The 57671-nt window shown below is 38.4% G+C and carries 53 protein-coding genes (2 of these 53 running past the window's edge); 22 read left to right on the top strand and 31 right to left on the bottom strand.

Annotated features, from left to right (window positions below; genetic code table 11):
* A protein-coding gene (locus E4635_RS04215; protein ID WP_135525374.1) for a T9SS type B sorting domain-containing protein crosses the window boundary here: on the top strand, positions 1-3396 show its 3' portion. It extends 897 nt beyond the left edge of the window; the window shows 3396 of its 4293 coding nt (coding positions 898-4293); the start codon falls outside the window, past its left edge; its stop codon occupies positions 3394-3396.
* Between the two features lie 56 nt (positions 3397-3452).
* On the opposite strand, the gene E4635_RS04210 is transcribed toward E4635_RS04215, so the two are convergent.
* The 9 genes from E4635_RS04210 to E4635_RS04170 all read right to left on the bottom strand — a co-directional run bounded on the left by E4635_RS04210 (position 3453) and on the right by E4635_RS04170 (position 13734).
* Entirely contained in the window at positions 3453-4277 is an 825-nt protein-coding gene (locus E4635_RS04210) for a DUF4249 domain-containing protein (protein WP_135525373.1), read from the bottom strand.
* Positions 4278-4282: 5 nt separating this feature from the next.
* Positions 4283-6658 (bottom strand): TonB-dependent receptor, encoded by a 2376-nt coding sequence (locus tag E4635_RS04205; RefSeq protein WP_135525372.1) that lies wholly within the window; start codon positions 6656-6658, stop codon positions 4283-4285.
* A 132-nt stretch (positions 6659-6790) separates the two neighbouring features.
* The gene (locus tag E4635_RS04200) at positions 6791-8017 is read right to left on the bottom strand and encodes an NADP-dependent isocitrate dehydrogenase (RefSeq protein WP_135525371.1); all 1227 of its coding nucleotides are present in this window, start codon (positions 8015-8017) and stop codon (positions 6791-6793) included.
* 193 nt (positions 8018-8210) lie between these two features.
* On the bottom strand, positions 8211-8561 hold the full coding sequence (gene rplS, locus E4635_RS04195) for a 50S ribosomal protein L19 (RefSeq protein ID WP_135525370.1): 351 nt from the start codon (positions 8559-8561) through the stop codon (positions 8211-8213).
* A 151-nt stretch (positions 8562-8712) separates the two neighbouring features.
* On the bottom strand, positions 8713-10986 hold the full coding sequence (locus E4635_RS04190) for a DUF7619 domain-containing protein (protein WP_135525369.1): 2274 nt from the start codon (positions 10984-10986) through the stop codon (positions 8713-8715).
* 60 nt (positions 10987-11046) lie between these two features.
* Complete coding sequence (gene trmD / locus E4635_RS04185) at positions 11047-11724, bottom strand: tRNA (guanosine(37)-N1)-methyltransferase TrmD (RefSeq protein WP_135525368.1); 678 nt, start codon at positions 11722-11724, stop codon at positions 11047-11049.
* Between the two features lie 288 nt (positions 11725-12012).
* Positions 12013-12459 carry a DUF1569 domain-containing protein gene (locus E4635_RS04180; RefSeq protein WP_135525367.1) on the bottom strand — a complete coding sequence of 149 codons (447 nt, stop codon included), beginning with the start codon at positions 12457-12459 and terminating at the stop codon, positions 12013-12015.
* A 3-nt stretch (positions 12460-12462) separates the two neighbouring features.
* The gene (locus tag E4635_RS04175) at positions 12463-13266 is read right to left on the bottom strand and encodes a class I SAM-dependent methyltransferase (RefSeq protein ID WP_135525366.1); all 804 of its coding nucleotides are present in this window, start codon (positions 13264-13266) and stop codon (positions 12463-12465) included.
* Between the two features lie 9 nt (positions 13267-13275).
* Positions 13276-13734 (bottom strand): GNAT family N-acetyltransferase, encoded by a 459-nt coding sequence (locus E4635_RS04170; RefSeq protein ID WP_135525365.1) that lies wholly within the window; start codon positions 13732-13734, stop codon positions 13276-13278.
* Between the two features lie 64 nt (positions 13735-13798).
* On the opposite strand from E4635_RS04170, the gene E4635_RS04165 reads away from it, so the two are divergent.
* The 5 genes from E4635_RS04165 (at position 13799) to E4635_RS04145 (ending at position 17705) form a co-directional block, all read left to right on the top strand.
* Positions 13799-14731 (top strand): peptidylprolyl isomerase, encoded by a 933-nt coding sequence (locus E4635_RS04165; RefSeq protein WP_135525364.1) that lies wholly within the window; start codon positions 13799-13801, stop codon positions 14729-14731.
* Positions 14732-14984: 253 nt separating this feature from the next.
* Positions 14985-15209, top strand: a complete 225-nt coding sequence (locus E4635_RS04160; RefSeq protein WP_135525363.1) for a microviridin/marinostatin family tricyclic proteinase inhibitor — start codon at positions 14985-14987, stop codon at positions 15207-15209.
* A gap of 50 nt (positions 15210-15259) precedes the next feature.
* Complete coding sequence (locus E4635_RS04155) at positions 15260-16234, top strand: MvdC/MvdD family ATP grasp protein (protein WP_135525362.1); 975 nt, start codon at positions 15260-15262, stop codon at positions 16232-16234.
* A gap of 74 nt (positions 16235-16308) precedes the next feature.
* A complete protein-coding gene (locus tag E4635_RS04150; protein WP_135525361.1) occupies positions 16309-17334 on the top strand; it encodes an MvdC/MvdD family ATP grasp protein in 1026 nt (341 codons plus the stop codon).
* Between the two features lie 74 nt (positions 17335-17408).
* Positions 17409-17705, top strand: a complete 297-nt coding sequence (locus E4635_RS04145) for a c-type cytochrome (protein WP_135525360.1) — start codon at positions 17409-17411, stop codon at positions 17703-17705.
* 51 nt (positions 17706-17756) lie between these two features.
* Here E4635_RS04145 and E4635_RS04140 read toward each other — a convergent pair whose 3' ends face one another.
* Positions 17757-18209, bottom strand: coding sequence for a 2-dehydro-3-deoxyphosphooctonate aldolase (locus E4635_RS04140; RefSeq protein ID WP_135525359.1), 453 nt, complete (start codon positions 18207-18209; stop codon positions 17757-17759).
* A gap of 68 nt (positions 18210-18277) precedes the next feature.
* Here E4635_RS04140 and E4635_RS04135 point away from each other — a divergent pair, with 68 nt between their 5' ends.
* Positions 18278-18835 carry a YeeE/YedE family protein gene (locus E4635_RS04135; protein ID WP_135525358.1) on the top strand — a complete coding sequence of 186 codons (558 nt, stop codon included), beginning with the start codon at positions 18278-18280 and terminating at the stop codon, positions 18833-18835.
* Between the two features lie 10 nt (positions 18836-18845).
* Positions 18846-19259 (top strand): DUF6691 family protein, encoded by a 414-nt coding sequence (locus E4635_RS04130; protein WP_135525357.1) that lies wholly within the window; start codon positions 18846-18848, stop codon positions 19257-19259.
* Positions 19260-19301: 42 nt separating this feature from the next.
* Here the strand turns inward: E4635_RS04130 and E4635_RS04125 are convergent, their stop codons facing one another.
* Genes E4635_RS04125 through prmA form a run of 4 tightly spaced genes read right to left on the bottom strand, consistent with a single transcriptional unit; the run spans position 19302 to position 22447 of the window.
* Positions 19302-19967 carry a lysoplasmalogenase gene (locus E4635_RS04125; RefSeq protein WP_135525356.1) on the bottom strand — a complete coding sequence of 222 codons (666 nt, stop codon included), beginning with the start codon at positions 19965-19967 and terminating at the stop codon, positions 19302-19304.
* Entirely contained in the window at positions 19960-21240 is a 1281-nt protein-coding gene (locus E4635_RS04120; RefSeq protein WP_135525355.1) for a sterol desaturase family protein, read from the bottom strand. Before E4635_RS04120 ends, E4635_RS04125 begins: the two co-directional genes overlap by 8 nt.
* Positions 21241-21287: 47 nt before the next feature.
* Positions 21288-21563 carry an ATP-dependent Clp protease adaptor ClpS gene (locus E4635_RS04115; protein ID WP_135525354.1) on the bottom strand — a complete coding sequence of 92 codons (276 nt, stop codon included), beginning with the start codon at positions 21561-21563 and terminating at the stop codon, positions 21288-21290.
* Positions 21564-21613: 50 nt separating this feature from the next.
* Positions 21614-22447, bottom strand: a complete 834-nt coding sequence (prmA, locus tag E4635_RS04110) for a 50S ribosomal protein L11 methyltransferase (protein ID WP_135525353.1) — start codon at positions 22445-22447, stop codon at positions 21614-21616.
* Between the two features lie 99 nt (positions 22448-22546).
* Here prmA and E4635_RS04105 point away from each other — a divergent pair, with 99 nt between their 5' ends.
* Positions 22547-23770: a porin gene (locus E4635_RS04105; RefSeq protein WP_135525352.1), complete on the top strand. Its 1224-nt coding sequence runs from the start codon at positions 22547-22549 to the stop codon at positions 23768-23770.
* A 77-nt stretch (positions 23771-23847) separates the two neighbouring features.
* On the opposite strand, the gene E4635_RS04100 is transcribed toward E4635_RS04105, so the two are convergent.
* Both E4635_RS04100 and E4635_RS04095 read right to left on the bottom strand, forming a co-directional pair.
* On the bottom strand, positions 23848-26004 hold the full coding sequence (locus E4635_RS04100; protein WP_135525351.1) for a choice-of-anchor I family protein: 2157 nt from the start codon (positions 26002-26004) through the stop codon (positions 23848-23850).
* Between the two features lie 119 nt (positions 26005-26123).
* Entirely contained in the window at positions 26124-26621 is a 498-nt protein-coding gene (locus E4635_RS04095) for a GNAT family N-acetyltransferase (RefSeq protein ID WP_135525350.1), read from the bottom strand.
* 146 nt (positions 26622-26767) lie between these two features.
* Here E4635_RS04095 and E4635_RS04090 point away from each other — a divergent pair, with 146 nt between their 5' ends.
* The 4 genes from E4635_RS04090 (at position 26768) to E4635_RS04075 (ending at position 30590) form a co-directional block, all read left to right on the top strand.
* Positions 26768-27457 carry a hypothetical protein gene (locus E4635_RS04090; RefSeq protein ID WP_135525349.1) on the top strand — a complete coding sequence of 230 codons (690 nt, stop codon included), beginning with the start codon at positions 26768-26770 and terminating at the stop codon, positions 27455-27457.
* An 87-nt stretch (positions 27458-27544) separates the two neighbouring features.
* On the top strand, positions 27545-29197 hold the full coding sequence (menD, locus tag E4635_RS04085; protein WP_135525348.1) for a 2-succinyl-5-enolpyruvyl-6-hydroxy-3-cyclohexene-1-carboxylic-acid synthase: 1653 nt from the start codon (positions 27545-27547) through the stop codon (positions 29195-29197).
* Positions 29198-29286: 89 nt separating this feature from the next.
* Positions 29287-29628 carry a DUF2853 family protein gene (locus E4635_RS04080; protein WP_135525347.1) on the top strand — a complete coding sequence of 114 codons (342 nt, stop codon included), beginning with the start codon at positions 29287-29289 and terminating at the stop codon, positions 29626-29628.
* 113 nt (positions 29629-29741) lie between these two features.
* A complete protein-coding gene (locus tag E4635_RS04075) occupies positions 29742-30590 on the top strand; it encodes a CvfB family protein (protein ID WP_135525346.1) in 849 nt (282 codons plus the stop codon).
* A gap of 335 nt (positions 30591-30925) precedes the next feature.
* On the opposite strand, the gene E4635_RS04070 is transcribed toward E4635_RS04075, so the two are convergent.
* Entirely contained in the window at positions 30926-31120 is a 195-nt protein-coding gene (locus E4635_RS04070) for a hypothetical protein (protein ID WP_135525345.1), read from the bottom strand.
* A gap of 203 nt (positions 31121-31323) precedes the next feature.
* Positions 31324-32442 carry a C1 family peptidase gene (locus E4635_RS04065; protein ID WP_135525344.1) on the bottom strand — a complete coding sequence of 373 codons (1119 nt, stop codon included), beginning with the start codon at positions 32440-32442 and terminating at the stop codon, positions 31324-31326.
* A 71-nt stretch (positions 32443-32513) separates the two neighbouring features.
* Here E4635_RS04065 and E4635_RS04060 point away from each other — a divergent pair, with 71 nt between their 5' ends.
* The 7 genes from E4635_RS04060 to E4635_RS04030 all read left to right on the top strand — a co-directional run bounded on the left by E4635_RS04060 (position 32514) and on the right by E4635_RS04030 (position 39603).
* Positions 32514-33353, top strand: coding sequence for a 1,4-dihydroxy-2-naphthoyl-CoA synthase (locus E4635_RS04060; RefSeq protein WP_135525343.1), 840 nt, complete (start codon positions 32514-32516; stop codon positions 33351-33353).
* A gap of 27 nt (positions 33354-33380) precedes the next feature.
* Positions 33381-33929: a PH domain-containing protein gene (locus tag E4635_RS04055; protein WP_246020677.1), complete on the top strand. Its 549-nt coding sequence runs from the start codon at positions 33381-33383 to the stop codon at positions 33927-33929.
* Complete coding sequence (locus tag E4635_RS04050) at positions 33929-35431, top strand: PH domain-containing protein (protein WP_135525342.1); 1503 nt, start codon at positions 33929-33931, stop codon at positions 35429-35431. The genes E4635_RS04055 and E4635_RS04050 overlap by 1 nt, the downstream gene beginning before the upstream one ends.
* A gap of 44 nt (positions 35432-35475) precedes the next feature.
* Positions 35476-36438 carry a 1,4-dihydroxy-2-naphthoate octaprenyltransferase gene (gene menA, locus E4635_RS04045; RefSeq protein WP_135525341.1) on the top strand — a complete coding sequence of 321 codons (963 nt, stop codon included), beginning with the start codon at positions 35476-35478 and terminating at the stop codon, positions 36436-36438.
* A gap of 29 nt (positions 36439-36467) precedes the next feature.
* Entirely contained in the window at positions 36468-37145 is a 678-nt protein-coding gene (locus E4635_RS04040) for a metal-dependent hydrolase (protein WP_135525340.1), read from the top strand.
* 166 nt (positions 37146-37311) lie between these two features.
* A complete protein-coding gene (locus E4635_RS04035; RefSeq protein ID WP_135525339.1) occupies positions 37312-38517 on the top strand; it encodes a tetratricopeptide repeat protein in 1206 nt (401 codons plus the stop codon).
* Between the two features lie 36 nt (positions 38518-38553).
* Positions 38554-39603, top strand: a complete 1050-nt coding sequence (locus E4635_RS04030; protein ID WP_135525338.1) for an o-succinylbenzoate synthase — start codon at positions 38554-38556, stop codon at positions 39601-39603.
* A gap of 10 nt (positions 39604-39613) precedes the next feature.
* Here E4635_RS04030 and E4635_RS04025 read toward each other — a convergent pair whose 3' ends face one another.
* From E4635_RS04025 to E4635_RS04015, 3 genes are all read right to left on the bottom strand, one after another.
* Positions 39614-40084, bottom strand: coding sequence for a nuclear transport factor 2 family protein (locus E4635_RS04025; protein WP_135525337.1), 471 nt, complete (start codon positions 40082-40084; stop codon positions 39614-39616).
* A gap of 7 nt (positions 40085-40091) precedes the next feature.
* Positions 40092-40328: a CBU_0592 family membrane protein gene (locus E4635_RS04020; protein ID WP_135525336.1), complete on the bottom strand. Its 237-nt coding sequence runs from the start codon at positions 40326-40328 to the stop codon at positions 40092-40094.
* Positions 40329-40393: 65 nt separating this feature from the next.
* Positions 40394-41041: a hypothetical protein gene (locus E4635_RS04015; protein WP_135525335.1), complete on the bottom strand. Its 648-nt coding sequence runs from the start codon at positions 41039-41041 to the stop codon at positions 40394-40396.
* Positions 41042-41369: 328 nt separating this feature from the next.
* Between E4635_RS04015 and E4635_RS04010 the strand changes: the two genes are divergently transcribed.
* Entirely contained in the window at positions 41370-41816 is a 447-nt protein-coding gene (locus E4635_RS04010) for a YybH family protein (RefSeq protein ID WP_246020675.1), read from the top strand.
* Between the two features lie 2 nt (positions 41817-41818).
* Here E4635_RS04010 and E4635_RS04005 read toward each other — a convergent pair whose 3' ends face one another.
* From E4635_RS04005 to E4635_RS03980, 6 genes are all read right to left on the bottom strand, one after another.
* Positions 41819-42637, bottom strand: coding sequence for a helix-turn-helix transcriptional regulator (locus E4635_RS04005; RefSeq protein ID WP_135525334.1), 819 nt, complete (start codon positions 42635-42637; stop codon positions 41819-41821).
* A 314-nt stretch (positions 42638-42951) separates the two neighbouring features.
* Positions 42952-44466: a Fic family protein gene (locus E4635_RS04000; RefSeq protein WP_135525333.1), complete on the bottom strand. Its 1515-nt coding sequence runs from the start codon at positions 44464-44466 to the stop codon at positions 42952-42954.
* Between the two features lie 182 nt (positions 44467-44648).
* Positions 44649-46979 carry an nSTAND3 domain-containing NTPase gene (locus E4635_RS03995; RefSeq protein ID WP_135525332.1) on the bottom strand — a complete coding sequence of 777 codons (2331 nt, stop codon included), beginning with the start codon at positions 46977-46979 and terminating at the stop codon, positions 44649-44651.
* Complete coding sequence (locus E4635_RS03990; protein WP_135525331.1) at positions 46972-49296, bottom strand: AAA family ATPase; 2325 nt, start codon at positions 49294-49296, stop codon at positions 46972-46974. Before E4635_RS03990 ends, E4635_RS03995 begins: the two co-directional genes overlap by 8 nt.
* Complete coding sequence (locus E4635_RS03985; RefSeq protein WP_135525330.1) at positions 49286-49981, bottom strand: ABC-three component system middle component 1; 696 nt, start codon at positions 49979-49981, stop codon at positions 49286-49288. Before E4635_RS03985 ends, E4635_RS03990 begins: the two co-directional genes overlap by 11 nt.
* Positions 49965-51278 carry an ABC-three component system protein gene (locus E4635_RS03980; RefSeq protein WP_135525329.1) on the bottom strand — a complete coding sequence of 438 codons (1314 nt, stop codon included), beginning with the start codon at positions 51276-51278 and terminating at the stop codon, positions 49965-49967. Before E4635_RS03980 ends, E4635_RS03985 begins: the two co-directional genes overlap by 17 nt.
* A 538-nt stretch (positions 51279-51816) precedes the next feature.
* Between E4635_RS03980 and E4635_RS15700 the strand changes: the two genes are divergently transcribed.
* A complete protein-coding gene (locus E4635_RS15700; protein ID WP_169630196.1) occupies positions 51817-51975 on the top strand; it encodes a hypothetical protein in 159 nt (52 codons plus the stop codon).
* Positions 51976-52396: 421 nt separating this feature from the next.
* On the opposite strand, the gene E4635_RS03975 is transcribed toward E4635_RS15700, so the two are convergent.
* The 4 genes in view from E4635_RS03975 to E4635_RS03960 are tightly spaced (at most 32 nt apart) and all read right to left on the bottom strand, a layout consistent with a single transcriptional unit that may run on beyond the window.
* Positions 52397-53953, bottom strand: coding sequence for a hypothetical protein (locus E4635_RS03975; RefSeq protein ID WP_135525328.1), 1557 nt, complete (start codon positions 53951-53953; stop codon positions 52397-52399).
* 6 nt (positions 53954-53959) lie between these two features.
* Complete coding sequence (locus tag E4635_RS03970; protein WP_135525327.1) at positions 53960-54628, bottom strand: hypothetical protein; 669 nt, start codon at positions 54626-54628, stop codon at positions 53960-53962.
* Positions 54629-54660: 32 nt separating this feature from the next.
* A complete protein-coding gene (locus E4635_RS03965; protein WP_135525326.1) occupies positions 54661-57135 on the bottom strand; it encodes a hypothetical protein in 2475 nt (824 codons plus the stop codon).
* A gap of 2 nt (positions 57136-57137) precedes the next feature.
* Positions 57138-57671: the 3' end of a hypothetical protein gene (locus E4635_RS03960; protein WP_135525325.1), read on the bottom strand. The gene runs 816 nt beyond the window's last position; only the last 534 of its 1350 coding nucleotides appear in the window; its start codon lies off the right edge, out of view; it ends in the stop codon at positions 57138-57140.

Genomic DNA, 57671 nt, shown 5'->3' with positions numbered 1-57671 from the left:
CAGAATGTAACGGTCACATTTTCCGGAACTCCCGGGGCAACTGTAGAATATATGGTAAATGGGGGCTCCATCCAATCTATTGTGCTCAATACTGCCGGATCATTCCAGATAACCGGAGCTGTAACCGGAAATATGACATATGCTTTAGTTAATTCTAAGGTATTGGATGCCAATAATATTGTGGTGTGTTCTCAAACCGAAAATGAGACCGTGAGTGTAAATGTTTCAACCGTAAGCATTCCTACAGTAACTACAAATTCGCCTATTTGTGAAGGAGATGTGGCTGTAGCTACATTTTCGGGTTTACCCAATGCCGTGATTACTTATAGTGTAAACAGCGGTGCTTCGCAAACAGTTACTTTGGATAATTCCGGGCAACAGCAGGTAAATTTGCCAGGGCTTCCTATCGGTTCAAACCAAATTACGCTATCGAATATTACAGATTCAAACCCTCCTAATTGCAGCCAGCCATTAACAAATGGTGCAACCATTGTGGTAAACCAACAGATAACTTCAGGGATTTTGGTCACACCGAATGCTTGCCAGGGTGGCACTTCGCCACAAATCACTTTTACAGGAAGCGGAGGCAACGCACCCTATACTTTTGTGTATAACGTAAATGGTGGTACAAACCAAAGTATCACCACAACAGGAAATAGTGTTTCCATTAACGTGCCTACGGCTGTTCCGGGAACTTTTACTTATAACCTAATCAGTGCCAGTGCTACAACAGCTCCTACTTGTGTTTTTCCGCAATCGGGAAGTGCTACGGTAACGATTAATCCTTTGCCGGTCATTAGCGGGACTTTATCCTTATGCCAGGGTTCGACAACACAACTATCCGGTTCAGGGGCACCAGCTGTTCCTACGGCATGGTCTTCAGATAATACCGGGATTGCAACAGTAAATAATGCGGGATTGGTTACAGGGATTTCAGGCGGAACAGCTGTAATTACCTATTTAGGTGCCAACGGATGCCCGGCTACGGCAACTGTAACTGTGCATGGGCTTCCAACGATAGGCGGGACTTTATCCACTTGCATCAATTCAACATCGCAATTGACAATATCGGAAAACCCGGCAACAAATGCCTGGAATTCTTCCAATCCGGCAGTGGCAACAGTAAATACAAGCGGATTGGTTTCAGCTGTTTCACAAGGGATTTCAACAATATCGTATACTAATTCGCAAGGTTGTATCGTTTCTGTGCTATTTACAGTATATACCGCGCCGGCTATTTCGGGTTCCAATGTAGTTTGTGTCAATCAAACCCTTCCACTGACAGGTTCGGGAACTCCTGCTTCTGTAAATCCGTGGATATCGGGCAATAATGCCGTTGCTACTGTAGATAGCAATGGTTTGGTAAGCGGTGTATCGGCCGGAAATACTACCATTACGTATTTAGATACTAACGGTTGTTCCAACACCATAACAGTAACGGTTAATGCTTTGCCTATTATAAGCGGAACGTTATCGGTTTGTCAAGGGCAGACAACACAATTAGCGGGTTCCGGAACACCGGCAGTTTCCAATGCCTGGATTTCTTCCAATACTAGCATAGCAACCGTAAACGGGTCAGGTTTAGTATTGGGCATTTCAGCAGGAACCACGACAATTACGTATACTAACAGTAACGGATGTTTGGCAAACGCAACGGTAACTGTCAATCCGCTACCGGCCATTTCGGGAACTTTGACAGTTTGTATGAATGCCACAACGCAATTGACAGGACCGGGGACTCCGGCAGTTTCCAATGCCTGGGTTTCGGCCAATACAGCCATAGCAACAATAAATAACGCAGGTTTGGTTACAGGGGTTTCAGCCGGGACTACTACGGTTACTTATACAAATGGTAACGGATGTTTTGATACCGTAGTTGTTACCGTATTAGCCGTGCCAACAGCAACTATTTCAAATACAGGAGCTTCCGTGATATGCTCGGGAGATATTGTAAACATTCAAATAACAGGGACACCGGGAGCAACAGTAAACTATACTGTAAATTCAAATGCCTCTTCGGGTGTTATTCCGGCTTCCGGCGTACTTACTATTACTTCAGCCTTAACAGCAACCACTACATTTGCTTTGGTGAATGTTATAAACGGAGGATGCCCCAATGCTGTAACACAAAGCGTAATGGTAAATGTAACCCCGAAACCTTCGGCAACAATCTCTTATAGCGGGCCTTTTTGTGTTACCGAATCCACTTCGCAACCTGTTAATTTTACAGGAACACCAGGCGGAAACTATACGGTTAACCCTTTAACAGGATTAAGCATCAACCCAAATACGGGAGCGATTTTGCCTAGCGCGAGTACTCCGGGAACGTATCAGGTTACTTACCATGTTGCCGCTTCCGGCGGATGTGCTGCATATGCAAGCGTATCGGCTTCGGTTACGATCCTCAATGGTCCTACTGCAACGATTTCTTACGGAGCAAATCCGTTTTGCGTTTCACAAACTGGCCAGGTAAATGTAACCCAAACCGGAACAACCGGTGGAACATACTCTTCAATTCCTGTAGGATTGTCAATTGATAGTGTAACGGGTGCCATAACGCCAAGCTTGAGTACTCCTGGAACCTATACTGTTTATTATAAGATACAGTCAGCGGGCGGTTGTCCCGAATTGATCCGGGAGGCCACGGTTACGATTCTTGATATTCCCAAACCGGACATGAATACCGGAGTATTGTGTATCGATGTTTCGACTAACAATCCGATAGGCACCGCGATACTGAATAGTGGCTTAAATCCTCTGGGGCTTTCATTTGAATGGTATTTTAACGGATCCCTGGTAGGGACATCCAGTACATATGAAGCCAATCAGATAGGTACGTATACTTTGACGGTTACCAATGCCGCAAATTGTTCTATAACAGCAATTACATCGGTAATGCCGGCATATCCTGCACTGGAAAGCGACGTCACGTATGTAGTCAGCCATTATTTTGAAGACAATCAGACCATAACCATCCAAGTGCAAGGTACCGGATCGTATTGGTACAGCCTGGATAATGGCGTGTTTCAGCAAAGCAATGTCTTTATGAATGTTTCTCCGGGTGAGCATTACGTTACTGTCCATGATGAAAACGGATGTACCGATGTTACGATCAGGAATATTATCACCATTGATTACCCGCACTTTTTTACTCCTAATGCCGATGGGTACCATGACACCTGGAATGTATGGTCTTTACGTGATCAGCAAAATGCAGAAATCCATATTTTTGATAGGTATGGAAAATTGCTCAAGATGATAAAACCGGAAGGTAGCGGCTGGGACGGAACGTTTAACGGACAGGATTTACCTTCTACAGATTATTGGTTTACGATACAATATCTGGAGAATCAGGAAGAAAAAACATTCAAATCGCATTTCTCTTTAAAAAGATAATAGCCTTTCAATATAAAAAAAACACCACTTTTCCTGTGGTGTTTTTTTGTTTTGTGTTATTGTACTACGTAGGTATCGGTATCGACTTCCCCCAAACTGAAATACCCTAAAGGGAAATTGGCCTTGCTGGTCTGGTTGATGATATTCCCCCTTAAAGTTGCGGGTGGGGCGGTAAACGGATTGCCTTCGTTGGTCCCGGCTATATTAAGAAGTTTGGTCATATAGTTGCTGTAGCGCTCAGAAATGCCTTGTAAACTTAAATCCAGGACATCATTAGGCTTCAGGTCTTCATCGGTATAAAAACCGAACATTTGGTTTCCTTGAAAGAATTCATCAGGGGCCACGCCATATTCCGGGAAAGCAATATTGCTGTTCTTGAACCCAAGTAAGTAGAAATTATCTTCAGCACCATTGTCCTGATAATAAAATTTTACCTGTATCTGGTCTTCTCCAATGCCTGGGAAAACACCTTGCTCAATGTTGTCAATATCTGGCGATGCATATAATTTGTCGGTAGCCGTATAGGTTTGCCCGTCATGGATTACCGTCAAAGTATAATTCTCGTTAATTACAGGAATGAAATTCGTGCAAATATATTCTCCAGTGTTTGGTGTTTCGATAAAATTGAATACTGTATTGGAACTGTTGGTTATAAAAACAGTCGCACCCGAAACTGACGGGATTGTGGAGTTGTAAAAACCGGTAGTAGTGGTCAGCTTTATTTTCTGCTCGTTCCCGGAAGTCCCTTTTTCCCATTTTATGGCAGCGTCAATGACTAACTTGGGAGGAGCCGTGTCTAAATCAACATTGACAACATCTTCGCAACTCATGAAGAAAATGGAGGCTATAATTGCAATACTATAAGTGAGGATATTTTTCATGCGGATTAAAATTTAAAATTATAAGATACTGATGGGACCATTCCAAAAATGGATAACTTGACTGCTTCGTTTACGCCTGTGTCTGCATTTTGCCTGAAGGCGATAGAAGCGGCGTTTTTCCGGCTGTACAAGTTGTAAATACTGAATACCCACTCGCTTTGCCAGCCTTTGTTTTTGTCCGGTTTAGGGATATAAGTAGCGGAAACATCCAAATGATGGTACATCGGAAGGCTGGCTCCGTTACGCTCGCCATAACTCGGGATCGTAATGCCTTGGTATACATACTGCCCGTTTGGATACGTAACAGGTTGTCCTGATTGCAAAGTAAAATTGGCTCCAAAAGTCCATTTTTTAGTGTATTTATAAGATCCGGTCACGACCAGGTTATGGGTTTTGTCATAGGCCGAACGATACCAATCACCATTGTTTATGCCCACTTCTCCAGGAGTCCTTCCGGGTGTTTGCTGTTGTGAACGTGAAATCGTATAGGCAACCCAGCCGTTTAGTTTTCCAGAGTTTTTCCGAATCATCAGTTCCAGACCGTAAGACCGCATCTGGCCGTTGAGTATGACTTGTTCGATGGCTTCGTTGGCAATCAGGTCGGCGCCGTCTATATAATCCATGCGGTTTTTGACTTTCTTGTAAAAACTTTCAATTTCGAGCGTATAGGCATCGTCCTTAAAATTACTAAAATAACCTACCGCAACCTGATCGGCAATTTGAGGCTTGATGTAATTATCGCTTGGTGTCCAGACATCCAAAGGAGTAGGCGAGGCCGTGTTGGAAACCAGTTGCAGGTACTGGACCATCCTGTTGTAGCTTGCTTTTATGGACTGGTTAGGATTCAATTCATACGAAATGGAAAATCGCGGTTCCAGGTTATCAAAACTGGCAATGGTCTTATTTTTGCCGAAATATGCCGAACTAACCGGTTCTGCCTTTTCATAAATTTCAAGCTCAGGATCGTATACGACAGGCTGGTTGTTGGCATAATAATTCACGGTTGAACTCCCCAATCGGTAAAAAAGGCTGTATCGTAAGCCATATAAAATAGAAATCTTATCGGTCAGGTTCTGCTCGGCATCTACATAAAAGGCAGGTTCAAAAGCATATTTTTTATCCAATTGCCTGTAATTGATCCCGGACTGGGAATTATTAGGTTCGATGGTTCCCGGGTTGAAATCATAATAAATGGCATTGGCCCCGTAATTCAGCTTGATTTTATCCGAAAGATAATGCTTGAAATCGTATTTTAAATTATAATTTTTGATTCCTGAATTCCAGTTGAAGCCCGCAAAATCCAATGTCAGCCCGTAATAATAATCACTATAAATCAGCGATAGGTTTGAAAACAGTTTATCGTTGAACAAATGATTCCAGCGAAGGTTCAACGTGGCGTTTCCATATGTATTGACAAAAGTCTGGTTCAGGGAAAAAACATCCCGGCCAAAATAGCCCGAAAGGTATAAATTGTTGTTTTTGTTGAGTTTGTAATTCAATTTGGTATTCAGGTCATAAAAATAGGCACTGTTTTCGTTATCCGTCAGTTTTAGGAACAAATGTGCGTAAGATGCGCGCCCTCCGATCAGGAAAGAGCCCTTCTCTTTTACGATTGGGCCTTCTGCCAAAATACGGCTTGAAATTAAACCGATACCACCGTTCATACTGAATTTGTTGCTATTTCCGTCTTTCTGGTAAATATCCAGGACAGAAGACGCCCTTCCTCCAAAACGGGCAGGAATACCGCCTTTGTATAATTTCAGGTCCTTTATGGCGTCCGGGTTAAAAACCGAAAAGAAACCAAAGAAGTGGGAAGAATTGAAAATAGTGGCCTCATCCAGCAAGATCAGGTTTTGGTCGGCACCGCCACCACGGACGTTAAACCCGGATTGCCCTTCACCGGCATTGGTCACACCCGGAAGGAACAATAAGGATTTGATGACATCGACTTCGCCCAGGACGACCGGCATCTGTTTGATGGTCCCGATAGACATTTTGTTGACGCTCATTTCCGGTTTCCGGATATTGGCTGTGTTTTTGGCTGTTACCACAATTTCTTCGAGCTTTTGGCTTTCTTCGCTCATGCTGAAATTCTTTTTGGTGTTTTCCGAAAGAGAAAAGGATTCCTCAATTGCCTGGAACCCCTGGTAACTGATTAAGACCGTGTAATCTCCTTTAGGGATGGTAATTGAATAAAAGCCATATTCGTTGGTAATGGCCGATGATTTGGTTTCGGGGATAAAAATGTTTACCCCAATTAAGGTTTCATTGTTGGCGGCATCTGAAATCACACCGCTGAGCGTAAATTTTTCCTGAGAGAATGAAATAAATAATCCAAAAAAAAAGAAAAGTAATAGGAACGACTTTTTCTGAAGTGACATGTTTTTGATTTTAGTTTTTCTGTAAGAACGCAAATATGGGTATTTTGTTACAAAACATTTGTTAAGGTTTCATTAAAAAAAAGACGGTCAATAATTTGACCGTCTTCTAAAACATGTATTTTGGGAATAAGATTATGCTAATTTCTTATCCAGGTTTTCTTTTAATGTTTGAAGGAAATCTTCGGTAGTAAGGAAATCTACATCAGTTAAGCCTTCCGGTTTTACCAGGCTTGCCAAATCTTTTGTCATTTTTCCGGATTCTACAGTTTCGATACAAACTTCTTCCAATTTGTGGCAGAAGTTGATCAATTCCTGGTTTCCGTCCAATTTCCCCCTGTGCTCCAAACCTCTTGTCCAGGCAAAGATGGACGCAATCGGGTTAGTGGAAGTTTTCTTGCCTTGCTGGTGCTGGCGGTAGTGGCGCGTAACGGTTCCGTGAGCTGCTTCCGCTTCTACGGTTTTTCCGTCCGGAGTTACCAATACGGAAGTCATTAGTCCTAAAGAACCAAATCCTTGTGCTACCGTATCTGACTGAACGTCACCATCGTAGTTTTTACAAGCCCATACAAAGCCACCGTTCCATTTCATGGCAGATGCTACCATGTCATCAATTAGGCGGTGCTCGTAAGTCATGCCGTTTTTGTCGAAATCAGCTTTGTAGTGTTGTTGGTACACTTCTTCGAAAATATCCTTGAAACGCCCGTCATAGGCTTTTAAGATCGTGTTTTTGGTAGAAAGGTACAAAGGCCATTTTTTGGTTAGGGCCATTTGGAAAGAAGAGTGTGCGAATCCGTAGATTGATTCGTCTGTGTTGTACATAGACATTGCTACTCCGTCACCTTCGAAATCATATACTTCCCATGTTTGTGCCGCTGCTCCGTTTTCAGGAACGAAAGTCATCGTCAGTTTCCCTTTTCCTTTGATTACCGTATCAGTCGCTTTGTATTGGTCCCCAAAAGCATGACGGCCAATAACGATTGGTTTTGTCCAGCCTTGTACATAACGTGGGACGTTGCTCATAATGATCGGTTCACGGAAAACGGTTCCGCCTACAATATTACGGATTGTCCCGTTCGGGGATTTCCACATTTTGGAAAGGTTGAATTCTTTCACACGGTCTTCGTCCGGGGTAATGGTGGCGCATTTGATCCCTACGTTGTATTTTTTGATTGCTTCAGCACTATCGATAGTGATCTGGTCTTTCGTTGCCTCACGGCTTTCGATACCAAGATCGTAGTACTTGATGTCCAGTTCCAGGTAAGGAAGGATCAGTTGTTCCTTGATAAAACTCCAGATAATCCTTGTCATTTCATCGCCATCCAGTTCTACAACCGGATTCGCTACTTTTATTTTTGCCATAATGTTTAGTTTGTTATTTTGCGATGACAAAGATACTAAAATAGAGTCTAAAATTATTTCAAAAAGTATTGGAACAATGACTTTTATCGATTTATTATTTTATCAGGGTTTAAATATCATTTTTATATTTTATCAAAAAAAAATCCCGAATTCGATAGTTCGATCCGGGATTTTATAGGTAAGAATTTCAGAATTATCTTCTTCTTTCTTTGATTTTTGCTTTTTTACCAGTAAGTTCTCTAAAGTAGTAGATACGAGCTCTACGAACTTTACCTCTTTGGTTCAATTCAATTTTTTGGATAGCCGGCATGTTAACAGGGAAGATACGCTCAACACCTACAGCACCGGACATTTTACGGATTGTAAAAGTTTCAGTAGCACCAGTACCTCTTCTTTGGATTACAACTCCTTTGAAAAACTGTGTTCTTGTTTTTTCACCCTCTTTAATTTCGTAGAAAACTGTGATAGTGTCTCCAGCCCCGAAAGTAGGGAAATCTTTTTTAGCAGATAATTCGTTATTAACGAAATCAATTAAATTTGCCATGATAATGTAAAATTATGGTTTAAATCGGAGCAACATTCACGGGTCTCGCCAGAGGTTGGTCTAATGTGGGCGCAAAGATACAAATAAATTTCAAGAAACAATCGGAAACAGAATAGTTTTTAACAAAATTACCATAATGCTTGCATTATTTTTATTCTTTTATAAATGTATCGCTGCTTGTCCCTTTATCTGAAATAATTTTCAAAATATAATTCCCGGTTTTTAATCCAGAAACATCAATAGTTTCAGACGGATTGGTAACAGTTTGAACTAATTGCCCCAGATTGTTATAAACACTCAAGGAGGTAATGATGATATTGTGTTTGTTATCAATATTTAAGATGTTTTTTACGGGATTTGGATATAAATGAATAAATTTTTTAAATTCAAAATCTTGAGTTCCCAAAATATTGGATACAACAGTTGTTGTGGCAGTATTTGTTGTTATTGGAAAATTATAATCAAAATAAATAGTAGCCGTATTGCTGAATGTTGTCCCCAAAGTTAAAGTTGATTTTGTTTTTATTTTGAACACAACGTATCCATCATTGGAATCATCAGTAAAAGGAAGGTTGATATCCTCGAAAATGAACTCTACTGTATTCGGGTTTGTAGTTTTTGTTACAAAAGGATGGCTTCCATTTACTGGCATTAATGTTGAAATATCAAATTTAGAAGTGTCAATAATATCTTTTACAACAATGTTCTGAGCAGGAAAAGTACCTGTATTTTCAAAACGAATCATATAATGTACAAAATCACCAACTTTAGCGATGCCTATAATATTTCCTTCCAGGCATTTTTTATCATTGGGGTCTAAAGAATTTACGACAGTTTGGTTTAGCCTGAAGTTGTTATCCGCGGGCAATCCATCAGTTGCAGCGCTTGTAATTGTTGCAATATAGGGTAGTATGTCTCCACTGTTTAATGGAGGTGTTTCCGTTGGAGAATTTGCGTTTAACGTTATTATGATTTCACGAGCTTCGTATGGCTGCAAATTGGAAAAACTCCAAGATAAATTATCTGTTGTCTGACCTGTTACATTTGGCTGTGATGAAATAAAATCCAAGACAGCATCATTAAATGTTAGGTTAATGTTACCTGATTGTGCCAGCGCCCCTTTGTTACGGTATATGATTTTATATATTGCATTAAATCCAGGCCTTGCCGGAACAAGTGGTATAATCTTTACTTCCAAATCATAAGGAATTCCGTTATAAGTAACGCAGAAATCTTTAATATAAGGGCTAGGGGTAGAAGGGAAATTTACGTAAACAACAGTTGGCGATACTGAAAAAGTCGTTGGGTTTTCCAATACAGGAGTTAGTGTTTGAGATCCTGAAGTAAAAGGAATAAAATAATTTCCGGAATTATCTGGGATTATGCTCCCGGTTATGGATCCGTTTGTATAATTTATCTTTAGATTTGGATAGTTTTGATCTGAAGCATCACATCCATTCCCGCCAGTATCCAATTTTGTATTTCCCTTAACAATATAATGAATTCCTCCTGGAGTAAAGGAACAGTAAGTATTTACGATACAACTAGAAGCATAACCATTTGAATTGATTCCGCTTTGAATAGCCGAAATTTCATAATTGTCAGCACAGATGTAATGTATGTTAGGGTTGTTTCCGAATTGCGTACTGGTATTCTTGCCGTTTTTTATTAGTAACATCTCAATTTGATTGTTGTGGCAATCCAAGTACGCTGCAATTGGACAAGTGGTTAAATCAATGCTGGTAATTTGATTATTGTAGCAAATCACATCCTCAAGCAATGGAAGGTTATTAGTGGTTAAAGACGTTATTTGATTGTCCATGCATTGTAAAGTTATCAACTTTGTAAGATTGGAAACGTCTAGTGTTGTTAATTGATTCTCTGAGCAAAATAAGATTTGGAGATTACTTAGCCCGCTAACATCTAAATTTGTAATCATGTTTTGCCCGCAACTTATTGAGGTTAGATTTGGCAGATTGCTTAGATTCAGTTCCGTCAGTTGGTTTATGAAACATTGTATGTATTGAAGATTTGGCATTCCTGAAATATTCAAACTAGTCATTTGATTATAAGAGCAAATCAATCTCTTAATACTGGTAAAAGGCGTGGCATCAAGTACGGTCAAACTGTTGTGTTCACAATTTAACTCTGCAAGATTTGTAAAAGCTTCAATTCCGGTTAGTGAGGTGATCGACTGATTATTAACATCTATATAGGATACACTTTGAGCTTCGCTAGCCTCAATTTCACCATTATAATTACTGTCAATTCTGAAATACTGGCCAATTAAGTTTTTTGCAATTGTATTTGATGGCGTTGATGTAAGCAGGATTGTTTTAAGATTGATATCAGTGAAATTAACAATCTGTGCATTGGATACAGTAAACACAAACAAAAGTAGTAATACAGCGTATAGTTTCCTCATTTTTAAGTTATAATAAGTTATGCGACAAATGTAGCAGGATTTCGAATTGTTTTGACACTATTATTCTTCCAATAAATCAGGACGCCGTGTTTTAGTATGCTCATAGGCCATATCTTCCCGCCATTTGTCAATTTTTGCAAAATGCCCGCTGGTTAAAACTTCCGGGACTTTCCAACCTTTGTAATCCGCAGGACGTGTGTAGATGGGAGGGGAAAGCAGGTTGTCCTGGAAGCTGTCGGTCAGGGCCGAAGTTTCATCGCTCAGAACACCAGGAATAAGGCGGATCAAGGCATCGGAAAGCACCAAAGCCCCTAATTCGCCACCGGACAGCACATAATCACCAATGGAAATTTCTTTGGTAATAAAATGATCGCGCACCCTTTGGTCAACACCTTTATAATGCCCGCAGAGGATAATGATATTCTCATACATAGACATGGTATTGGCCATTTTCTGGTTTAAAGTTTCGCCGTCTGGCGTCATATAAATGATCTCGTCGTACGGCCTTTCGCTTTTAAGATGCGTAATGCAGGCGTCAATAGGCTGTACGGTCATCACCATACCGGCACCTCCGCCAAACGGATAGTCATCAACGCTTTTTTGCTTGTTGGTCGTGTAATCCCTTAAATTATGGAAATGGACTTCCACTAATCCTTTATCGATAGCCCGTTTCATAATGGAGGCTTCAAAAGGGCTTCGTAATAATTCCGGCAAAACGGTAATGATATCTATGCGCATGGTTTTGTATTGAAAGGGCAAAGATAGGGATTTAGTTATAAGTTATGAATTGTGAGTTATGAGTTTCAGTCGCAGTAACCAGTTTCAGTTGCAGTGATCAGTTGTAGAAGAGAAATAGTCTATGTGAGAAGTGAAAAGATGTATGTGAGAAGCAAAATAAGCTATGTGAGAAGTAAAATCAATTATGTAAGAAGTGAAATAAACTTTTACAGAAGCAAAAAAGCTTCGGCAGAATCGTATTAAGGTTCCTGTCGAAGCTTCCGGATTGTAACTCATAACTCAAATTGGTTACACTCCAAATTGTTTCAAATGATGGTCTATGTGTTTCCATTGCAGGTTGTCCCAGTCCTGGTGGCTCATCGGCCCAAAAAACGGATGCTTGTCTGTCTTGATGACCTGTGCTCCTTGTGTGAAGGACGTGAATTTGTCAATGAGTTCGGATTTGGTTTGATCGAAATCATACGCTCCCGAGCGTATAAAATCCGGGGCTGTCGGGCTGTTTTTCTTGAATTCGGGCGAATTTATTATTTTCTTTTTAATCATACGGCCCAATAAACTGAATAGGAAATTGGCTTTGAGCTGTTTATTCCCAAGGGCGATATCGATAGGGGCGATACAGTGCGACAACATCTGGTCGACGCTCATTTTCCCCCAGGATGGTTGCGAATCCGGGCGTAACTGATTGATCCTGTCAATAATTTGCTGATTGTCTGCGGAATTGTAAATACTTGCCATGTTTTATTGTTTTTTGGTTGCTTCCAAGGCGTACACCATTGGGATTTTATTTTCTAAATGTTTGATCCTGAATTTCCCGGACTCGAATTCTTCGGTTTCGTTAAAGCAATTATAAGGGGAATAATCGTATTCTGTAAACGAATCGATTTGCAGGCCGTTTTGCAGCAGGGACGAAAAAACCTCGCTTAAAGGATGGTTCCAGCTGACGGTCTGGTTTTTTATTGGCGCTTCTTTTTCGGCATAGGTACCTTCGGTATTTTCGATAATGGTTTCGGTATTGAAATAATTGTAGGCGATGTTTTGGAAAGAATCATCGAACATCCAGACCACGGGATGGAATTCGGCAAATACGAATTTTCCGCCCGGTTTTAGGAAATGCGAAACGATTTTGGCCCATTTGTCCAGGTCAGGCAGCCAGCCGATGGTTCCGTAGCTGGTAAAAACGATGTCGAATTTTTCCTCCAGGTGATTGGGCAAATCATACACATCCGAACAGATGAAAGTGGCCGGGAGGTTCATTTTTTGAGCGATTTCAATGGCTGTTTTAATGGCCTGATCGGACAAATCTACGCCGGTAACTTCAGCGCCTGCTTTGGCCAGCGAAAGAGTATCCTGCCCGAAATGGCATTGCAGGTGCAGGATTTTTACGCCCGATACGTTGCCTAAAAACGCGGTTTCAATCTGGTTCAGGGAAGATCGCCCATTAAGGAATCCTTCCATATCATAAAATTCGGAATGGAGGTGTACCTTGGTTTTTTCGTTCCAGGCTTCCTTGTTGATTTCGATATAGTTTTCGGGGATTTTCATATAAAAGGTTTAAAGGCGGAGCTCCATCTGGATGTCTGCGCGGTGGTAATCGGTTTCTTCCAAAGGGACTTCGGTAAAGTTGTATTTCCGGTACAGGTTTAGGGCTGTATCTAATTTGGTGCTGGACATGAGCATGATTTTTTCAGCCTTTTGGGCTTTGGCGAAAGCGATACAGGCTTCCATCAAATAATGGCTTAGTTTTTTGCCCTGGAAAGGTTTGCCTACCGCTAGTTTGGCCATTTCAAAAACGGCATCGTTCACTTTTTGCATCGCGACGGTTCCGGCAATTTCGTGATCAACCAAGCAGAAGAAAATTTCACCGCCGGGTTTAAGGATTACGTCTTCTATATTTTCAAAAACCGCAGTATCATGGGGTTCGACAAAAAAATATTCTTCGAGCCATGCTTTGTTGAGCCGGATAAAATCAGATTTGTACCGGGGATCGTATGCAATAATTTTAATATCCATTCTGTCAGGACCGCTATTAGATTTTTATTCGTAATTTTGCTTTTCAAATTTAAATAAATAAACCATGCAAGACGGAATTTACGCAAAATTTAATACTACAAAAGGGTCTATTTTAGTAAAGCTGACTCATGATTTAACACCGGGGACGGTTGGGAATTTTGTAGGATTGGCTGAAGGGAACTTAGAAAATAAAGTAAAGCCTCAAGGGAAAAAATATTACGACGGATTGAAATTCCACAGGGTAATCCCTGATTTTATGATCCAGGGCGGATGCCCGTTGGGAACTGGGACAGGAGATGCCGGTTATAAATTCGACGATGAGTTTCATCCAAGTTTAAAACACGACAGGCCGGGTGTGTTGTCTATGGCTAATGCAGGTCCTGGTACAAATGGATCGCAGTTTTTCATTACCCATATCCCTACGGAATGGCTTGATAATAAGCATACGGTGTTTGGCCATGTGGTGGAAGGGCAGGAAGTGGTTGATGCCGTTGCCCAGGACGATATCCTCGAATCTGTGGAAATCATCAGGGTTGGTGCCGAAGCTGAAAAATGGAATGCTGTTGAAGCTTTCAGGACTTTTGAAGGTTCCCGTGCCAAACGCGAAGCTGCCGAAAGAGCCGCTGCGGAAGAAGCGATGGAAAGGATTGCTGCCGGTTTTGAAAAAACGGAAAGCGGCCTGCGTTATAAATTCATCCAGAAAGGAAACGGTAAAAAAGCGGAAAACGGCAAAACGGTTTCGGTACATTATTCCGGTTCTTTGGAAAATGGTAAGGTATTCGATAATTCTTATGCCAGGAAAAAACCGATTGAATTCCCGTTGGGAAGAGGAAATGTGATTGAAGGCTGGGACGAAGGGATTGCCTTGCTTCAGGTAGGCGATAAGGCCCGTTTTGTGATTCCGGCGCATTTAGGTTACGGTTCCCGCGGTGCAGGTGGTGTCATTCCGCCAAACGCGACCCTTATTTTCGATGTGGAATTAATGGATGTAAAATAAGAAGTTCATTTTTTTTAAGTATAAACTGCCCTTTGTGGCAGTTTTTTTATGCCTTGTCCGGCCGGTTACTCTTTCTTTGTGAGGATATTACTGCCGGATTATGGGTTTTGCAGGTTTTTTGGCTGAAGTTTTTTCTTTTGTAAGGTTAAAATTAACGTAAAATTATTCTTATAAATTAAAAAATAGTATACTTTAGCGTGTCGTTTATTTGCAAGTAAAATCAGACATTAATCACAATTAAATTTTAATTATCATGAAAAACAAAGAAAATCTAAAAAAACCTTTTTTTGCTAATTTCTTGGAAAACCAAATTTCTAAAGACGAGCAAACTAAAATTCAAGGATCTGCTCCAATGCAAACATTGAAGTATCCTTCTGACAGCGAAGACGGACCAGGAAACATCACAAAACCTTCTGTTGATATTGCACACACTATGAAGTACCCTTCTGATAACGACGAAGCTGGAACTGAAGCATAATAAATAGAATTTGAGCAATGGTTGCAAAGCCATTGCTCCTATTTTTTAGTATGATATTATGTATAAGCCATAGCAATGATTATTATACGGTAGATATAGTAATTAAAAGATTAAAAGAATTAGGGAAAGAAGTGTACCGCTTCAATTCCGATGATTTTTCACATAAATTGAATTTCGATTATACCGGGAATTCACAAGGGGTTTCCGTTACCATACAAACACCGGATTTTACATTTTCCTCTAAAGATGTAGAAGCCGTTTGGTACAGGAAGTTATGGGGGATCGCATTGCCAGAGGAATTGGATGCCTCTTTCCACAACATTTACCTTCAGGAATATTCCACGATGCGCAGCCTGTTTTTCAGGTCGCTCAAAAATATACCCTGGATGAATCCTATGGACAAAGACCACGGGATAGCCGAAAATAAACTGGAGCAGCTCAGGCTGGCCAATGAATCAGGGTTGCAAATCCCGGAAAGCTTGTTTACAAATGATCCGGAAAAAGTAAAAACCTTCTTTCATTCGGTCTGCAAAGGGGATATGATTGCGAAATTACACGGTTCGTTATCCAGGAGCATGTCCGGGAACGCCCCGTTTTTTCCAACAACCCTTATCCGGGAAGCGGATTTGGACAATCTGGACACATTGGCCTATTGCCCGATGATTTTCCAACGGAATATAAGCAAGGCATACGAATTGAGAATTGTATATGTTGACGGGGTTTTCTTTACAGGTAAAATAAACGCAGAAACGTCAGCAAAAGGAAAAACAGATTGGCGTGTGGCAGATGATGTTTCATTAGCATGGGAACCGTATGTTTTACCGGATGAAATCGCCGGGAAACTGACTGTCATGATGAAAAAGATGGAACTCTTCTTCGGGGCCATTGACATGATCCGCCAAAAAGACGGCCAATATTTGTTTTTAGAAGTAAATCCGCAAGGAGAATGGGGTATGATTCAGCGGGATTTGGGTTATCCGATTGGAGAAACCATTGCTGAAAAATTAGTAGCGAGGATACTATAAACTTGTTACGCAATAAATTTGAAATCAATAATAATCGTTATAGCACCCGGAAGCATATTGCCGGAAAATAAAGTATGGAAAAAGTATTAATCATCACGCATTCCCTTGATAACGAATGTATTGAGGTTGTTTCTAATAAATTACGAGAGTATAATGCAGAGCCGATACGTTTTAACGTAGACGAGTACCCGCTCCATTATGCCTTGAGCAGCTGCTATGAAAATAACGAATGGAAAGTATACCTGGATTACAAAGGAGAACGGGTTTCCATTCATGATATTTCCGCTTTATGGTACAGGAGAAGCCATAATTTGGGAAGCGGTTTGTCATCTGTCCTGGAAGGGGAATTTTTAAGCAGTGTGCATGGAGAAGTGCGTGCTACGCTTTTCGGGATGCTCGAAAGCCTTAATTGTTTCCAGATTGGAAAATTCAGCCAGTACAGGCGTTTGGATAGCAAGGAAGAACAAATGAAGATCGCGTCGCATTTGGGGCTGAAAATCCCGGAAACCTGCATTACCAACAACCCGGAAGAAGCCAAACGGTTTATCAAGGAAAGGCCAGGCGGAGTCATTTCCAAAATGCAGAGCGCTTTTGCCATTACCAGGGACGGGATTGAAAATGTCGTATTTACCAATGTAATGAAAGAAGAAGACCTTAATGATATAGACACCCTGCAGTATTGCCCGATGCAGTTTCAGGAAAAATTGGAAAAGGCACTGGAATTAAGGGTAACTATTGTTGGAGACCAGGTTTTTTCGTTTGCTATCGATTCCCAAAAACTGGAAAATGCGAAATTAGACTGGAGAAGGGAAGGCGTAACCTTGCTACAAGATTGGAAACCATACGATTTGCCATTGGAGATCAAGGAAAAACTGCTTCAGATGATGGATATCTACCAGGTTAATTATGGTGCCATAGATATTATCGTGACACCTGAAAACGACTATTATTTCCTGGAAGTAAATTCGGCAGGGGAGTTTTTCTGGCTGGACAGGCTGATAGATGGCGCCATTTCAGATCAGATAGCCAAGGTGTTGTTAGGGAAAGAAAACAGGAGATACAACCCGGTTCTGGAAGAAAGCAATTGGAACGTCCTATAATTTCCGGTTGGGAAATAAAAGGATTGCAGCATAAACTTTTTTCTTATATTTACCCAAATCAAAAACTGAAAAATATGATTAGAGTAAAAATTCTCGGAATTGCCGTTTTAGGGATCCTTGTTTATTCCTGTTCCCCGAAAATAGCTCCGGCACCACCTGTTACAGAAGCTCCGGCAGCGGTATTGACCCCTGAACTGATGGAGGGGAAAACCCTTTACGAAAATAATTGTGCCAAATGCCACAAGCTATTCCCGGCAAGCAGGCATACTAAAGAAGAATGGGTTCCTGTCCTGAATCGTATGGCCCCGAAAGCCAAGATCACGGAAGCTCAAAAGACTTCTATCTATAATTATATTACAGCAGGCCTTTAATTAGGATTTGTACATAAAACAAAAAACCATCCGTATTGGATGGTTTTTTTATTATTTCCGGGCTGTAAAACCTAAGGGTATCATCAGTTCGCCTTTCTCAAATTTATTGATGTAAAGCAAAATGGGTTTGGCCTGGCCTTCCCATGTAATTTCATAAATATCAATCATTCCGGCCCCCATTTCTGTTTTTTTGGTTGGAAAAGGGCAACAGCTGTCTTTTAGTTCGAATTTTATCTTTTCGCCATTTGGCCCCGCCAAAGCATTCAAAAAACGAACCTGGTTCCTTGTACCGTCTTCCAATGAGGTAAACCCCACATTTATCGGGTAATCTTCATCATATCCGTATTTTTTGTCTGTAGCATTTTTTGTAATGATAAAACTATCGTATTTTCCATTTAATCCTGGCCCGGGGATAGAATCGTCAATATTCCTGATGGTCGATTTTGTGCTGATACAAGAAGTAAATACTGCAAAAAGTAAAAAAACGGACAGAACTTTTTTCATTTATTAAATCTTTAAGTTGATTGTAACAAATATAAGAACATTCTGTTATTTTTGTAAAAAATATTTGCATGGAAATTATTACACATACATGGCATTGGTCGGTTTCGGGTTTTCTCATCGGAATGGTCATGCTGTTGCTTATTTATTTCGGGAAAACTTTCGGGATGTCTTCTAATTTGAGGAGTTTATGCGCTATGACCGGAGTGGGAAGGTATGTTCCTTTCTTTAATTGGGACTGGAAATCACAACGATGGAATCTTGCGGTTGTTTTCGGTGCGATGGTTGGCGGCTTTGTAGCGGTACACTTTTTATCGGATAGTTCCAATGTGGCCATCAATCCGGATACCATCACCCAATTGTCTGTTTTTGGGATCGAAGCCCCTAACGGGAATATTGCGCCAAGGTCAATGTTCGGGGCAGAAGCGTTCCAGTCGCCTAAAATGATTTTCATCCTGTTAACCGGGGGGATCCTTATCGGTTTTGGGTCCAGGTATGCCGGAGGTTGTACTTCAGGACATGCCATTTCAGGATTGAGCAACCTGCAATTGCCATCACTCAAGGCGGTGATCGGTTTTTTTGTCGGAGGTTTGATTATGGCTCATTTTATTTTCCCGTTGTTATTTTAATTATCACGTTATGAATTTACTTAAATATATATTTACCGGCTTTTTTTTCGGGATTGTTTTAACCAAATGCGAAGCTGTTTCCTGGTATAGGATTTATGAAATGTTCCAGTTCCAGTCTTTCCATATGTACGGAATAATAGGAGTGGCTGTTGTTACTGGAGTGATTGGGATCCAGGTCATCAAAAGGAAAAAAATGAAAGATATTGACGGTTTGCCCATTGAAATTTTAGACAAAGAGAAAGGTTCCATCCGTTATTGGATAGGCGGTTTGATCTTCGGATTGGGATGGGCTTTGGTCGGTGCTTGCCCGGGGCCTATTTTCATACTGATCGGGGCCGGGTTTATGAGTGTCGGTTTGATCCTGATTGGCGCTTTGATCGGGACTTTTTTATACGGTGTTTTGAAAGATAAGCTGCCTCACTAAAAATAATAAAATATGCAAAAGAATAGTATTTCCAGCGGAAGGCTACTCTTTTTCATTTAATTTCAATATCCCCAAAACGATCAGGTATTGCGCCACGATATACGTGACCATAATCAAAAAACTGGCGTTGGGCAATGGGCTGTAAAATTTATTCATGGCCAAAATACTGTCCGAAGTCACAAAAGCGATCGCTCCATTCAAAACAAGGAGGTTCATTGGCTTTTGCCAAAGTAAAGCCCCTCGGATAGCCATCACAAGCATTAAGGAAATGGTAAAAGCATACACGGAAACCGGGATTTTCAAATCGCCCAGGGTTGGAAAAAGTATCGTTAGCATGCCATATAAGTAAGCGGAAACCATAATAACTCCCAATCCGAACAAAACTTTGTTGAGCGATTTCCTGCCGGGATCCTGCTTAAAGAAAAGGATGATGAACAAAATATGGGCAATCAGGAACGAAACCAGCCCAAAAATGAAATACAATTCCCCTTTGTCTGCAAACATAAGTACTACATCACCTATCCAGGAGAAAAGCAATGCCCAAAGCAGCCATTTTTTTGTTGGGAAATTGGCAGCCTTATTAACCGTAAGAATTAAAAAAGGCAGCAAAAAAGGTTTGAGTACCCAAGCCCAGCTGTCTTTCCCCAGGAATAACAACAATAGGTAAAACGAACTGATAATAAGGAAATGCTTTAAGAAATTATTCATTTAACGGATTTAAAATAGGTTGGTTCTGACTTCTAAACTCTAAAGTAACAAAATAAATACTGACGGCCAAAGAAAGTGTCAGGTATCCCATTACCAGATAGGTCCCAAACGGGATAATCGCATTCAACCCGAACCAATCGCCGTAATACGTAATGACCCCAATGGCAAAAACATACCGGAGGGCTTCCCATACAAAGGATAGTTTGTGCTTGTCCATCAATTCCGTATAGCTGTAAACCGTTATAAAAAGAAAGGCGCCGTATACAAAAATGTTAGGCAACCCGATTTTGGCAATATTGTCAAAAAGGTAGCTTACAAATAAAAGCGTAATGAGCATTTGAGCAACAGACCAGTAAATCAGCTTGTTGGAATTGTCTGTCCCGTATTTGTTGAAATTAAAAACGTCGTCAATTTTATGGATAGGGTATTTTTGGTCGAAACCTTCCGGGCGCCAGCCTGTAGGCATAAACCAAATCCGGAATTTGTCTTTCCAGTTTTCCGCATGCCAGGCATCACGTGTTAAAAGCCACAAGTGCTGGAAATTGATCTTGATCGGATTCCAGGTTTCAGCCGGCCTTGTAATGCCGAATACAGCCGGGACTTCCGGTAATTCTTCCTGGAAAGTGCCAAATAATTTGTCCCAGATGATAAATATCTGCGAATGGTTTTTGTCCATATACTCCGGATTGATGGCATGGTGTACCCTATGATGGGAAGGCGTCACCAATATTTTTTCCAAAAAACCCATCTTGCCAATATACCTTGTGTGGTACCAAAATTGTAAAAACAACTGAATAGGCAAGGTAATGGCAATAACTTGCGCCGGAACACCTAAAATGGCTGCCGGAATCAATAAAAAGGTAAATAAATTGATAAAACTGGAAACGGTCTGCCGCAGCGCACAAGCTAAATTGAATTCTTCCGAACTATGATGGATGGCATGCTTGTTCCAGAAAAAATTAATCTGATGGGCCCAGCGATGTCCCCAATATCCATAAAAATCAATCACGATAAAAGCAATGGCATAGGTCAGGACGGAAGCTTCCATCGTAAACAAAGCCATTTTTGAAACCATCCACTCGTAGGTCAAAATGGAAATACTCAGGCCCAGAACATCCTTGACGGCGTTGGTAATACCGGAGCTGATGCTCGAAACACTATCCATCAGCGGGACATAATTCACTCCTTTGTAATATCCGTATATTTTTTCAATTATGATTAAAAGCAAAAATAACGGCATCGCGATGATGAGTATTTTTCCGTATTGTTCCATGGTTTGTTGGTTTTTTTGTTAATAGAAGTTTGTTCCGGAGTATGATATTAAACGATTTCAGCACTCAGGCCTGCTTCGAGTAATTGTGTGCATTGCGGTTTTAATTCGTCGAAAGCTCCTGTTTTTACAGTACATTTTCCTTTATAATGCACCAAAAGGGCACATTGTTCGGCTTGCAGTTCGTCGTGGTTGCATACCCGGATCAAGGTTTCGATGACATGGTCAAAGGTATTCACGTCATCATTGTACAATACAATTTCGTTGTTAATCCCAACGGCTTCAAGAACTGAAACGTCGGTTTGTGTTTTTTCTATAGTTGCCATTTTGCAGATTTCTGGATTATGGTAGGTTTTACTCTGGCGTAAAGCTGTTACTAATTTACATATTTTAATGATACCCAGTTGTTCCGTTGCAGTTTTTTTACAAACGTCAAGCCCTTTTCGGTACAGGATGCATCAATAAAAGGAATGTCTTCTTCGTAAAAACCGCTAAAAAGGATTGTCCCTTTTTCATTGAGGCAATCCACATAGGCCTGCATATCGTTCAATAAGATGTTCCGGTTGATATTGGCAATGATCAAATCGTATTTTTTGCCTTTTAGCAAAGCGGCATCACCTTCATATACCGAAATATGGCTGCAATTATTGCGCTGGGCATTCTCAATCGAATTCAGGTAGCACCAGTTGTCAATATCGATGGCATCGATAGGCTGGGCACCTTTCATTTCGGCAAGAATAGCCAAAATAGCCGTTCCGCAACCCATGTCCAATGTTTTCATTCCGGTCACATCGTTTTCAAGCAAATGCTGGATCATCATGTGTGTCGTTTCGTGGTGGCCGGTTCCAAAGCTCATTTTCGGTTCGATGATAATATCGTATTGGGCGTTTGTTTTCGGGTGGAAAGGCGCGCGGACATGGCACATTCCATCCACATCAATCGGTTCGAAATTTTTTTCCCACTCTTCATTCCAGTTCACCTGTTCGATTTCTTCCATAGTGTAGGAAATCTTGAATTCATCAGATCCGAGAATATAAATATCGTTCAGGATATCTTCTGTCCAAAGCTGTTTTTGGATGAAGGCCGAAAATCCGGTTTCCGTCTCGATAAAGCTTTCAAAGGGTTTTTCACCTAATTCGGCAATTAATATTTCTGATCCCGGTTCTTTCGGCTCGACCGAAAAATGATATCCTATATATACGTTTTCCATAACAAAAAATTTCCGCAAAGGTAACAATTACTTAATATTGACTGAAATTAATAACATTAGTTTTGCAGCCAAATAACACACAACTAACATTTTCATAACATGAAAAGAATTTTTCTTTTGATTGCCTTCTGTCTAACAGCAGCAGCACAGGCACAAATCGTAAAGATCAATACCAAAGACAACGATTTGAAATTAACCTCTCTTCCGTATTATAACTTCGGGAAAGGCATTGGGATAACCTCTCCGGACAGCCTTTTTCAATTCAATATGCGCTTCAGGATGCAAAACCGCCTTAGCTATGTGGATAACGAAGGTACAGAACCTTTTTACGAAGCACAAGTACGCCGTTTGCGTTTGCGTTTTGACGGTTTTGTCGGGAATCCTAAATTTTTATATGTCCTTCAATTGTCTTTCGGAGTAGGAGATGTAGGTGCGGTGAAACCTAATGAAAACCTGAATGTGGTCCGTGATGCGATCTTATACTACAAACCCAACAGCCATTGGCAGATAGGTTTCGGATTGTCCAAATTGCCTGGGACAAGGCAGGCGGTAAATTCGTCAGGAGCAATTCAGTTGACGGACCGTTCCATTAACAATACCCGTTTTAGCATAGACCGTGATTTCGGGGTGCATTTTGCCAACATCAATGAGTTTCCTGATAAATTTTCATACAACTTCAAAGGAGCGGTTACTTTAGGAGAAGGGCGTAACTGGACCAATACCAACAAAGACAATAATGGATTGTCCTTTACCGGGAAGGCCGAATTCCTGCCGTTTGGGAAATTCAAAAAAGACGGGCATTATTTCGAAGGAGATATCTTGCGGGAAGAAAAACCCAAATTAATGATTTCCGGAGCGTATAATTTCAATAACAAAGCCAGGAAAACACAAGGGCAGATGGGAGAAATCCTCTTTGAAAGCCGGGACATGAACACGCTTTTGCTTGACGCGATCTTAAAATACAAAGGATGGGCATTTATGACCACGTATATGCAAAGAAGTTCTTCCAACCCTGTCACTGTCAATTCTTTGGATGTAACACAAACCAAAGCGGTTTTTATAGGAAATGGCCAGGATTACCAGCTGAGTTATTATTTTCCGGGCAAATATGAAGTGATTGGCCGTTTTTCCAAGCAACAAGTCGAGAATAAAATCAAAGCGTATGCGCCTAATACAGAACAGTTTAGTGTTGGGGTAAACAAATACATTTGGGAGCATGCCTTGAAACTGCAGGCGGAATGCACGTATGAGAACCAGTTTTTTGATGCCAATGTGACCAAAAACAATATGTATGTCCGTTTCCAGGTCGAAATAGGAATCTAACAACCATATACAAAAGCAAAAAGCCAGAAAGGAATCCCTTATCTGGCTTTTTTTGTAAAGAACGTATGAAACCCAAATTACTTAACTACCAATTTCTTTACAATTCCTTCTGAAGTCTTTACCAGGTAAATCCCAGGGGCAAGGACAGCAGTGTTTATGGTTAATGCGTTTTGTTCCTGCTGGATCAGTTTCCCGGAGCAATCGTACAATTCAAAATTGGCGGCCCGGTTAAAATAAACGATCCCGTTTTCTGCCGGATTCGGGAAAATCACAAATGTTTTTGGTTCCATGGAAAGATCAGGATTTGAGAGGTTGACGGCATTTACTTCAAATAAAGAAATGGTCCCGCTTATTTCATTGGCCACAGCCACATAATTTTTCCCTGTAGTGGTATTTTCGGCTTTGATGAAAAGAACGCCTTCCGGCCCGTTGTCACCGGCATATGCAGAAACATTACGACTGTTTTTATACGCCACGAATTTAACGTCATTAGGATTCGTGATGTCGTATACCATAACACCTCCAACTCTTTCCAAAGTAATGAAAGCAAAAGTCTTACCGTTTAAAGTTGCAAGGGTAATACCTTCAGGTTCAGGTCCTTTGGCACGGCTTCTTCCTTTTTTGACATTATCGCTATGGTCTGCATTGAAAAGTGCACTGATAGAAGGTGTCAGGGCTGTATACCGTTCAAAATCATCGCCACTGTCATATACGATCGATTTGGTCGAAGCATTGAAGATAGAAAAAGAACGGCTTCCCAAACAATACAGTTCTTCGTAAGCGGCATCGGCATCGGTATTGCCGTTTAGGTTGGTCACGCGCATCCTTCCGGCATTGTTATTGTTTTTAAGCATTGCGCTTTGCGGAAAACTGGCAGCATCCAATGTCGCGGCACCTATTGTGGTTCTTTCGTTCAGGCCGGTGTATTCTTTTTCGTCCCCTTCATTTGCAGTAACAAGGTACGTTGTTCCGGCTACGGTATAATTGGCCACGCCATCCGGGATGTAGAAGGCTTTAATTGGCCAGTTGGCAATGAGTACCTGATTGTTGTTATCCGAAATATCCATTCCGTTTCCAGGCTGGCTTACATCTTTTGTGCCTAAAGGCCAAAGATCGGCAAATGCATTGGTTGCCAAATTGATTTCTGCAATGGCATTGTTCTCCTGGATGGTTACCCAGGCTTTTTGAGAATCGGCACTTACGGTAATATATTCCGGTTCCAAATCCTGTGACAAGGTGCTGGAAGCTTTGGTCTTTCGGATGCCGGACGTTGTTAAAGCAGCTTCCTGAGCATTATATCCGGTAAACAGTAAAGTAGTTACGTTTGATTGCGACAGGCCGGCAATACCGCCTGAAATATCAATAATGGAAACAGAACCTTCCGGATCGACCGTATAAGCATCGTTTGGCTGGCCTTCATTGGCAGTCAGGACTTTATTGCCATCTGGAGTAAAAGTGACCATGTCCGGCAAGGCGCCTACGGTTACTTGTTTGAGGAAAACCCCATTCGTATCAAAAAAAACAACAGAACCGTTTAGTTGTTCGTTGGCGTTAGGAGAAGCGACGGCTACAATTCCGTTTTTTACAGCCACGCTCGTGATTCCGCCATAAGGAGTCATATCTATTGAAGTGACAACACTTAAGCTGGCCGGATTGGAAAAATTGATGATATCCAATTTCTTGGCAATCGCACTGATGGTAAACAAACGTTGGGAAACCGGATCGTGTACTACAATTTCGCACGTACTGCTACTGGCTCCGGAAGGATCGAAACTCCCGATATAATCCAGTTGCAGGTCATTTGTCGGAACAGGTGCTGCCACTTCATTGTCTTTAATGTAAATCGTGGCCAAAGCATTGCCTGAAATGGTAAGCCCTGACGGATTTTCCAAACTCAATACAAAATATTCCGAATGTTGTTCTAATGCTACATCGTCAATTACCGGAAAGATAATGGTCTGTGTGGTGGCGCTGGCGGAAGTAAACTGCAACGTTTGTGTCCCTAATGTGAAATCATTGGCATCAGCCGTACTGAAAGGAGAACCTTTCACCACCAAATTTACAGAAGAAGTAGTTGGGGCCGTCAGGTTTAAAGTGATGCTTATATTTCCCTGGTTTTCATTGGCTACAATAAAATTCGAAGCGAAAGAAACGGTCTGGCTCCAGGAAAAAGTAGAGGCAAGGCATAACAAAAGTAGGGTTATGGCATTGCGGAATAGGTAATTTTTAGACATAAGTGCGTTGGTTTTAGTTACGCACAAATGTCAAAATCCCAAATTAAGTAATGTTTAATTTAAAAACATCTTATAATGAGTATAAGTTTATGTTTAGGTTAATCCGGTAAAATTGCGGTTTATTCCAGGATGAGCTGCATGAAAACCGAATCCAGCCATCTGCCGAATTTATAACCTGTTTCTTCAAGGTGCCCGTTTTTGACGAATCCCAATTTTTCATGGAAATGGATGCTTCCTTCATTTTCCGCATCAATAACGCCAATCATGCTATGCAGTTTCTGTCCTTTGGCCAAAGCGATCAGGCCTTTGAGGATAATGGCGCCGAATCCGTTCCCGATAAAATCCTTGTGTACATACAGTGAATGTTCCACCGTAAATTTATAGCCCTGTTTGAACCGGAAGGGCCCGTATGTGCCGAAAGCGACAATTTTCCCATTATCCACGCCAACAATAAACGGAAACTCCTTTTCCTGTTTTTCCCTGAAGATCCGTTCCTGTTCCTCTAATGTTCGTTCGTCGTATTCCCAAATTGAAGTAGTGTGTAAAATCTCATGGTTAACAATTTCCAAAACACCTGGCATGTCCTGGATAGTGGCGTGACGTATAGTAAGACTCATATCTGTGGGTTTAGAACATCAAAAATAAGAAATATAACAGAAACTTCAAAAAAGAAATCAAGTTGTTGGATAAGTGATATAACGCTAATTTTCAGTAGTTTGACGAGTAAATAAGGAAGAGTGGAAAATAATTTTTAATTTTAGGTATGGATACGCAACAGAGAAATAGGGTCACATGGGGCTTAAGTATCATGTACTTTATCACCGTATTGATTTACAGTGTGCTTGTTTTTTTTGAATACGAACCCCTGAAAGGTTTTTTCGGATTTGTAAGGGTTCCTATCCTGGCTTTGCTTTATTTCTGCTCCTCCGTCAAAAGGGATTATTGGTATTTCCTGGCGTTTTTGTTTTTTCAGGCCGCGTATCTTTTCTTTGGTAAAAATACCGAAACCTGCCTGTTTTATGGGGCTGCGGCTTCGGTCATGTTTAGGCTCCTGATGGTCATCATCATATATAAGGCCATCAAGGAGAAAAGATGGTTTGAAACGGTGCTTACCGCCCTGCCTTTCCTTTTTGTGCATTTGTATTTCATTGACCTGGTAAGCGATGTATTGCACGACAGCATCTATTTGTGGATCCTCAACGGGCTGCTGACTTCTTTTTTGGGAGGCCTTTCTGTTGCCAATTTCTTTTTTACGAACGACAGGAAAAGCGTGTGGCTTTTTATCAGTGCCTTGCTTTTTGTGGTTCAGATAGGTTTGTTTTTTATCAATAAATTTTACCTGAAACAGCAAATCTTTTTGCAGATGGTAATTGTTTTTTACGGTATTTCCAATTATACCTTTTATAGGTTCATGATCCTCAAGGAAGAAGAGGAACAGCTTTCCGGTCATTAGAAGAAGAATTCCTCGCATTAATTCCCTAAATCATACGAAAATCATCGGCAACTTTGTAACTTTGCGTTTCAGCAATTGCTAAAAAACATGATCTACCCAAAAATACCCTTGGCGCAAAGCATCCTTGAGATTTGCAAAGCCAAAGGACTCCAACACATTGTCATTTCACCGGGTTCGCGCAATGCGCCGCTAACCATTGGTTTTACAAATAATCCCGCTTTTACCTGTTACAGCATTGCCGATGAGCGGTGCGCTGCTTTTTTCGCTTTGGGAATGGCACAACAGCTGCACCAGCCTGTAGCATTGCTTTGTACTTCCGGTTCGGCCCTGCTCAATTATTATCCGGCCGTAGCCGAAGCATTCTACAGCCAGATCCCGCTGGTAGTTATCTCGGCAGACCGTCCGCAAAACAAGATCGATATTGGCGATGGGCAAACCATCCGCCAGGAAAATGTCTTCGCAAACCATAGTTTGTACAATGCGAACCTGACCGAATTGGCTTCGGAGGAAAACGATTTGAAAATCCAGGAAGCGCTGTTTCTGGCTGTGGCCAAAAAAGGACCAGTCCATATCAATACCCCTTTTGAAGAACCTTTATATGAAACAACCGATGCTGTTTCGGTACGACCTGCTTTTATTGATCTGTATGCGCCGGAAAAACCAAAAACCAACCTGGAATCTTTTGTACCACAATGGAATACGGCCCAAAAGAAACTAATCCTTATTGGCGGATGCGATCCGGGATTCATACAGCAGGCCATTTTGGACCAATTGGCAAATGATGATTCGGTTGTAGTAATGACCGAAGTGACTTCCAATATGCACCACCCGAATTTCATTACCAATATAGATACGATCATCACACCTTTTACCGATGAGGATTTTAAAAAATTCCAACCGGAAATGCTCATAACCATAGGAGGGATGATTGTTTCCAAAAGGATCAAGGCTTTCCTGAGGAAATACAAACCACTTCAGCACTGGCACATTGATGAGCTTCGGGCATACAATACCTTTGATTGCCTGACGCAGCATTTCGAAATGGCTCCAAATGCCTTTTTTACGGAATTCCTGCCTTTAACAAGCCCAATTCAAAGCGATTACCTTCAAAAAGCGTTGGAAATAAGAGGTTTTAGAGCTCAAAAGCACCAGGAATACCTTTCCGGGATTGTTTTTTCGGATTTGAAAGTATTCGAAATGCTATTGCGGGAACTTCCACAATCCAGCCAATTGCAGATCAGCAACAGTTCGGCCATCCGTTATGCACAATTGTTCCCTATAGATAAAAGCATTGCTGTTTTCTGCAACCGCGGCACCAGCGGAATAGACGGCAGCACTTCCACAGCAATCGGTGCGGCTGTGGCATCGGGCAAAGAAACCATCCTGATTACGGGTGATATCAGTTTTTTATACGACAGCAATGCCCTTTGGAACAATTATATTCCTGATACTTTTAAAATCATCTTGGTAAACAACGGCGGCGGCGGGATTTTCAGGATTTTGCCGGGCCATCAGCAAACCGAAACGTTTACCACTTATTTTGAAACATCGCACAGCCTCACGGCAGAACATTTGGCCAAGATGTACCATTTTCAGTACACAACAGCCAATAATGCTGCATCGCTTGCATCAGGCCTGGAAAATTTGATACAATCAGAAAAACCGGGAATTCTTGAGGTTTTTACTCCTACAAATGTTAACGATTTGTTATTATTAGATTATTTTAAGAATTTAGTTTAGGATTCTTGTCTTTTTGCCGGAAATTGTTTTTGAAATATTAATATAATACCTACATTTGAGATTAGTATTAAACTATAAACTTAACAACTATGAGCAAAAGAGATGATTTAATCGTAAAATACGCCGCCGATTTAAAGGACAAATGTGGTGTAGCAGCAGACATGGCCTTATTGACGAAAGTGACAATAGGTTGTGGGCCATCTATTTACAATCCTGATGCCGCTACTGTTTCCGGATCACAGCAATCAGAACTGGACACGGTAAAGAATAATTTCTTAATTAAGAAGTTAGGCCTTAAAGACGGACCGGATTTGGACAAAGGAATTGATGCCGTGCTGGAAAAATATGGTAAATCAAACAAAAACAAATACAGGGCTGTAGTGTATTATCTTCTTGCGGTTCATTTCAAGAAAGAAAGCGTATACAAATAAGCTATTATAATAAAGGATATGGAAGCGTTTCAGAAATGGGACGCTTTTTTTATCGGAACAACTTACAAACTTTGTACCTTTGCCCCAGAAAATGTAAGAATGAAATTAGCATTATGATTCAAATTGGAAAATACAACACACTAACCATACTTAGGGAAACGAAGGTAGGCCTGTATTTAGGCGAACCTGAAGAAAACAAAGACCCTAGCAAAGACATATTATTGCCTATAAAATATATTCCCGCTCAATTCAATATCGGGGATGAAATTGCTGTTTTCGTTTATCTGGACCATGAGGAAAGGCCGGTGGCCACAACCCTGGAGCCTTATATTTACCTGAATGAATTTTCGCTTTTGCGTGTCAATTATGTAAACCAGGTCGGGGCTTTTATGAATTGGGGGATGGAAAAGGATCTTTTTGTGCCTTTTAAAGAGCAGGCAAGGCCTATGGAACAAGGAAAACGCTACCTGGTATATATGTACATGGACGAAAAAACCAATCGTTTGGTAGGCTCCAGCAAAACCAACCAGTTCCTCAACAATGAGAATATCACAGTGGAAGAAGGTGAAGAAGTTGACCTGATTGTTTCCCACATCACAGAAGTAGGGATCAATGTCATTATCAATGAAAAACACAAAGGGCTTCTATACAAAAACGAAGTGTACGACGACCTGCGTACCGGCGACAGGATTGTGGGCTATATCAAGCACATCAGGCCAGATGGCAAAATAGATGTTTCGACTTCTAAATTAGGTTTCGAAAAGATCGAGCCCAGTGCAGAAGCTATCCTCGATGAGCTCCGCGCAAGCCGAGGTTTCCTTCGCTTAAACGATAATTCGCACCCGGAAGATATCAAAACAGTGCTCAGGATGAGCAAAAAGACATTCAAGAAAGCTATTGGGACATTATACAAACAAAAGCTGATAGAGATTAAGGAAGACGGTATTTATTTGATACAATAAAACCGGTATGTCTTCCTGTTTCTGCATTCTCGCGCATGCTTAAACAAAAAATGCCAATCCTTTTGGGTTGGCATTTTCCTATTTATTCCATCGCTGAAATAAACGATAACATACGTAAAGTGATAATAACATTCTTTACTAAAATCAAAAAATTAAATAAACTTTTTTTTTGGAATAATTCCTTTCACTAGAGAATTTGAAATCTAATATCTTCTCTTTCTTATTCCAATTTTTTTTGTGCCATTAAACAACTCATTCTGTCATTTCAGTATCAAAACCGGTATTCGCTTTGTTGCCTGTGGTTTGAAAAATAATTTAAAGATTGTAGCGGAAGATTATTTTTTGCTAATCGAATCCTTTGGTTCAACCATAGGGGCTACTGTATCTGTTTTCACACTGTCAACAACTTCAGGAGCTATCTGCTCAGTTGCTACTTGTTCATCGTTAGAGGTTTCTACTTTTTTATTACAACTAGTAACAAATGCACCTAGCGCAACTATAAGAGCGGCAATTAAAACAATTTTTTTCAAAAAATACTTTTTTAGTTAATAAATCCGTGAAAAATTATACAAAATGGAAACAATATAAAATACTGATTTCCAATACATTAAAATTAATAAAATTTGAAATATAAAATTCTAAAAAAGAGGATTATTTTCAAAATTTAACATTTTGGAAGATTTACTGCTGAATTGTTTTACAATTTGCCTCTTTTGTAGCAAACCACCGGTATTTATAAGCCTAAATTCTGCTTCGTGCTTTTTTGAAGTGCTTCTTTATGAACCAAAACCGAGATAGCTTTCAGTTTCATGTAAGCCACGCTCATGTACACGTAACCACCGTTGGCAACACGTTTCCCGTCTGTTCCCCAGGAATTTTTCACTTTATAATACACGTTGCCTTTTTGGTCTTTCATTTTCCCTACAATATGCATCAGGTGGTCATCGGTAGTGGTCAGGTTTTCAAATTCTTGCTGGCGGTATTCAGGAGTAATGGCTTTCTCCGGCTTGATTTCGGTAAGGATGGTTTTGTCGTCTTCACTATCGGCAGGAATAACCGCTACGCCGTTTTTGGCAGAAAAAGTAGGTTCGCTCACATCGCAATCCAATTCCACAGTATAACCGGTAGCCAGCGCATGGTCAATGTTGTCTATAAATTCCGTAAGCGGAAGGTTGTAAAAACTCCCGTTCGAGAAATTATCAGGGATATTCAATATAAACGGCCTGTAATTGGGAACGTGTGTAAAGGAAGTGATGGTCACATAATCGGCCGGTTTGATTTTGGTCATGGCCAAAAAGCTCAAAGGCGTATATTTCTTTCCTTCAAAGGTAAATTCAGCAGGATTTTTGCCCATATACACATCCAGGATGGCTGCTACGGCATTCCTCCAGTTCGGGGATAGTTTCTTGGCAGGATTGTCTACATATGTTTTGAGCATGCTTTCAATGACAGCGACCATTTCGGAATGGTTGTGGTTTTCATAAGTACCGTTCAGCCCGGTATACACACTGTTAGGGACAATACCGTAATCGGCTGCGGAATTAATCACATCGTGGGCCAGCCCGCCTTCGCCAAATTGTGTTTTCCCTTGGCGCAGGATATAATTTTCAGCTTTTTTAGGATAGGTATTGCGTACCTGGTACATTTCGGAAAGGTCGATTTTTTTCCCCGTCAGGCGGATAATTTCAGATTCCAGGAAAGATGAGGTCGAAAAACTCCAGCATGTCCCGGAATTCCCCTGGCTGATGACCGGTAAGGCTTCCAGGTCAGTAACGGTTTGAAATTCATATTTTTGAGCGTTTGCAGCGAAAATCAAACCCAGCAAAGCGGCGGAAACAAATAATTTTTTCATTGTATTTTAATTTTTTTGAAACCGCAAGATAATATAAAAAATAGTTATTTTTACGCTAAAAATAGTATACTATGAGTGCCATAAACTGGAAAACAGTCAGAGAATTTGAAGATATAACCTATAAAAAATGCGATGGCGTAGCGCGTATCGCTTTCAACCGTCCCGATGTAAGGAATGCCTTCCGTCCTAAAACAACAGCCGAATTGCTGCAGGCCTTTCATGATGCCCAGGAAGATACTTCCATAGGGGTTGTGTTGCTTTCTGCCGAAGGGCCGTCTTCCAAAGACGGGATTTGGTCATTCTGCAGTGGCGGGGACCAAAAAGCAAGAGGCCATCAAGGCTATGTTGGCGATGACGGTTACCACAGGTTGAATATCCTCGATGTACAACGTTTAATCCGTTTTATGCCTAAAGCGGTTATTTGTGTAGTGCCGGGCTGGGCCGTTGGAGGCGGGCACAGTTTGCATGTGGTTTGCGACCTGACTTTGGCCAGTAAGGAACACGCCATCTTTAAGCAGACAGATGCCGATGTGACCAGTTTCGACGGTGGTTACGGTTCTGCTTATTTAGCTAAAATGGTAGGACAGAAAAAAGCCCGTGAAATTTTCTTTTTAGGAAGGAATTATTCCGCACAGGAAGCCTTCGAGATGGGTATGGTCAATGCCGTGATCCCTCACGCGGAGCTCGAAGATACGGCCTTCGAATGGGCACAGGAAATCCTGGCCAAATCACCTACTTCGATAAAAATGCTCAAGTTTGCTATGAATTTAACAGACGACGGTATGGTCGGGCAGCAGGTTTTTGCAGGAGAAGCGACCCGTTTAGCCTATATGACCGAAGAAGCCAAGGAAGGCCGCGATGCATTCCTGGAAAAACGCAAACCGAACTTTATTAAAAAATGGCTGCCGTAATCTAAACGCAAAATTGTTTTTAGATAAATGGCATCAAGCCGTCAATCCTCTTATACCAAAATGGAAAACTTTACAAACGAAACAATAGATATCGGTTCGCTTCCCAAATTTGAGGAAGTCCGGTTTACGGCCCTGCATCCGGATTACTGGAAGGTGGTTATTATACAATGGGCCGTGTTTTTCCTCATCGCAGCAACATTGCTGGGGTTTGCCTTGTTTTGTGTCGATGATTTTGCCGGGTTCCGGCTGGCAGCAAGCATAGCCTTCTTACTAATAGTGGTCCTGTCCTTGTTTTTTTCAAGGATCGGTTTCCGCAAAAAAGCGTTTGCTTTCCGTCATCACGATGTCCTTTTCCGTCACGGGGTAATTGCCACCAACACGGTTGTGATCCCTTATAACCGGGTACAACACGTGGCTTTGCACGAAGGATTGGTATCCCGGTATTTTGGTTTGGCCAAGATCGAGATTTTCACGGCTGGAGGCAATTCGAGCGATATCGAAATACCAGGTATTCAAAAAGAACAGGCCGAAAACATCAAGCAGCTCTTAATGGGCAAAATTCAAAAACAACTGTAATGGAAACCAGCTTTACCCAGCCGCGGCGCCAGTCTCCCATAGGGGTGCTGGTCATGTTTTTTGACACCATCCGGCATTGGGCAAGAGGGTTGTGGCCTATTTTGGTTGTTTGGATCTTTAAGTTCAACGAAATCAATAAAACCTACTTTTTGCTGGTTGTTGCGGGGCTTTTCCTGGTTATTGCCATTTTCGCGTACTTAAGGTACCTCAATTTTACTTTTTTCCTGGATTACGAAAACCAGGAGTTTGTCATCAACGAAGGAGTTTTGAATAAATCCAGGACTACGGTCCAGCTCGATAAGATCCAGCAGGTAAACATCAGCCAGTCTTTAATCCAAAGGATCATAGGCGTGTATTCGTTAGATGTAGATACGGCCGGAAGTGCTAAAAAAGAAGGAAAAATCAAGGCCATTTCACATCCGCTGGCCCTGGAACTGAAAGCATGCCTGCTCAATAACGAGCGTAAAGCAGCTGCGGAAGCTGCAGCGCCCGAAAACCATCAAGAGGTACCGGCTGAAGTACCACCGTTCATACAAATCAGTTTTATAAGCCTTTTAAAGATCGGGATTACCTCCAATTATATCCGGAGCCTGGGTATTATCCTGGCTTTTTTTGCCACGGTATGGGAAAACGTCAACAATCTTGCGGAGCATTCCACCTTCGATAAGAGCCGTATTGATACCTATATCGATAAAAGCCTGGCTATAGAATCGATAGCTTTTGTGATCGCATTATTGCTTTCCGCTGTCCTGGTCATCAATCTTTTCAGGGTTATTGTGCGTTATTTCGATTATAAAATCGCACGGCAAAAGGGATCATTATTGCTCTCGTTTGGCTTGTTGAATACCAAAAGCACCATCATCAAACCCGAAAAAGTCCAGGTGACAACCGTTTCCCGGAATTATTTCCAAAAGAAAATGAACATCCTGGAACTGAAAATAAAGCAGGCAAGCGGGGACGAAAGGGAAGAACGCAAATCAGCCATTGAGATTCCCGGCTGCAACGAATATGAAAAAGATGAAATATTGAAACTGCTTTTTGGGAAAGTACCGGAAAAAGGAGTGATGCTCAAACCGAATTTTCGCAAACTTGTTTTTTCCATATTCCTTACAATAGTAGTACCTTTAACAGGTTTTTTCATCATAGGCACAAATGTGGGCCCGCAAATGATGCAGTTTGCCTACCTGACGCCTTTGTATGCGGTTTTTTTCGGTTTGGTGCATTTCTTCGGTTTCCGCAATTACCGTTTGTTCATCAATGACGGTTTTATCATAAAGCAAAGCGGAGCCTGGGATATCGCCCACGAGATAATAGAACCTATGAAAATCCAGGCCATCACCACGTCACAGCTGTTTTGGCACAAAAGCGCGGATATCGGTTACCTGACCTTGCATACGGCAGGAGGGAACCTCGCTTTCCAGTTGGGGGATTTTACGGCCATCAAAGCCTATGTGAACCTTTGGCTATACAGAATAGAAACATCGGACAGCAATTGGATGTAAAACAGGTTGCAGGACTAAATAATGATTAAATTAATTCATCAAAAATGAAACATTGGATTGAAGCGGCACGATTAAGAACCTTACCACTTTCCGTTTCCGGGATTATGGTAGGAAGTTTATACGCATTGGCAAACCCGACCAACGATATTTTAACACCAACACAGGTATTCAGCTGGAAAATTTTCGGTTTTGCCATGCTGACCACATTAGGCTTGCAGATCCTGTCTAATTTTGCCAACGATTACGGAGACGGGGTCAAAGGTACCGACAACGAGGACAGGATAGGGCCTGCACGTGCCATACAAAGCGGCGTTATTACGCCAAAAGCGATGAAGAAGGCCATGTACATTACTGCAACTCTCACTTTCATTTCAGCGGTTTTACTGATTTATCTTTCTTTCCGGGACAATCATTTGGGGTATTCCCTGTTTTTCCTGGCATTGGGCATTTTGGCCATTGCTTCCGCTATTCGGTATACGGTGGGCAATTCGGCTTATGGCTATAAAGGATTTGGTGATGTTTTTGTATTCGTTTTCTTCGGCTTGGTCAGTACTTTAGGGGTTAATTTCCTTTATTCGAAACAATTCGACTGGCAATTGGTGCTTCCTGCCGCCGCTATCGGGATGTTGAGCGTAGGGGTGCTCAACCTGAATAATATGCGCGATGAGGCTTCTGATAAAAAAGCCGGGAAAAACACTATTGTAGTCAAAATAGGTGGCGAAAAAGCGAAAATCTACCATTATTTCCTGATTGTAACGGCCATGGTGCTGATTCTCGTATTTGCGGTTTTGCAGCACTTCCACTTCGATCAGTACCTTTTCCTGCTGGCTTATATCCCGCTTGTAAAGCATTTGGTTACCGTTTATAAAAACAAGGAACCAAGGGCGTTGGACCCGGAATTGAAAAAAGTCGCGATCAGTACTTTTCTGCTTTCGTTATTGCTTTCTTTATGCCTGATTTATTTCTTTTCGGATATCATCGTGAATCTTTTTTTAGGCGGAAGGTAAGCCGTTAACCATACTTAAATCCAGAGACTATGAAAATAACATTTTACGGACATGCTTCAATAGGAATTGAGGTTTCAGGGAAAAATATTTTGGTAGACCCCTTTATCAGCGGCAATCCCAAAGCGGCCCATATCGATATCAATACACTCAAGGCAGATTATATTTTGCTTACCCATGCCCACCAGGACCATATCCTCGATGTGGAAGCCATTGCCAAAAGGACCAATGCGATTATCGTTTCCAATTACGAAATTGCCACACATTACGGGAATAAAGGTTTCCAGTTCCATCCGATGAACCACGGAGGCAGCTGGGATTTTGATTTCGGGAACGTAAAATACGTTAATGCCATCCATACGAGTTCATTCCCGGATGGCAGTTATGGCGGGCAACCGGGCGGTTTTGTAATCGAAGGCGAACATAAGAATATCTATATCGCAGGGGATACCGCCCTGACCATGGATATGAAACTCATCCCGATGCGTACCAAGCTTGACCTGGCCATCTTCCCTATCGGCAATAATTTTACGATGGATGTTGATGATGCCATCATCGCTTCTGATTTTGTGGATTGCGACAAAGTCCTGGGTTATCATTTCGATACTTTCGGTTTTATTGTAATTGACCATGACGAAGCCAAAAAGAAATTCTTTGACGCAGGGAAAGACCTGATGCTGCTCGACATAGGCCAGAGTATCGATCTTTAGCCTTTTTCAATTTCTCTAGATTGCCGCTAGAGTGCAGTCAGAGTGCAGTTAGAGTGCAGGATACTTGCAGTATACCTCCAATACGCTTGCAACAAGATTGCAGGGCCCTTTTATAGTTCAACCGGATTATGGCATTCAAATTGCTGTAATTCCCTAAAATTTTACAATGAAATTCAAAATACTGCCCCTTTTTGTCTTTTTGGTTTCCCAGGCATCATTTTCCCAGGAAATGGATGGTTATTGGGATAAGGAAAGGATAACCAATAAGGAAATCAAATTATCTGCCGGAGATAAGATTGTCATCAAATCGGAAGATCTTCCCATAGGAACAACAGAATTCGTGTACAGGATCACCTTGCTGGACGAGAACCAGAAGATGGTCGGCGATTTGGCTTCGGTACTAAAATCAATCCCGGATCCGTATTATATCGGGAAAGGGGCCGGAGGAGCACTTTCGCTGGCTTCTGCTATTTCCGGGAGCGATACTTGCACCTACGGTATTTTTACCGATAGCGATAAAGCGTCTGACTATGCAAAATCGGGCGATTTCAAAAAAGCATGCCTGTACCAGCCCAATCCGGTCAGCAAAGATGTAAAGGTTGTTTCGATGCAAAAATCTACCTGCCTTACTGAAAACACCCGTATCCTGTGGTTTGCCTTTGAAAACAAAAACTGGATCATGAACGAGAAAATCGTACTGGAAATCGTGCCATGGGTCGATAAGAAAGCCAGCCGGGGCTGGAGCCAAGACAACAGGAAGATTGTTTCGGGCTTCATCAAGACTTCCGAAACTGCGCTGAGGCTGCCTAATCCGGATGCATTTTGTTTTACCATGATTGAGAAAATCCAGAAAGAATACAAATTCCAGGAATTCCAGAAACTTTCAGCCACTGAAAAAAACGTGGTACTTGCTAAATTTGAAGATGCAGCTTTGGCTGAAACCAACAACACTCAGGTTTTTAATAAAATCATCCGTATGGAGGCCAAAACAATGGCATTGCAGGGCAAATTCGAAAATGCGCTCCAGCTCCTCAACGAAAAGATCATCGAAAAAGGCAAAGGGACGGCCTTAGATTACAATTCCCAGGCCGAACAGTATATTTTCACCAGACAGTTCGAAAAAGCGCTTAAATCGCTTAAAATAGCCGAAAAAATAGATCCAAGTGAGTTGCTCGTGCAATTAAACCTCGCGCATACCTACATGTTCCTGGATAATATGGCCGCCTGCAGGGAAATCCATCAGAAGTTCAAGGAGCAAAATGTTTCCGCAAACCAGACCTGGAAAAACAAAACGATCAATGACCTGGATACTTTCCAAAAAGCGAACCTGCCTTCTGATGATTTCAAAAAAGTATTACGACTGATGGACTAAAAGTCCTCTGCGAACCAATATCTAATCTTATCCCAATTGAAAGCGACCTATCATCAGTACCATCTCGATTTTAAAAAACCATCCGGAACCTCACGAGGCATCCTGACCCAAAAAGAAACCTGGTTCCTTGTCCTGGAAAACAATGGCAGGAAGGGTATAGGCGAGTGTGGTATTTTGCGAGGGCTCAGTGCCGATGACAGACCGGATTACGAACAAAAATTACAGTGGGTCTGTGCGAATATCCATTTGGGTGAAAAAGCGCTTTGGGAATCGTTGCTGGAGTTTCCTTCCATCCAGTTTGGGGTCGAGATGGCGTTCCGTTCCTTAACAAGTGAAAGTCCTTTTTTGCTGTTTCCTTCCGCCTTTACTTCGGGCCAGGAAAGTATCCTGATAAACGGCCTGGTCTGGATGGGCGATGCTGCCTTTATGAAGCAGCAGGTAGAGGAGAAATTGGCGCAGGGTTTCCAGTGCATAAAACTTAAAATCGGAGCTATAGATTTTGATACAGAACTGCAATTATTGCATCATATCCGCCAGGATTTTACCCCAGATCAAATAGAAATAAGGGTAGATGCCAATGGTGCTTTTAGTGAAAAGGAAGCTTTATATAAAATAAATCAATTAGCTGGTTTTCAGTTGCATAGTATAGAGCAGCCTATATCTAAAAATCATACTGACATGATGTCATACCTGTGTAAAAACACTGTTTTGCCCATCGCGCTCGATGAAGAACTCATAGGGGTGTTCACCTACCCTGAAAAAGAAGCATTATTGCTTGCCGTTAAGCCGCAATATATCATTTTAAAACCGAGTTTTATAGGTGGGATCCGAGGCACGGAAGAGTGGATTTCATTGGCAGAAAAACATAAAATAGGATGGTGGATTACCTCTGCTTTGGAGTCCAATATCGGCTTGAACGCCATCACTCAATTTACATTTTTAAAAGGGAATCCTATGCCGCAAGGACTTGGTACAGGAGCGCTTTTTACCAATAATTTTGGTGGGCCGCTTGAGGTTAAAAACGGCCGTTTGTATTATAATCCTGAACTGGATTGGAACCAAAGGATTGATGTTTTGCTACAATAAAAAAACGTTTTTATGCGTTTTTCTGCATGTAATTTGACAATGCTTTTTTGGCATTTTGCTGGATTCCGTTTTGCATAAAAGGTGTCCATCCCAACAAAAAACCTTTCCAGCCCAATGCCTGTTTTGACCATTTGTAAATGTCAAAATTGTCCTTATGTTTCAAGATAAGCCCATCTTTAAATTCAAATTCGGCATGGATTGTATTGACTACTTTTCGGTTGGTCTGGCTAAAAATATAAGTAGCAATCCAGGTTGCAGCACCCGAATTTTCATCGGAAACGACATCTTTAAATGCCACTTTTAGATTCCCTTTACTCCTTTCCAGGAGCATTTTCCACATAGCGGCCACTTCTTTCCGGTTCAATTTCCCAAAGGCAGGATCTTCAAAAACAGCTTCGTCATGGTAGCAACTGATCATTTCTATGGCATCGGAGTTAGAGAAAGCAGTATAAAATCTTGTTATTACAGCACTATTTTCCATAGGAATCTTATTTTTTAAGGCATTTGATTAATCCGACAACACTCACTGCAGCCCAAGTCCCTTCCAGGATTATAAAGGGCATATAATAGATTAGGATCGAGGCATAACAGGCAATCGAAGCGCCTAAAACATTTAAGACAAAATAGAATTTACCGTCTTTAGGGATCAGTGAAAATATATTCAGGAAATAAGCAATTAAAATAATTCCGACGCCTATTGTGCCGATAATGTCGTTATAATCCATTTTTTTCTTCCAAAGATAAAAAAACCACACTATAAAGCGTGGTTGGTATTGATAAGATTTAGTAATTATTCTTTCCCGCCATCTAAATTTTCCTGCCAGTCTTTCAATTCCTTCCATTTGCCCTGGTAAGCCAGCAAGCATTGTTTGGCCCATGTTGACGGATTGTGCATGGCATATCCTTCGCCGGCTTCGCTAAGGATGTCTTGGAGTTTTTCCAGCGAAGTTTCCGATAATGCCTTCCAGGTTGTAATGCCTGCATTATGGTATAGTTCTTCTATTTTCGGGCCAATTCCTTCCACGATTTTCAAATCATCCTGCTGGATTTTCCTGCCGTAAACCGATGCTGCCAGGTCTGCGTCAAAAGGGATTTCCAGGTCTGCCACAGCTGTAAAGGATTGCGAGCTGGAATGTTTGGCCCTGATGGCATCTATTTCGGTATGTAGCGAAGAAATAATCGCATTGAGTTTTGCCGTATTGGATCTGCAAGCTTCCAAATCCGCCTGAAGCGCAGCTAAAGACGTTCCTGCTTTGGCAGCAGCCAAATCGTTTTCCAGCGCTGAAATTGTATCATTCAATATCGTATTTTCGGAATCGCGGGCTTCCAGTTGTGATTGTAAAGTACCTCCTCCGGATTTTGCTTTCCCGACCAAATATCCTAAAAGCGCACCGACAAGACCAGCGATCACTGGGATTAACAAGCATGATAAGTCCATAATGTTTACTTTTTTATGTTGATAGTTATTTGAGGGTTACGGTTTTTCCTTCCGGCTTTTTTATAAAGAAGCTTTCAGTGTATTTTCTTTATTTATAATAGTTTAGCAAGTTTCTTTGTATACTCAAATTTAATGAAAAAAAGACTTGTTTTATACTATTGCATCAAAATCTTCCTTCGGCAGGTTTCTCCAGAATCGACAGAAATCGAGCTCTTAAGTTATATTGCCGGGTTTAATAAGTTTTTTAAATGTTGAAAATAAAAGTTGTTCGTTATTTTACAATTTCCATCCTATTGGAATGATTTACTTTGGATAAAAATTAAAAAAAATGAAAAAAGCACTTATTTTAAACGGATTACTGATGCTTACACTTTGTTGTAATGCCCAAACCGAAAATCCTGCCCTGAAGGATGCCAGAAAGGCGATAGAAGCCAGCAATGCTATCTATGCGGACCTTGCCAACAAAAATGACGGATCTATCCTTACCAGGTATACCGATGATGCCTGCCTGCTTCCTCCTAACGCCGCGCCGCTATGCGGAAGCGAGCAAATAGCAGGATTTTTTAAAAACGGGCCTAAAGTACAGGTTACATTTTCTATCCAGCATCTGTACGGAGATGGAAAAACATCCGTAACCGAAGAAAGTTATTATGAAATGACAGACATGGAAGGCAAAAAACTAGATGACGGAAAGGTGATTGTGATCTGGAAAAACACTAAAAACGGCTGGAAGATGCACCGGGATATGTTTAGTAGCAACCATCCGGCGAAATAATTTTAGAAACCGATATTGACAGCCTGTTGAAAATCAATACTGTTTTTTACCAGTGAATTCCTGGAAACGGAAGGAGTGATGCCCGTAAATTTCCTAAACTCCTTTATAAAATGCGCCTGGTCATAATACCCACAGTCGTAGGCTATTGTAGTCAGTGATTCCTGGGTATTGAGTACCAGTTGCAGGCTTTTGTTAAACCGGATTACGGAAGCAAAGGCTGCGGGAGAGATACCAATATTGGCCAGGTAAAGTTTTTGGATATACCTTTCGGATAACCCAGAATCGTGGGCTATGGCTGGTAAATTTAAGGGTTGGCAACCGAATGAAAACTCTTGGCTGATCGCCTTGACCATTGATACTTTTTTCAATCTGGTTTCGTTTTTCTTCAGTTTTTGCAGAAAGTAGGATTCCAAAACCTTGATTTTAGAAGCGAGGTCATTCATTTCCATGATGCGATGATACAATTCTCTGTTTTCGCCCAATGCAACATCGTACATATCAGTGGCATAATTCGTAAATTCCGACAAAGGGTCGGAGAAAAACAACGCGCTGGCATGAGGGTAAATCCGCGCTATGAGTACCGAAGTGCCTTGAGCGACAGTTAGCCGGGTAGGAAGGGTGAGGTGCCCCAGGAGTTCTACCGAAGGCGTATCTTTTCTTTTGCCATTGATGATAGTCGTTGCAGTCCCTCCGGAGATATTGACGATAAAATCTACATAACCGCTTGGGTAAAATACTTCGTCATTCAGATCCTTATCAATCGTAATGACAGTATAATTTTTTATATATGGAGCTAAGCTTGCACATGGTAAAATTTCCATCGGATTATTGTATCGTAATTTGAAAATAAATCTACTGATTTGCAGTGATCTAAAGTATAAAAAAATGCAATAGGAACCGATGTAAAAATAAAAAACCGCCTCAATCAAGACGGTTTTTTTTGTTTCTGTGGAGTCGATGGGTCTACAATCGAACATCTTATTCCTCTTTTGACTTTTCTTGATAGCTTGAAATTATAATTTAATATGTCAAATTTATCGCTTAAAAAATAAAATTGTTAAATTTTTTTAATTCGTTTACAGATTATACTGAAAACCAAGCTAATTTGACTTACCTTTTTCTCCTTCTAGCTACTTTATAATAAGGAAGTAATGAAGGTAGTAAAGGGAACTATGTCACCAGCGGCACTTGCGCTTTCCAGAGCTGTCATATATTCAGATCTTCGCTCCAGAGGAATTACCGTCCATGGGTATCCTCCAGATGCCATCATCGAGTTCATAAGAAATCTACCGATTCTCCCATTTCCATCACTATAGGGGTGGATAAAAACAAAAAAGAAATGTCCTAGAACGACCCTGACCCCTGCATTCTCTTCATCTGAAAGCAGATCAAAAAATGCAGGCATTAAGTCTCTTACAGCCTCCATACTCGGAGGAACATGTTTAGATCTGCGTATATAGATAGGCTGGTTCCGGTAGCCAGCCAGATCTGAAGGTTTTAAAATACCAGCAGTTACGCTTGGAGCAAACATTTCACGATACCATGTGCCGTGATCGTTGTCTGTTACATTTCCAGGATTTTTTCCTGCTAAGATTGACTCAATACTTTTCTGTACCATTTGGAATGCCTGCCAGTAGCCGCGAGCAGCCATAGCATCCCGGTGCTGCCTATCCTGTTCATTGTTATCTGGCTGCCATGCACCACTTCTTACCCTTTCTATTAATTCGGCGTTAACTCGGTACCCTTCAATTGATAATGAGTTGTAAGCGTCATTGACATAGTTCTCTTCAACTTGTTTTAGGTATGCAGCTTTATCTTTCGGCATGCCAGGAGAGGGAGGGAAGATTTTTATAATTTCAGCTCGCATTTCGTTCCACATTAAACGTAGACGGTTGACATAGGGTGATATTTCGCGTTGGGCAAATACAATGGGACTTTTGTATGTAAAAGGGTCTAGTTCACGAACATTATAATCTGCAGAACGCATACCTTCCAAAATATCGTCTGCAATTTTTGGACGGTCAATGTTGCGGAATGCTCCTGCTATTCTACCTGCAACTACGCTTTTACCGCCGTCAAGGAGTAGTGCTAGAATCTCAGAACCGTCTCGGAATGTTGAAAGAAGTGTTCTTGCATCCGTGGGATACTGTTGGTAAAAGCTTTCAGATATATTTACAACGGCAGCTGCAGAATTGTAGAGCCGTAGGCCATTATAATTAGTAACGGTTTGTTGTTTGTCTGGAAGAGCAGCCCTTATCTCCAGTAAAGATGTGTTGTATAAAAGGTTTGTAATCTGATTGCGTCCCTGAGGTGCTCTTACGAGTAGTTGAGCTGGAACTGTCAGGTTTGCTGCATGTAGTTTAGCAGACTCTTCTGGAGAAAGACACCAGTCTTCACCAAAGCGTTCAGTCAGGTATGATCCAGCAAAATTCCAATAAGAAGCATACCATGAGGTGCTTTCACCAGCATTTTCGTCTGGGCGTGCCGGAATATACCAGCCCCTCATTACCTCGCGCAAAAAGCCTTTTTTTACCAGCCTCTCTCTATGGGTGCGGGAGATTAAATGTGAGGGAATAGCAATTATTCCATTCTGTTGTAATTCCTGCAGAACTTGTAATGAAGCTGCAAGATTTTCTGAAGGTGTTGCCATAGTTTTTTATGCAAATATAATAATTAGCTTTTAATGTTGTATAATAATTAGCTTTTAATGTTGTATAATAATTAGCTTTTAACGTTGTGTATGAATTAGTTTTTAGCGCTGCGGTTGAATTAACTTTTTATGTGTGCTAATGTTGCATATCCATTTCTTCTGTAGATATTAAGATTAGGAGATTAAAAAGGAACCATAAATAAATTTCCACCTTTACTATTTGAATTAAATAGTCTATTTATGTCCAAAACTTCATCTCTAGTATTTTCTTTATATCCTTGAATTTTTATATCATTCTCTTTACTCTTTTCTTTATTAAATTCAATTTGAGATGATGTATCAAATTCATATTCAATAATAGCTTCAGAACCGTCTAACCCAATATCTTTATTAATTTGGATAGCTTCTTCCTTTCTTTTATTTATTATGTCATCTAATTCGTCTTTCTCTAAAGTTTTATCTATCCCATAAGCATCTGTCATATAATCATTTGAAAGTTTCTCCCAAGAATCATCAATGTTTTTTTGGATTTCATTATAATAATCACAATCAGATATTTTTGAATCATTGATAAAATCAGTATAATTAGAGTTCTCTTTAATTAGATTTGCGAAGTTTTTTATTTGATAATGAGAAATAGCATCTTTTGAAAGAATTTTTATTAATTCGGATAAATTATTAATTTGCTGAACAAAATTATTTTGGGCTATATATTTTAAAATTTCAGACAAATTATCACGATCATCCCAACTTAAATAACTTATATCTAAATCATTTATTCTCTCTAATAATTCTAGTTCAATTTCATTTTTGTTAAATAATCGAATAAGAGTAGATATGATATTTAGATTAGAATCACTATGAAACCCTTTTAGAAGTTTTTTCTTTTCTTCAAAAATCTCATATAATTTTTTTCTACTATTTTTATTAGAAAAATCTATTCTTTTTTCACCTTTAATTATCGTAGTTGCTATTCTGTATTTGAATTGTTCAAAAAAAACGGATGATTTAAGTAGTTGTAAATATTCTTCATTAGAATTTTGAAAATATGTAAAAATAAAGTCATCTATTGATGGATTAAAAAAGCTATATCTTATATTATTTTTATCAATAGTTCTAATTATAAAAGCACCTACTAATTCTTTTAAGGCAAAATTATATTCATTTCCTTTTCTCTGATAATTATTATAAACAACTTCGTGGTTTATTCTACTATTAAAAGCTTCTTTTAGTCTTTCATCTGTGACATAATAAATTCCACCACTCAATGAATACATCGTTAATAACAATAATCTAGAAATATGCGAAATCTGGACATTAAAAGGTTTCTCCCATATTTTTTTTGGATCATTTAATATATCTAAAATAAATTTTTCTGAATAATCAGAATCAATTATATTATTCTTTTTTGTAATGTCTTGAATTACCCTAGGATTATAGTATCGATGTTTAATAACTTTCCAATGAAAATCATTCTGAAAAAAAATGAACTTTTGTTCATCCTCTATATCTGAAAGGTATATGTGATTATACAAAATTCGTGCTTTATCCCAATCTGTATAGTTTTCAATCTTGACTTCATAATTTGAAATATCAATGTTGGAATTTTGAATTTTATCAGAAATATTTTTTGCCTGATTTAAAATTGTTGTTCTACAAGTCAATATTAATCGCTTATGTTTATCATCCCTAACTCTTTCAATAAAATTTATAATAGCAGAATCGGCATTTCTTGAACTATACAAATCCAAAGTAATTGCACCTAAAAAGTCATCAAAATAAAATATTTGCTTTTTTTCAGGAGAAAAAGCTTCTTCTGCTTCCGTTATTTCTCTGACATATACCAATTCAAAATCTTTGGCTAAAAATTGATAAGTCAGCATATTGGCTAATGTTGATTTACCAATACCTGGAGCTCCAGTGATTAGTATAAAATGATTATTGTTTAGCGCATTAACAGCTTCATTATGCGTTTTATTTGGGACATATACTGTAATTTCTTTTAATATTTTTTCTTTATAAAATTCGGATCTGCCTTTAACACCATTTTTGACTATTTTCTTTATTATGTCAATGGATGATAGCCAAAGTTTAAAATGCCTTTCTTGAATTTCAGGATAATCATCTAACCATTTATTTAAGTCTTCTTTACCTATAACATCTGATGTAGATTGAATGTAAGGATTGAATATATTTTTAATTTCTTCTTTATTTTGTGGCGATAAGGGTAATGAAGTACAGAATAAGTATCTTTTAGGTTTTAATAAAACTACCTTTTGAATTTCATTATTTTTTAAATCTAATTTTAATTTAGAGATTCCAGAACCTAAGTAGTGTTTAACTTGAATAATTATTTCGTTTTCATCATTTACTGTTGAGTATCTCAAATCAATACCTTTGTCAGGTCCTGGTTTGAATGACTGAAAATTTACACTTAATTCTTTTGAAAACAAATCTCTAGTCAATTCCTCTAAGTCTCTATCGTTTAAAGTTGAAAAGTCGTAATTAGCCATTATGATTTACTGAATAAGATTTTAAATTAATTCTTTTTTGTGCCAAACCATAGTTTTTGAATTTATATCTCATATAAGCAGAAGCCATATCTTCATGAGTTGAAATTATTAATTGATTTGAATAAAATTCATTTCTTAATAATTCTATGAATCCAGCTATATTGATTTCATCCATAGTTTGAACTGGGTCATCAATCAAAATAATCTTGTTTTGAGAATATTTTTTATGTAATGCTAGTGTAAAAGAAATAATTAATGCTGACAGCTGACCGGAACTCATGGAAAAAACAGCATCAAATGTTTTAGACGGATTAGTTTGAAATCTAATACCATCTTTATCTGAATAAATGAATAGTCCTAAACCTCCTTGGAAATCCTGCATAATTCTTCCTGAATATATATGAAATATAATTTCAATGTCTTTTATTACTTTTTTCTGATATTCTTTTAAAGATTTTTTATAGATACTGTTTAAATTTTTCAAGTTATCTTCTAATGTTTTTGCATTATTGAACTTGCCTTCTTTGTTAAGTAATTCTTGTTTGTTTCTATCGAGTGTTTCGTTTTGTAATAATGAATATTTATACTTTAGGTAATTCTCTTTTTGGATTAAATTTTCTATTTTCATGGAGTTCAATAAATCAAACTTATTATCAAAATACTGAGCGAAAAACTCTTTATAATAAGATTCAATACCATCTAATTCTATTTCTATTTTAAGTGAATTTAATATTGGAGTAATGTTTTCTATATCAATTACACTTTCACTGCTTAATGTCTCGTTTAAGTATTCTTTAAAATCAAAATCAATATTTTCAAATTCCTTTTTTACAGTGTTAAAAAATACTTCATCGATTGACAAAAACTTATTTATAAAGTTGACATCAACTTTAATCTCAATAATTTTATGATTTAAAACTTCGATAATAGGAAATATAATTTCTTCCTTAAATTTAATTAATTCTTCATTGAATATTCTACTTTTCGACGAGCTAATTTCTTCGAGATTAACTGATTGTATTTCGATATTTTCTAATAAATTATCAATATCAGTCCAATCATAGCCACACAAAAAACAAGCTCCTGTTGTTTCAATATCTTCACCTTCTTTTAGTTTTTTAATATTATCAACTAATTTTTCTCTAGATTCTTTTATCTTAGAATAAATATTTTCTAATTCATCTAACTCTTTTAATTTGACACGTAGTGATTCATATCCTTCATTTAAATCTGAGATTGAATCTTCTTCAATAAAATCGAAATTTTCTAGTTCAATTTCAAAAGAATCATCTTTAATATTTTCAATTGAAAATTCTGTTAAATCCTCAATGATTTTATTTATGCTTAAAAATTTATTTTTTTGATCTCTTAAAGTTTCTCTTTGGGGAAGAAATTTATAGTATAATAGAAAGTTTTCTACTCTTTCAGTATCTGGAATTAAGCTATTAATCTTTTCATTTCGGATATAACTTTTAAATAATTCTTTATTTTCAACTAGTTTTTTTAATCTTGTAATGTTACCTTCTTCATTAAAAAGATTTTCGTAGCTGTTACTCTGATAGTTGAACTCTTCTAAATCCCATGAAATTTCTTTCTCAGAAAACAATTTTATGTATTCTGCATTATTAAATTCAGTTGCTAGAAATTCTTCAATTTTTTTTATTAATTCCTTTAAATCATCAATTTCTCTTTTTTTATCAACATTACATAACTCAATGATTTTATTTTTTAGCTTATCAACTTTGTTGATTTTATTTTCAAATTCATAAACATTAAATAAGTGAGATATATGTTGCTTTCTATTTTTATCTTGGCTCTTTAATAAAAACAAGCTATCTTCTTGTTCGATGTAATTTAAAAACTGAAAATTCTGTCTGTAATTTGACCCTAGGATTTGGGTTAAATATTCTTCTTCATTTTGAATTAAATTTTTTTCTTCAGAAATGAAGTCATCCTTAATGTATAATTCATACGAACTAAAATCTACTGAATTTATTAGCTTATCTCTTTTCGCAACTCTCTCTAAGATATGTGAAGTACTATCTTTTAGAAATTCAATTGTTATTAATATATCCCCATCAGCATAATCACATAAAAATGGATGTTCAGAAAAACTTTCTCTACCATCAATTAATCTACCTCTTAAATCATCAAATCGTCTTATTTTACCCGTAAAAAGTAATTCTATTGCATCATAAATCGATGTTTTTCCAAATCCATTAGGACCATCAAAAACAATTAAATCTGAGGATTCAAAATTGATACTTATGTTTTGAAAAACTTTAAAATTATGTATTTCTATTCTTTTAATTTTCATATGAATTCAATGTGGGTAATAAAAAGTCGTATATAATATCTGAGTTCATTTCATCAATACTTTCAACACTTCTATTGAAAAAGTTTTGATCAATCAAATTGTTAAGTTCTTCAAATGAACCAGTTTCAATTTTTTTTCTATTATTGTCGGTTAAAGCTTCTAAGCCGTTTTCTTGGATAATACCAAGTTTTACAAATGGAATTTTATGAGCTAAGCGATAAAGAAGAGATTCATAATCATTATTATTTATATACTCTTTATGCTTTTTAAATGTTTCTTCCTCTAAAATTTTATTTTCAATAAAACCTTTAATGGTTTGTTCTTGTGACTCTATTGCTTGAGTAAACTTTTCTACTTCAGTATCTTTATATAAAATAATCTGTTTTTTAAATAGGTATGGATTTTCTTCTACTTCAAGAACCAAATTTTGGATATTGTCAAAGTTTTCAACTTTATGTAGAATTAGCATACTTACGTTTTTATCAAACCATTCATTATTGGCTACTTCTTTAGCAACATTAAAATATTCAGATTGTTTTTCAATCACCTCCGCTAAATTATTGGTTTCAATTACTAACCAATATGAATGTTTATTTTCGTCTTCAAAAAAATGTAATACTCCATAGCTTAACTGCTTATTTATTAAGCCTGTTTGATGTAATAAATTATTAATTATTGTTTCCATTTAGTTTTTGTTTTGCTTGTTCTAAATCAATCAACGATATATTTTTCCATTTAGTAATTTTATCGTATTCAGCAGATGTTGAATTATTTAAGACATCAATATCCGATTGATTTATTCTAGTTGATTTATTTGCTTCTTCTATAACAGATGTTACATTACATCCTTCAGTAATTATGTAGTCTGAATTAAAAGGAACCTCTATCAATGTATCTAATACGGTGTTTATTATATCAATTGATACGTTTTGTTTACTTGCAGGCGAATTTGAAACTATAATACTTGAAGGAAAATATTTTTTAGTTTGACTATCAGTCCAACCTATTTTGTTTACCCCATCTGAATTTCTTACTCCATTAAGTATACTTAAAAAAGCAGTCTTTACTTCATTTATTATTAGCGAATTATCTTTGTATTCTTGAAGTGTTGAAAATTTAACATGTCTATGAGGCATTATTTCTTGTAGAAATCCTTCAAATTGAGAGTTGTCTAAACTATTAAAATAAACCAAATATAGGTGTAGTTTTTTTTGTGCTTCTTCATCAATTTCATCTTCGAACTCAAGGCAAAATTCCTGATAATATCTATTTAAGTCAATCTTAAGTTTTTTAATAAAATAGTTTTTATCCTGCTGGAGGCTAGTTAAATCTGTAATAATAATATCTCTAAATCTATTCAATGAAATAGTACTATAATATGCAGATTTATTAATAGAATCTCCATTTTGTTGATGATTTTTAGCGTGAATATTAACTATACTATCAGTTATTAAAGACTCTAATTCATTGCATAAAATTTCTAAGTAATTATCATTTGATAAATGCATTAATCCAAATTTATTCAAACAATTGTTAGCTTGAACTTTTATTTTGTCTTGTAATTCTTCAATTTTACAATAAGGATTGCCATCGTAGTCATAGATTTTAAGTTTAGTATGTATGTCTTCAATATCTGCTTTACTTTTTTCATTTTCGGTTGCTAAATGAAAGAAAGCTTCTTCATCGCAAGGGAAATCATCATTTCTTTTTTCTAATTTTTCAAATGCTTCTTTATATTTTGAATAATAATGACTTTTAACAGCTTTCACTTGGTGTAATGTTATTGGCTTTGGTTCATTATTTTCGTATCTTACTATCGCAAAATCTTCTAATGAGTCAAGCTGCAAATGCAATCCATCTACATTATCTTTTTGATTTATTAATTTTAATACATGAAGAAGAGCTACTTTACCTTGATATATAAATCCATTCCAGGTATCGGCTGCTGAATGAATATCATTTGGATCTATTGTTGGTGTCATGACATATTTTTTGTAATAATACTTGTTGCGTTAATTATATTGTTTTAAATCTTTCAGTAAGATTTTTTATTTGCTTTATTTTTTAACTTAAATGTTTCCCTATAGAAGAACCACAATTTATCAATAGCTTGATTAACGGCATATGCCAGATAGTATCCAACCTTCTTCTGTTAGCATGAAACCATGATTTTTTAAATGGTTGTTTGTCTATGTTGAAAATTATTCTCCACCATAGCTGATGTAAATTTGCTTTTACTCCATATTGAGTTTTTATATTTTAATTGCAATTGACCAATAACGCAAATGTTACTATTTAATTCATAATTTTTTTACGGAAAACCATAAGTCTCAAATTGAGTATCTCCAAAAGTATCAATTTAGCAATATAAAACAGTCCGTATAAATACCTAATTTACAAGGGCAAATCTGTTATTCAGTAAGATGAATACTGATTTAAAATCATTTTTATTTAACGATCAGTTTAAATCGAATTTTAAACTTTAAGCAAATAATTTCAATTTGATTCAATACGACAGTTATGAAATCAAAACCTGGAAAATCTTCAAAAAAAAGGACAAAGAAAAAAATGACTGAAGCTGAGAGAGAGCAAGCTTTGGTTGCCTTGATTGTTCAAATTATAGTTGCACAAACATTAAAAGAATTCTATGGAAAAACCGAGGATAGTGAAAGGGATTAAGAAAAATCTGTCAAACACTTATTTTTATTAGTTTGTAATGTGTTGATTTTGAATGATTTAAAGTGTTCGATTCTCACTGACTATTAACTTTTTTTAATGAAATTTTGATGCGTTTTCAGATAAAAATGCATCAAAATTTTGAATTATAAGAATGTAAAGTAATGATTATTAGTGTTTTATAAAATAAAAAAGGAAGGTGTTCGATACCTTCCTTTTTGTGGAGTCGATGGGGCTACAATCGAACACCTTATTCCTGTTTTAACTTTTCTCGATAGCTTGAAATTATGAAATAATATATTATGGACGTGCAAACAACAACCAGATAATAAGTTAGAACAAATTAATTTGCCTTACTCTAATTTTAGTTTGTACATTCAATGTGATGATTATAGCTAGACTTGTATGAGCTCCAGAATATACATTACTTATCATTGTCAGATAAAGTAAAGTCTTTTGCAACCAGTTCCCAATGATGATCAGCTTGCGGTATATTTTCAATTTTTCGTGATTGAATAAATTTGACAAATTCTAGATTTAGATCTTCCATACTTTCTTGTGTAATAGTCGAGAGTAATTTTACCCATTCATTTTCTATTATTTCAGATTCGGGTTGTTTAATATCGCGAGCGCTGTTATATAATTCAGATATTATTCCTTTCTTTTCAAGAAACCACCAAAAATATTCCCAGTAGCCCTTAATAAATATAAGTTCAGAAGAAGTAGAATTATATTTCATGTTGATAAAAGATTCAATTTTTGGAAATTTATTATGTTCAAGAGTCGATTTTAAGAAGAATAAGCGATAAGTGTCTGGACGAGAGATTTCTGCAACTTTGTTGTTGTAGGCAGCTCCAATAAACCAATGTGGTGGCTTACGACCTGACCAGTCATTAAGAAGCCAAGAAATTGCAGCTTGGTCCTGAATCTCACTTATCATGCTATCATTCTCATTGCACAAAGTTGTATTTACAAATACAACCTTTCCGTTCCATCGTTTAAAATTAGGATTGATAGAATCAAATGAGTCATTCTCTCCAAAAAAACGATTGAAAATAGTATCTGTTAAAGATGCTCCGTGAATCACAAAAACAATATGTTCAAGGGGCCTTCCTTTAATATAATTATTCGTAATATTTTTTGCAACCGCATTTAGAGCGAGAGTAACTTTTTGATCAACTTCAGTAGAACCGTTTACAGTATATAAATCAAAATTGGTGAAGGTCTTTTTAAGGAAAGGTTGTTCAAAATTTTTGCAGATGCCTTTGATGTAAATATCTGACCATTTGACCTGGTCAGTTTCAGCTGTTGAATCAGCTACATTTGAGATCATTTGTTTCATTACAAACTGGCGATCTGTCTGGCTTGAAACAGTTGAAACGTATTGATCCTTTTTTAGCAAATAATCTACCCTTCTCATTGCCTTTGTTATGGCATCATCAGCCGACTGTAAAATATTAATTTCAAACTCGTCGTCGTGTGCTGCCAATTCTTTGTTGATAGAAGCTAATGTTTTATATCTGATTCGAACCCAATAACTTACTGGTAACTTGTCGTAAACTGGTATAGCTTGGTGAGTGAGTTCAAGCTGACCTAACAAATCTGGTAAATAAGTAGAATAAGCTCTATAAGCGTGTTGATAATGACCTGCATACTCAAGATAAAGTGTCTGCAAAAATATCGAATGTACGTATGCAGTGGTTGGATGCTTATCGCCATTTGGGAAATATTTGTCAATCCACGATGTTAGGAAATAAATAGTTTCCTGAAATGATTGCATGCGTGTCCTTACTTTATTCTCTAATTCACTATTTTTTAGATTAACTTCCTGATACTTTAGAGCGAATGCTTTATCTGCCATTTTTTGAATATCTTTCCATTCCCTTTGCTTATTTGTATTATTAGTTTGAGCTAATAAATGTCCCATACTGATGAACAGTAAAAGGGTTTGTACTATAAAAAGATGAATTGAATGTTTCATAAATTGTTATTGAGGCATAGTGGTATCACGTCCGGGTTCGGGATGTATTTTTATACTGTCTAATAATTTATCTATTGAATCTTTTTTATATTGTTTAATTCCGAACTCATCTGCATTTTTTTGATTCATATCTACAGGTAAGCTTTTTGTTGCACACATACCAATTAATATTGTTGCGCACAAAATAACAAACAGGCCAGGTGAGAGTCTTGCTACTTGTAATTTGTATTTATCGGTCGCACTCAACGATGCATCAATATCTCCTTTTACTCCGACTAGGAAAAGGGAAAATCCCATGAAGCCGAAAGCCATTCCGACAAAGATGCCACAGGAAAGTAGCAGGATTCGTGCTATATACATATTGGTGGCAAGTGCGACTCTGACCATCTGGTAGTCATTTCCTGTAAGAGTGTGAGCAGTTGGTAAATTAGGGGACCCTGTAGCCATAGTTCTTTCTACCACCTGATTTATACCTGCGCTACTAAGATTCTGAAAGTTAATCATGTAGTAAGCAGAAAGCAACAAACAAAAACCTGCTAATAATAAGCCGGTAATAAATCCTGTATTTAGCACCCAAGCAGGAAAGATGTTAGGATTACAAATTGTTGATGCTTCTGTTGTTTTCCCTGTATTTTCATCTGAAGGTTTATCCATGATAGTTGTTTCTTCTTCCATAATGATAAAATTAGGTATCAAGTTGTTCTAAATTATTGATGTGATTTTGTGTAAAGATTCAACAGTGGAATATCTACACATACAGATACACTATATCTGACATAGGTATTTTTAGAATAGTCATTAGTTGTACTTGTTACTTTTCGTAAATTCGGTCCAGTTTGTGCACCAAAATTGACCGATATAGGTGTTTTTGGAATACCAATAGACATGAAAAGTCCTGGCGAAAATATATCTCCAAGTTTGATTGTTGGAACCTGCTCAGTGGTCGTATCCTGAAAACGATAGGCTGCGATAGCGCCAAGATCTACCAGCGAGATGAAAAATGATGTTGAAAAACCAGATTTACTTGCAGGAATAAAAAAGATACTATTGCCTTTACTTATTGAAATACCGATTGGAGCTGTAACACCGTAACTATTGAATTTAAAAGGTTTGTTTGGATCAACATCTTTTATAATCTCACTTCCTGTAAATAAACCACAGTAAGCATTTAAGGAAACATTAAAGTTAGATTTGCGTTTAATACTTGCACTTCCTACGGGCAAGGCAACTGATTCAATGGCTTCAGCTACTTCATTACTATTTTTTGCTTCAATCATATTAGCCATAAAAGCTCCATATTTAGCCATCACTGTCAACACATAATTTGCATCCTTCGAAGTGGGATAATTGTTTATTTTTTTTGTTATTTCTATATCGGAATTCAATACTGGTCCAATTGCTTGTTGACTATCTGTTTCTGCAGCACTAATGGCTTTCTCTGCAATTGCAATTTTTTCTTTCTTTGTCAACTCTTTTACGTCTGTTGGGACTTGCTCTTTTACTGGTGTAACATATATTGTCTTATAAATTAAGACAACATTATTAATTGCCTCGGGATATCTTTTACGGTTAATAGCACTTACAAGATCAGTTACTTGGTAAGCTACATCAAAATAGGATTTAGAATCCTTAACGATGGTATTTACATCAGTAACATTTGCAAAAACAGGCAGGTTAGTAATTTCAGTTACGGATTGTACTAGCTGTACAGTAGCCTTGAAATATTTAGCATATTGCTCAACCTTAACAGAATCTGATACTTTTACATCAAAATCTTTTATCATCTTATTTAGCTCCTCAGTCTTGCCGTTAAGAGAGATTACGAATTGTTTATATTTTGGATAGTCCTGACTGAAGCTATCAACATATTTCTGATCATTAAGCAATGTATATAGATTCGCTGATGACGAGTAGATCACGTCGTTATATTTATATTTAGCAACCTGAAGAAGTAAACCTAGATAAATTTTAATGGCAGTCGGGTTATTAACCAACTCCCTTAATTTTGCATTATCAACCCAGTACTTTCCTTTTTCAGGATTACTTTCTTTTAATGATTCACTAAACAATTGAATTGTCTGAATCCCGCCTTTCAGAACCTCAATTTTACTTTTATCAGCGGTAGGTGCTCCATCAAAATAATTTAACGGAAAGCCTTGTAGAATGTCGCCTGGATGCACATCATGTTTAAGCTTTGAGGAAAGGTAACATCCCGAAAGTAATGATACCTTAAAGATGTAATTTTTCTCTAATTTGAAAAACGTATCATGATTATCTACAATTTTAGGCAAGCTTTCATCTAACACATTTATATCTGCCCTAAAAGCCTCCCTTAGATTATTTATATAATTACTGTATGTATAAATTTCTTGATCTATTACCATCAATAATCCATGAGTTTGGGGAAACAAAGATTTTAAATCTTTATAAGTATCAAGATCATCTTTAAATTTTTGAAAAAAAGCAACACTCAACTCTTCTTTTGTACGTTTAACAATAAACTTAGCAAGCCCATCAGCAATATTCGTAACATCTAGACCTCCTACAGCACTTCCCAATCCTTTTAAACTTAGGCCTCCCTGAGGTGTACCCCGGTAAACATATTGAAGGTCAGTTTTTAAAAATAAATTTGTGTTCAAATCTGTTACATTAACTATACGATACTGACTTTCAAGTATCTTTTTTATAGTCCCTGCCTTTGTCTGCGTTCCTATAGCAGCGGCTATAAACAACGCATCATTGACTACTGATCCAGGGTAGTAGATTTCATTACTGGGAATTACTTTTTCTATATCGGGATTAATTAACTGCAATAAATGGAATGAACCTATGACCTTATTATCTAGTTTGACTGAGAAATCATCCGTTACATCCAAACATCCGTTACATCCAAGAATTTTACGGTCCTGACCTATAGTAATCGTATAATTAAGATCATTTACGTTTCTAGAAAAATCGCTTTCAAGCGTTGCATTATTAGTATTAGCTATTGTAGTACCATCCGCCAAATAAATTTCAAATTTCTTGTTTTTGAATTTTTTATCGACAATAAAAGTAATTGAATTGAATTTTGTACTAGTAACTGTTGGAGAGACCTTACCAGAAGGATCAACATTAAAAATTTGCGCATTGGCACTTGTAAATATAAGTAAAAATAAAACTGATAAAGTGATACATTTCATAACTATACTGTTTTAAGGTTGAAAATATCTAAGGTGTCCTCCAAAGGCAGTACAAGTGAAAATTTTTCATTTTTACCTAGTAACATGCCTATTAGTTTTTTTGATTTAGTATGATAAATACAACTCCCTGAATCACCATCATCAGAAATTGGATTTGCCTTTTCTCTATCATTACTATCACCAATAAGAATAAGCTTCTTTTTATAGAAGGGGCCATTGTCATAATATACAGGGAAGCCAATATTATAATCAATGATAAATGCTTCTTTAGTCTTGTTTCCTTTAGAGAGCATAGTAACATTCATTTTTTTTGTCTTAACATCCTTATCAGTAACTTTATAAAACTGGTTATTAAATTTCATATAATCTAGATCTTCTGACTGGTCATCATTTAACTTTGCAACTGCAAAATCCTGATTAAAATCCATAATTTTATAATACCATTTACCAGCTGGTACGCCGTTTAGAATGATTGGAGTTTGCTCTGACAGATTTAGCATTCCGTTATACTTGTCGTTATAAATTCCTTCGGAATA

Origin of the sequence: Flavobacterium humi (assembly GCF_004745595.1) — a bacterium.
Taxonomy (GTDB): domain Bacteria; phylum Bacteroidota; class Bacteroidia; order Flavobacteriales; family Flavobacteriaceae; genus Flavobacterium; species Flavobacterium humi.
This window is presented reverse-complemented; position numbering and strand designations above follow the sequence as displayed.

Bases quoted from the DNA above. Each gene is read 5' to 3' on its own strand.
- E4635_RS04075 (WP_135525346.1), top strand. From the start codon at position 29,742: ATGATTCAAATTGGAAAATACAACACACTAACCATACTTAGGGAAACG.
- E4635_RS04140 (WP_135525359.1), bottom strand. From the start codon at position 18,209: ATGAAAAAAGTTCTGTCCGTTTTTTTACTTTTTGCAGTATTTACTTCT.
- E4635_RS04040 (WP_135525340.1), top strand. From the start codon at position 36,468: ATGAAAATAACATTTTACGGACATGCTTCAATAGGAATTGAGGTTTCA.
- E4635_RS04060 (WP_135525343.1), top strand. From the start codon at position 32,514: ATGAGTGCCATAAACTGGAAAACAGTCAGAGAATTTGAAGATATAACC.
- E4635_RS04055 (WP_246020677.1), top strand. From the start codon at position 33,381: ATGGCATCAAGCCGTCAATCCTCTTATACCAAAATGGAAAACTTTACA.
- E4635_RS04125 (WP_135525356.1), bottom strand. From the start codon at position 19,967: ATGAATAATTTCTTAAAGCATTTCCTTATTATCAGTTCGTTTTACCTA.
- E4635_RS04025 (WP_135525337.1), bottom strand. From the start codon at position 40,084: ATGGAAAATAGTGCTGTAATAACAAGATTTTATACTGCTTTCTCTAAC.
- E4635_RS04065 (WP_135525344.1), bottom strand. From the start codon at position 32,442: ATGAAAAAATTATTTGTTTCCGCCGCTTTGCTGGGTTTGATTTTCGCT.
- E4635_RS04180 (WP_135525367.1), bottom strand. From the start codon at position 12,459: ATGGCAAGTATTTACAATTCCGCAGACAATCAGCAAATTATTGACAGG.
- E4635_RS04175 (WP_135525366.1), bottom strand. From the start codon at position 13,266: ATGAAAATCCCCGAAAACTATATCGAAATCAACAAGGAAGCCTGGAAC.
- E4635_RS04120 (WP_135525355.1), bottom strand. From the start codon at position 21,240: ATGGAACAATACGGAAAAATACTCATCATCGCGATGCCGTTATTTTTG.
- E4635_RS04090 (WP_135525349.1), top strand. From the start codon at position 26,768: ATGGATACGCAACAGAGAAATAGGGTCACATGGGGCTTAAGTATCATG.
- E4635_RS04210 (WP_135525373.1), bottom strand. From the start codon at position 4,277: ATGAAAAATATCCTCACTTATAGTATTGCAATTATAGCCTCCATTTTC.
- E4635_RS04050 (WP_135525342.1), top strand. From the start codon at position 33,929: ATGGAAACCAGCTTTACCCAGCCGCGGCGCCAGTCTCCCATAGGGGTG.
- E4635_RS04100 (WP_135525351.1), bottom strand. From the start codon at position 26,004: ATGTCTAAAAATTACCTATTCCGCAATGCCATAACCCTACTTTTGTTA.
- E4635_RS04080 (WP_135525347.1), top strand. From the start codon at position 29,287: ATGAGCAAAAGAGATGATTTAATCGTAAAATACGCCGCCGATTTAAAG.
- E4635_RS04155 (WP_135525362.1), top strand. From the start codon at position 15,260: ATGATATTATGTATAAGCCATAGCAATGATTATTATACGGTAGATATA.
- E4635_RS03975 (WP_135525328.1), bottom strand. From the start codon at position 53,953: ATGAAACATTCAATTCATCTTTTTATAGTACAAACCCTTTTACTGTTC.
- E4635_RS03980 (WP_135525329.1), bottom strand. From the start codon at position 51,278: ATGACACCAACAATAGATCCAAATGATATTCATTCAGCAGCCGATACC.
- E4635_RS04000 (WP_135525333.1), bottom strand. From the start codon at position 44,466: ATGGCAACACCTTCAGAAAATCTTGCAGCTTCATTACAAGTTCTGCAG.
- E4635_RS04115 (WP_135525354.1), bottom strand. From the start codon at position 21,563: ATGGCAACTATAGAAAAAACACAAACCGACGTTTCAGTTCTTGAAGCC.
- E4635_RS04150 (WP_135525361.1), top strand. From the start codon at position 16,309: ATGGAAAAAGTATTAATCATCACGCATTCCCTTGATAACGAATGTATT.
- E4635_RS04010 (WP_246020675.1), top strand. From the start codon at position 41,370: ATGAAAAAAGCACTTATTTTAAACGGATTACTGATGCTTACACTTTGT.
- menD (WP_135525348.1), top strand. From the start codon at position 27,545: ATGATCTACCCAAAAATACCCTTGGCGCAAAGCATCCTTGAGATTTGC.
- E4635_RS04005 (WP_135525334.1), bottom strand. From the start codon at position 42,637: ATGGAAATTTTACCATGTGCAAGCTTAGCTCCATATATAAAAAATTAT.
- E4635_RS04130 (WP_135525357.1), top strand. From the start codon at position 18,846: ATGAATTTACTTAAATATATATTTACCGGCTTTTTTTTCGGGATTGTT.
- E4635_RS04170 (WP_135525365.1), bottom strand. From the start codon at position 13,734: ATGGATATTAAAATTATTGCATACGATCCCCGGTACAAATCTGATTTT.
- E4635_RS04190 (WP_135525369.1), bottom strand. From the start codon at position 10,986: ATGAGGAAACTATACGCTGTATTACTACTTTTGTTTGTGTTTACTGTA.
- E4635_RS03970 (WP_135525327.1), bottom strand. From the start codon at position 54,628: ATGGAAGAAGAAACAACTATCATGGATAAACCTTCAGATGAAAATACA.
- E4635_RS04160 (WP_135525363.1), top strand. From the start codon at position 14,985: ATGAAAAACAAAGAAAATCTAAAAAAACCTTTTTTTGCTAATTTCTTG.
- E4635_RS04205 (WP_135525372.1), bottom strand. From the start codon at position 6,658: ATGTCACTTCAGAAAAAGTCGTTCCTATTACTTTTCTTTTTTTTTGGA.
- E4635_RS04135 (WP_135525358.1), top strand. From the start codon at position 18,278: ATGGAAATTATTACACATACATGGCATTGGTCGGTTTCGGGTTTTCTC.
- rplS (WP_135525370.1), bottom strand. From the start codon at position 8,561: ATGGCAAATTTAATTGATTTCGTTAATAACGAATTATCTGCTAAAAAA.
- E4635_RS03990 (WP_135525331.1), bottom strand. From the start codon at position 49,296: ATGAAAATTAAAAGAATAGAAATACATAATTTTAAAGTTTTTCAAAAC.
- E4635_RS04145 (WP_135525360.1), top strand. From the start codon at position 17,409: ATGATTAGAGTAAAAATTCTCGGAATTGCCGTTTTAGGGATCCTTGTT.
- prmA (WP_135525353.1), bottom strand. From the start codon at position 22,447: ATGGAAAACGTATATATAGGATATCATTTTTCGGTCGAGCCGAAAGAA.
- E4635_RS04015 (WP_135525335.1), bottom strand. From the start codon at position 41,041: ATGGACTTATCATGCTTGTTAATCCCAGTGATCGCTGGTCTTGTCGGT.
- E4635_RS04200 (WP_135525371.1), bottom strand. From the start codon at position 8,017: ATGGCAAAAATAAAAGTAGCGAATCCGGTTGTAGAACTGGATGGCGAT.
- E4635_RS04165 (WP_135525364.1), top strand. From the start codon at position 13,799: ATGCAAGACGGAATTTACGCAAAATTTAATACTACAAAAGGGTCTATT.
- E4635_RS03965 (WP_135525326.1), bottom strand. From the start codon at position 57,135: ATGAAATGTATCACTTTATCAGTTTTATTTTTACTTATATTTACAAGT.
- E4635_RS04105 (WP_135525352.1), top strand. From the start codon at position 22,547: ATGAAAAGAATTTTTCTTTTGATTGCCTTCTGTCTAACAGCAGCAGCA.
- E4635_RS15700 (WP_169630196.1), top strand. From the start codon at position 51,817: ATGAAATCAAAACCTGGAAAATCTTCAAAAAAAAGGACAAAGAAAAAA.
- E4635_RS04035 (WP_135525339.1), top strand. From the start codon at position 37,312: ATGAAATTCAAAATACTGCCCCTTTTTGTCTTTTTGGTTTCCCAGGCA.
- E4635_RS03985 (WP_135525330.1), bottom strand. From the start codon at position 49,981: ATGGAAACAATAATTAATAATTTATTACATCAAACAGGCTTAATAAAT.
- menA (WP_135525341.1), top strand. From the start codon at position 35,476: ATGAAACATTGGATTGAAGCGGCACGATTAAGAACCTTACCACTTTCC.
- E4635_RS04020 (WP_135525336.1), bottom strand. From the start codon at position 40,328: ATGGATTATAACGACATTATCGGCACAATAGGCGTCGGAATTATTTTA.
- trmD (WP_135525368.1), bottom strand. From the start codon at position 11,724: ATGCGCATAGATATCATTACCGTTTTGCCGGAATTATTACGAAGCCCT.
- E4635_RS04095 (WP_135525350.1), bottom strand. From the start codon at position 26,621: ATGAGTCTTACTATACGTCACGCCACTATCCAGGACATGCCAGGTGTT.
- E4635_RS03995 (WP_135525332.1), bottom strand. From the start codon at position 46,979: ATGGCTAATTACGACTTTTCAACTTTAAACGATAGAGACTTAGAGGAA.